The 47077-nt window shown below is 50.2% G+C and carries 45 protein-coding genes, 2 tRNA genes and 4 pseudogenes; 18 read left to right on the top strand and 33 right to left on the bottom strand.

Annotated elements, in window-relative coordinates; genetic code table 11:
- Positions 1-13 precede the first annotated feature (13 nt).
- The 13 genes from ACJHX7_RS23365 to cydA form a co-directional block, all read right to left on the bottom strand.
- Positions 14-89: transfer RNA gene (locus tag ACJHX7_RS23365), tRNA-Val, on the bottom strand.
- 35 nt (positions 90-124) lie between these two features.
- Positions 125-200, bottom strand: a tRNA-Lys gene (locus ACJHX7_RS23360).
- 164 nt (positions 201-364) lie between these two features.
- A complete protein-coding gene (gene cpoB, locus ACJHX7_RS23355) occupies positions 365-1156 on the bottom strand; it encodes a cell division protein CpoB (RefSeq protein ID WP_000097569.1) in 792 nt (263 codons plus the stop codon).
- Between the two features lie 9 nt (positions 1157-1165).
- A complete protein-coding gene (gene pal, locus ACJHX7_RS23350; protein ID WP_001295306.1) occupies positions 1166-1687 on the bottom strand; it encodes a peptidoglycan-associated lipoprotein Pal in 522 nt (173 codons plus the stop codon).
- A 34-nt stretch (positions 1688-1721) separates the two neighbouring features.
- On the bottom strand, positions 1722-3014 hold the full coding sequence (gene tolB / locus ACJHX7_RS23345) for a Tol-Pal system beta propeller repeat protein TolB (protein WP_001295307.1): 1293 nt from the start codon (positions 3012-3014) through the stop codon (positions 1722-1724).
- A 132-nt stretch (positions 3015-3146) separates the two neighbouring features.
- On the bottom strand, positions 3147-4412 hold the full coding sequence (tolA, locus tag ACJHX7_RS23340; protein WP_000030637.1) for a cell envelope integrity protein TolA: 1266 nt from the start codon (positions 4410-4412) through the stop codon (positions 3147-3149).
- Positions 4413-4476: 64 nt separating this feature from the next.
- Positions 4477-4905, bottom strand: coding sequence for a colicin uptake protein TolR (tolR, locus tag ACJHX7_RS23335; RefSeq protein WP_000090097.1), 429 nt, complete (start codon positions 4903-4905; stop codon positions 4477-4479).
- Between the two features lie 3 nt (positions 4906-4908).
- Positions 4909-5601, bottom strand: coding sequence for a Tol-Pal system protein TolQ (gene tolQ / locus ACJHX7_RS23330; RefSeq protein ID WP_000131314.1), 693 nt, complete (start codon positions 5599-5601; stop codon positions 4909-4911).
- Entirely contained in the window at positions 5598-6002 is a 405-nt protein-coding gene (gene ybgC / locus ACJHX7_RS23325) for a tol-pal system-associated acyl-CoA thioesterase (RefSeq protein WP_001098384.1), read from the bottom strand. The genes tolQ and ybgC overlap by 4 nt, the downstream gene beginning before the upstream one ends.
- 149 nt (positions 6003-6151) lie before the next feature.
- Complete coding sequence (gene ybgE / locus ACJHX7_RS23320; RefSeq protein ID WP_000034602.1) at positions 6152-6445, bottom strand: cyd operon protein YbgE; 294 nt, start codon at positions 6443-6445, stop codon at positions 6152-6154.
- The gene (gene cydX, locus ACJHX7_RS23315) at positions 6445-6558 is read right to left on the bottom strand and encodes a cytochrome bd-I oxidase subunit CydX (protein ID WP_000270282.1); all 114 of its coding nucleotides are present in this window, start codon (positions 6556-6558) and stop codon (positions 6445-6447) included. The genes ybgE and cydX overlap by 1 nt, the downstream gene beginning before the upstream one ends.
- A 14-nt stretch (positions 6559-6572) precedes the next feature.
- Positions 6573-7712 carry a cytochrome d ubiquinol oxidase subunit II gene (gene cydB / locus ACJHX7_RS23310; protein WP_000568275.1) on the bottom strand — a complete coding sequence of 380 codons (1140 nt, stop codon included), beginning with the start codon at positions 7710-7712 and terminating at the stop codon, positions 6573-6575.
- Positions 7713-7727: 15 nt separating this feature from the next.
- Positions 7728-9296, bottom strand: coding sequence for a cytochrome ubiquinol oxidase subunit I (gene cydA, locus ACJHX7_RS23305; protein WP_000884361.1), 1569 nt, complete (start codon positions 9294-9296; stop codon positions 7728-7730).
- 805 nt (positions 9297-10101) lie between these two features.
- Here cydA and ACJHX7_RS23300 point away from each other — a divergent pair.
- The 11 genes from ACJHX7_RS23300 to cobO all read left to right on the top strand — a co-directional run bounded on the left by ACJHX7_RS23300 (position 10102) and on the right by cobO (position 22139).
- Positions 10102-11046, top strand: a complete 945-nt coding sequence (locus ACJHX7_RS23300) for a hypothetical protein (protein ID WP_022645391.1) — start codon at positions 10102-10104, stop codon at positions 11044-11046.
- Between the two features lie 80 nt (positions 11047-11126).
- Complete coding sequence (locus ACJHX7_RS23295) at positions 11127-11549, top strand: hypothetical protein (RefSeq protein WP_000613114.1); 423 nt, start codon at positions 11127-11129, stop codon at positions 11547-11549.
- Between the two features lie 546 nt (positions 11550-12095).
- Entirely contained in the window at positions 12096-12545 is a 450-nt protein-coding gene (glmS, locus tag ACJHX7_RS23290) for a methylaspartate mutase subunit S (protein ID WP_000710397.1), read from the top strand.
- A complete protein-coding gene (gene glmL, locus ACJHX7_RS23285; protein ID WP_410231706.1) occupies positions 12545-13933 on the top strand; it encodes a methylaspartate mutase accessory protein GlmL in 1389 nt (462 codons plus the stop codon). The genes glmS and glmL overlap by 1 nt, the downstream gene beginning before the upstream one ends.
- A gap of 18 nt (positions 13934-13951) precedes the next feature.
- Positions 13952-15397, top strand: coding sequence for a methylaspartate mutase subunit E (locus ACJHX7_RS23280; RefSeq protein ID WP_094030448.1), 1446 nt, complete (start codon positions 13952-13954; stop codon positions 15395-15397).
- Positions 15397-16638: a methylaspartate ammonia-lyase gene (locus ACJHX7_RS23275; protein WP_094030447.1), complete on the top strand. Its 1242-nt coding sequence runs from the start codon at positions 15397-15399 to the stop codon at positions 16636-16638. The genes ACJHX7_RS23280 and ACJHX7_RS23275 overlap by 1 nt, the downstream gene beginning before the upstream one ends.
- 3 nt (positions 16639-16641) lie before the next feature.
- Positions 16642-18012, top strand: a complete 1371-nt coding sequence (locus ACJHX7_RS23270; RefSeq protein WP_094030446.1) for an acyclic terpene utilization AtuA family protein — start codon at positions 16642-16644, stop codon at positions 18010-18012.
- Positions 18009-18326: a DUF4387 domain-containing protein gene (locus ACJHX7_RS23265; protein ID WP_000813947.1), complete on the top strand. Its 318-nt coding sequence runs from the start codon at positions 18009-18011 to the stop codon at positions 18324-18326. The genes ACJHX7_RS23270 and ACJHX7_RS23265 overlap by 4 nt, the downstream gene beginning before the upstream one ends.
- A 160-nt stretch (positions 18327-18486) precedes the next feature.
- A complete protein-coding gene (locus ACJHX7_RS23260; RefSeq protein ID WP_000724204.1) occupies positions 18487-19767 on the top strand; it encodes a dicarboxylate/amino acid:cation symporter in 1281 nt (426 codons plus the stop codon).
- Positions 19768-19874: 107 nt separating this feature from the next.
- Positions 19875-21527, top strand: coding sequence for a class I fumarate hydratase (locus ACJHX7_RS23255; RefSeq protein ID WP_094030445.1), 1653 nt, complete (start codon positions 19875-19877; stop codon positions 21525-21527).
- Positions 21528-21536: 9 nt separating this feature from the next.
- Positions 21537-22139, top strand: coding sequence for a cob(I)yrinic acid a,c-diamide adenosyltransferase (cobO, locus tag ACJHX7_RS23250; RefSeq protein ID WP_000388207.1), 603 nt, complete (start codon positions 21537-21539; stop codon positions 22137-22139).
- Between the two features lie 33 nt (positions 22140-22172).
- On the opposite strand, the gene ACJHX7_RS23245 is transcribed toward cobO, so the two are convergent.
- The 9 genes from ACJHX7_RS23245 to sdhC all read right to left on the bottom strand — a co-directional run bounded on the left by ACJHX7_RS23245 (position 22173) and on the right by sdhC (position 33350).
- On the bottom strand, positions 22173-23078 hold the full coding sequence (locus tag ACJHX7_RS23245) for a LysR substrate-binding domain-containing protein (RefSeq protein WP_001214260.1): 906 nt from the start codon (positions 23076-23078) through the stop codon (positions 22173-22175).
- A 665-nt stretch (positions 23079-23743) separates the two neighbouring features.
- Positions 23744-24613, bottom strand: coding sequence for a succinate--CoA ligase subunit alpha (gene sucD / locus ACJHX7_RS23240; protein ID WP_000025458.1), 870 nt, complete (start codon positions 24611-24613; stop codon positions 23744-23746).
- Positions 24613-25779 (bottom strand): ADP-forming succinate--CoA ligase subunit beta, encoded by a 1167-nt coding sequence (sucC, locus tag ACJHX7_RS23235; RefSeq protein ID WP_001048602.1) that lies wholly within the window; start codon positions 25777-25779, stop codon positions 24613-24615. The genes sucD and sucC overlap by 1 nt, the downstream gene beginning before the upstream one ends.
- A 93-nt stretch (positions 25780-25872) precedes the next feature.
- Positions 25873-27090: a 2-oxoglutarate dehydrogenase complex dihydrolipoyllysine-residue succinyltransferase gene (gene odhB, locus ACJHX7_RS23230; RefSeq protein ID WP_000099823.1), complete on the bottom strand. Its 1218-nt coding sequence runs from the start codon at positions 27088-27090 to the stop codon at positions 25873-25875.
- A gap of 14 nt (positions 27091-27104) precedes the next feature.
- Positions 27105-29906 carry a 2-oxoglutarate dehydrogenase E1 component gene (sucA, locus tag ACJHX7_RS23225; RefSeq protein ID WP_001181473.1) on the bottom strand — a complete coding sequence of 934 codons (2802 nt, stop codon included), beginning with the start codon at positions 29904-29906 and terminating at the stop codon, positions 27105-27107.
- 200 nt (positions 29907-30106) lie between these two features.
- Complete coding sequence (gene sdhB / locus ACJHX7_RS23220) at positions 30107-30823, bottom strand: succinate dehydrogenase iron-sulfur subunit SdhB (protein ID WP_001235263.1); 717 nt, start codon at positions 30821-30823, stop codon at positions 30107-30109.
- Positions 30824-30838: 15 nt separating this feature from the next.
- Positions 30839-32605: a succinate dehydrogenase flavoprotein subunit gene (sdhA, locus tag ACJHX7_RS23215; protein WP_000775540.1), complete on the bottom strand. Its 1767-nt coding sequence runs from the start codon at positions 32603-32605 to the stop codon at positions 30839-30841.
- The gene (sdhD, locus tag ACJHX7_RS23210; RefSeq protein WP_000254365.1) at positions 32605-32952 is read right to left on the bottom strand and encodes a succinate dehydrogenase membrane anchor subunit; all 348 of its coding nucleotides are present in this window, start codon (positions 32950-32952) and stop codon (positions 32605-32607) included. The genes sdhA and sdhD overlap by 1 nt, the downstream gene beginning before the upstream one ends.
- On the bottom strand, positions 32946-33350 hold the full coding sequence (gene sdhC, locus ACJHX7_RS23205; RefSeq protein ID WP_000263347.1) for a succinate dehydrogenase cytochrome b556 subunit: 405 nt from the start codon (positions 33348-33350) through the stop codon (positions 32946-32948). The genes sdhD and sdhC overlap by 7 nt, the downstream gene beginning before the upstream one ends.
- Positions 33351-33730: 380 nt before the next feature.
- Here sdhC and ACJHX7_RS23200 point away from each other — a divergent pair, with 380 nt between their 5' ends.
- The 4 genes and pseudogenes from ACJHX7_RS23200 (at position 33731) to ACJHX7_RS23185 (ending at position 37045) form a co-directional block, all read left to right on the top strand.
- Positions 33731-33838, top strand: coding sequence for a hypothetical protein (locus ACJHX7_RS23200; RefSeq protein ID WP_001305582.1), 108 nt, complete (start codon positions 33731-33733; stop codon positions 33836-33838).
- A 205-nt stretch (positions 33839-34043) separates the two neighbouring features.
- Complete coding sequence (gene gltA / locus ACJHX7_RS23195) at positions 34044-35327, top strand: citrate synthase (protein WP_000785834.1); 1284 nt, start codon at positions 34044-34046, stop codon at positions 35325-35327.
- Between the two features lie 125 nt (positions 35328-35452).
- Positions 35453-35848, top strand: a pseudogene (locus tag ACJHX7_RS23190) (type 1 fimbrial protein); the annotation flags it as partial.
- A 150-nt stretch (positions 35849-35998) separates the two neighbouring features.
- Positions 35999-37045 (top strand): AbrB family transcriptional regulator, encoded by a 1047-nt coding sequence (locus ACJHX7_RS23185; RefSeq protein ID WP_001353355.1) that lies wholly within the window; start codon positions 35999-36001, stop codon positions 37043-37045.
- Here the strand turns inward: ACJHX7_RS23185 and nei are convergent.
- The 5 genes from nei to ybgI are packed head-to-tail and all read right to left on the bottom strand — an operon-like array spanning position 37042 to position 40941.
- On the bottom strand, positions 37042-37833 hold the full coding sequence (gene nei, locus ACJHX7_RS23180; protein ID WP_077516971.1) for an endonuclease VIII: 792 nt from the start codon (positions 37831-37833) through the stop codon (positions 37042-37044). The two genes, ACJHX7_RS23185 and nei, sit on opposite strands and share 4 nt — an antisense overlap.
- Positions 37834-37868: 35 nt before the next feature.
- A complete protein-coding gene (gene pxpA / locus ACJHX7_RS23175; RefSeq protein WP_077516969.1) occupies positions 37869-38603 on the bottom strand; it encodes a 5-oxoprolinase subunit PxpA in 735 nt (244 codons plus the stop codon).
- Positions 38593-39525 (bottom strand): 5-oxoprolinase subunit PxpC, encoded by a 933-nt coding sequence (gene pxpC, locus ACJHX7_RS23170; RefSeq protein WP_077516967.1) that lies wholly within the window; start codon positions 39523-39525, stop codon positions 38593-38595. The genes pxpA and pxpC overlap by 11 nt, the downstream gene beginning before the upstream one ends.
- On the bottom strand, positions 39519-40175 hold the full coding sequence (gene pxpB / locus ACJHX7_RS23165) for a 5-oxoprolinase subunit PxpB (protein WP_032170945.1): 657 nt from the start codon (positions 40173-40175) through the stop codon (positions 39519-39521). Before pxpB ends, pxpC begins: the two co-directional genes overlap by 7 nt.
- Before the next feature lie 22 nt (positions 40176-40197).
- Complete coding sequence (gene ybgI, locus ACJHX7_RS23160) at positions 40198-40941, bottom strand: radiation resistance protein YbgI (protein WP_000798871.1); 744 nt, start codon at positions 40939-40941, stop codon at positions 40198-40200.
- 270 nt (positions 40942-41211) lie between these two features.
- Here ybgI and dtpD point away from each other — a divergent pair, with 270 nt between their 5' ends.
- Positions 41212-42693: a dipeptide permease DtpD gene (dtpD, locus tag ACJHX7_RS23155; RefSeq protein ID WP_001032725.1), complete on the top strand. Its 1482-nt coding sequence runs from the start codon at positions 41212-41214 to the stop codon at positions 42691-42693.
- A 41-nt stretch (positions 42694-42734) separates the two neighbouring features.
- On the opposite strand, the gene phrB is transcribed toward dtpD, so the two are convergent.
- A complete protein-coding gene (gene phrB, locus ACJHX7_RS23150) occupies positions 42735-44153 on the bottom strand; it encodes a deoxyribodipyrimidine photo-lyase (protein ID WP_094030444.1) in 1419 nt (472 codons plus the stop codon).
- Positions 44150-44659, bottom strand: a complete 510-nt coding sequence (locus ACJHX7_RS23145) for a YbgA family protein (protein ID WP_032170942.1) — start codon at positions 44657-44659, stop codon at positions 44150-44152. Before ACJHX7_RS23145 ends, phrB begins: the two co-directional genes overlap by 4 nt.
- Positions 44660-44787: 128 nt before the next feature.
- On the opposite strand from ACJHX7_RS23145, the gene ACJHX7_RS23140 reads away from it, so the two are divergent.
- Positions 44788-45081 (top strand): SymE family type I addiction module toxin, encoded by a 294-nt coding sequence (locus ACJHX7_RS23140; RefSeq protein WP_074397838.1) that lies wholly within the window; start codon positions 44788-44790, stop codon positions 45079-45081.
- A 67-nt stretch (positions 45082-45148) separates the two neighbouring features.
- Here the strand turns inward: ACJHX7_RS23140 and ACJHX7_RS23135 are convergent, their stop codons facing one another.
- Both ACJHX7_RS23135 and ACJHX7_RS23130 read right to left on the bottom strand, forming a co-directional pair.
- A complete protein-coding gene (locus ACJHX7_RS23135) occupies positions 45149-45589 on the bottom strand; it encodes a hypothetical protein (RefSeq protein ID WP_094030443.1) in 441 nt (146 codons plus the stop codon).
- A 334-nt stretch (positions 45590-45923) separates the two neighbouring features.
- A pseudogene (locus ACJHX7_RS23130) lies at positions 45924-46014 on the bottom strand (RHS repeat-associated core domain-containing protein); the annotation flags it as partial.
- A 194-nt stretch (positions 46015-46208) separates the two neighbouring features.
- On the opposite strand from ACJHX7_RS23130, the pseudogene ACJHX7_RS23125 reads away from it, so the two are divergent.
- Positions 46209-46443, top strand: a pseudogene (locus ACJHX7_RS23125) (SymE family type I addiction module toxin).
- A gap of 39 nt (positions 46444-46482) precedes the next feature.
- Here ACJHX7_RS23125 and ACJHX7_RS23120 read toward each other — a convergent pair.
- Positions 46483-46827: a hypothetical protein gene (locus ACJHX7_RS23120; RefSeq protein WP_032170937.1), complete on the bottom strand. Its 345-nt coding sequence runs from the start codon at positions 46825-46827 to the stop codon at positions 46483-46485.
- 120 nt (positions 46828-46947) lie between these two features.
- Positions 46948-47077, bottom strand: a pseudogene (locus ACJHX7_RS23115) (ISAs1 family transposase); the annotation flags it as partial.

The following is a 47077-nucleotide window of genomic DNA, read 5'->3' as shown; positions in this document are numbered from 1 at the left end:
GCTAACGACCCGGTGGTGGGTGATGACGGGATCGAACCGCCGACCCCCTCCTTGTAAGGGAGGTGCTCTCCCAGCTGAGCTAATCACCCGATACTACGCTGGATACTACAACTAATTATGTTAGTGGTGGGTCGTGCAGGATTCGAACCTGCGACCAATTGATTAAAAGTCAACTGCTCTACCAACTGAGCTAACGACCCACTTTTTCGTTGCTTTCGGTTTGTTTGATATCCCGTGGCAACGGCGGCATATATTACTGATTTCAGACTTGAGCGCAACAAAAATTTCGATGTAGATCACTCAACTGCTTATGATTCGCACGACACGACCAGAAATAATGCGACTTCTGGTCGTGTGTTATGCATTACATCGCGTTCAGACGTTTTTGCGCCTGTTTAGCGCCATCAGTACCAGGGTATTTACTGATAACCTGCTGGTATACGGCTTTCGCTTTTGCGGTGTCACCTTTGTCCTGCATGATGACGCCGACTTTAAACATCGCATCTGCAGCCTTTGGTGACTTCGGATAGTTTTTCACTACCGAAGCAAAATAGTACGCCGCATCATCTTTTTTACCCTTGTTGTAGTTTAACTGACCCAGCCAATAATTGGCGTTTGGCAGGTAAGTTGAATCAGGGTAATTTTTGATGAAATTCTGAAATGCCACCATTGCGTCATCCTGGCGGGATTTATCCTGCACCAGCGCAATAGCTGCATTGTAATCCGTGTTTGCATCACCGCTTTTCACCGGCGCGCCAGCATTCGCAGTACCAGCATCAGCTGTCGGCGTCGTTGATGCCGCCGCACCGCTTTGATCACCGCTGGTTGATTGCGCCGCTGCACCACCGCTGCTGAGGCTGTCGATCTGCAACAGGATCTGCTTTTGCCGCTCCACGACCTGATTCAGTTGATACTGATTTTCCTGAATCTGACCACGCAGGGAATCAATATCGGATTGATTATCAGAGAGTTGTTGCTGGAGTTGGGTTAAAAGCTGGCTGTGAGCATTAGAAATACGCTCAAGTTGAGTGACGCGGTCTTCGACCGAGCCTGAGCCGACACTACTGATTGGTGCCTGAGCAAAAGCGGCCCAGGGGGCCGCTATACCAACCAGTAACGACAGACTCAATAGTTGATGTCTGAAGTTACTGCTCATGCAATTCTCTTAGTAAACCAGTACCGCACGACGGTTTTTGGAGTATGCCGCTTCGTCATGACCCAGTACTGCAGGTTTTTCTTTACCGTAAGAAACGATGGAGATCTGGTCTGCAGAAACGCCTTTACCCTGCAGGTACATCTTAACGGCGTTCGCACGACGTTCACCCAGGGAGATGTTGTATTCCGGAGTACCACGTTCGTCCGCGTGACCTTCTACGGTGACTTTGTAAGACGGGTTGCTACGCAGGAAGTTTGCATGTGCATCCAGCATTTGAGCGAAGTCAGAACGGATATCGTACTTGTCCAGATCGAAGTAAACGATGTTGTTCTGCTGCAGCTGTTGCATTTGCAGACGAGCCTGCTCTTCGGAAGACATGTTGCCGTTGCCGCCGTTCGCATCCATACCAGTGCCGGCACCCAGCATGCCTTCGCTGCCGTCATTGCTGGCGTTCTTGTTGGAAGAACATGCCGCAATTGCCATAACAGGCAGAGCAATCATCAGCCCTTTCAGCACTTTGTTCAGTTGCATTTCAATGATTCCTTTACTATTCAATTAATTATTATCACAGATACGGCGACCAGGCAGGGAATTTGACCTGTCCATCAGTTGCCGGAAGACGCGCTTTGAAACGCCCATCTGTAGAAACCAAATTCAGCACGGATCCCATCCCCTGAGAAGAGCTGTAGATTACCATAGTGCCGTTAGGTGCCAGACTTGGCGTTTCATCCAGGAACGTGGACGACAGAACTTGTACGCCTCCCGTTGCCAGATCTTGTTTGGCAATGTGCTGCTGTCCACCGTTGGAGCTAACCATTACCATAAATTTACCGTCGCTGCTGACATCCGCATCCTGGTTCTGCGAACCTTCCCAGGTAATACGTTGTGGCGCACCGCCGTTGATATTCACTTTATAAACCTGTGGACGACCGGCCTGGTCAGAAGTAAATGCAAGGTTCTGGCTATCCGGGAACCAGGTCGGTTCGGTATTGTTACTGCGACCATCAGTCACCTGGCGGATCTGACCAGAAGCCAAATCCATTACGTACAGGTTCAGACTACCGGTTTTCGACAAGGCGAATGCCAGTTTGCTGCCGTCTGGCGAGAATGCAGGTGCACCGTTGTGACGCGGGAATGAAGCCACCTGACGTACAGCGCCATTTGCCAGCGTCTGAATAACCAGCGCGGAACGACCGCTTTCGAAGGTCACATAAGCCAGTTTAGAACCGTCTGGTGACCACGCCGGAGACATCAGCGGCTGCGGTGAACGGTGAACGACAAACTGGTTGTAACCGTCATAGTCAGATACGCGCAGTTCATACGGGAACTGACCGCCGTTGGTCTGAACAACGTAGGCAATACGGGTACGAAACGCACCTTTAATGCCGGTCAGTTTTTCAAACACTTCATCACTGGCGGTATGACCAGCATAACGCAGCCACTGCTTGTTCACTTTGTACGAGTTCTGAGCAAGTACAGTACCCGGTGCGCCGCCAGTGTCAACAAGTTGATAAGCAACATTGTAAGAACCATCCGGATTCGGAGTGACCTGACCGACAACTACAGCGTCAATACCCAGCGCGGACCATGCAGCTGGTTGTACTTCCTGCGCACTACCCGGCTGCTGTGGCAGACGAGCGCGATCTAACGGATTAAATTTACCGCTGTTACGCAAGTCGGCAGCAACGATGCCGCCAATATCTTCAGGTGCCGCACCAGGGCCCGCCCACTGGAAAGGAACAACTCCAATAGGACGACCGGAATCTACACCGCTGTCGATCACAATGCGGACTTCAGCATGCAGAACTGATGCCCACAGTATGAGAAAACCAAATGCTACTCGTAATGCCTGCTTCATCATATCTCCCTTATCTGGACCGATGGCCCACGATAATTTAGCAGAATGTTAACAAACTAAAATACACAAAACTACCAGAACCCCGTGGCAACCGGTGCCTGATGTTGACCGTCGGAACAGTCAACATCGCGATTACGGTTTGAAGTCCAATGGCGCGTTTTTGAACACTTCATATACTGCCTGGCTTGGTGGTTTCGGGATCTTCGCAAGTTTAGCTGCTGCCAACGCAGCCTGACAAAGTGCGGGATCGCCACCTTCAGGTTTGATATCCAGTAACATGCCATCGGGTGCCAGTTTTATGCGCAGCGTACAGGTTTTGCCTGCATAGGACGATGCGTCATAGAACTTACTTTCGATAGCAGATTTAATCTGCCCGGCATAGTTATTGATATCGGCCCCTGATGCGCCATTGTTTTTAGTATTACCACTCCCGGCTGGCGAAGCATTGTTCCCTTTCGCCCCTCCCCCCGTTTTCGGTGCATTCTTACCAGAGCTTAGCTCACCGAAAATATCATCTGCCTCTGCGGCAGCTTTTGCTGCAGCGGCTTTTTCAGCTGCTGCTTTTGCCGCTGCCGCTTTTTTGTCTGCGGCGGCTTTTTCTGCCGCTGCTTTCTTATCAGCTGCTGCCTTTTCAGCAGCCGCTTTTTCTGCTGCTTTTTTGTCGGCTGCCGCTTTCTCTGCTGCCGCTTTCTTATCAGCTGCAGCCTTTTCAGCAGCCGCTTTCTTCTCAGCTTCTGCTTTGGCTTTTTCAGCAGCTTCAGTTGCCGCTTTCTTTCTTGCTTCAGCTGCAGCTGCTTCTGCCGCTTCCGCTTTCTTCTTCAGTGCCGCCGCGGCTGCCTCGGCTTTTTTCTGCGCTTCGGCTGCGGCTTTGGCGGCTTCTGCTTCTGCTTTTTTCTTCGCGTCTGCAGCCGCTTTCTTCGCTGCTTCTTCCGCAGCTTTTGCATCCGCTTCAGCCTTCGCTTTAGCATCTGCCGCCGCTTTCGCTGCCGCTTCTTCCGCTTGCTTCTGCTTTAACTCGGCCTGTTTTGCGGCTTCTTCAGCCTGCTTTTTCTGTTCCTGAGCCGCTAACCGCTCTTTCTCAAGTTGCTTCAGGCGTTCCTGTTCAGCCGCTTGTTTCTCACGCAGTTCTTCAGCAGCCTGCTGTTCCTTCATCTTGCGCTGCTCATCAGAACGCTTCGCGCTTGATTCCTGGCTTTGCATGCGTTTGTACTGCTCAACTACCGCACCTGAATCAACCATGACAGCGTCGATGGACGAACCACCGCCGCCTCCGGCTGAAGCTTCTATATTCTCATCGAACGAACTCCAGATCAGCGCCGCAAATAAGATGACATGCAGCACTGCTGAAATAATTATCGCCCGTTTGAGCTTGTCGTTTTGTTCGGTTGCCTTTGACACTCTCGGTTTCCAAAAACTGTTCGCCTGTTACCCGCTCTCTTTCAAGCAAGGGAAACGCAGATGTTTAGATAGGCTGCGTCATTAAACCAACCGATTTCACACCCGCACTATGTAACAAGTTCAGTGCTTTAATTATTTCATCGTAAGGCACATCTTTTGCGCCACCGATCAGAAAGACCGTTTTCGGGTTGGCCTTGAAACGGCTGGACACTTCCGCCACCACCTGCTCTGGTGGTAAACGCTCCAGGCGATCTTTCTCAACCACCACGGTGTACTGACCAATACCAGACACTTCAACAATCACTGGCGGATTATCGTTACTGCTCACCGCCTGTGATTCAGTAGCGTCTGGCAGATCGACCTCCACGCTCTGGGTAATGATGGGCGCTGTCGCCATAAAGATCAGCAACAGCACCAGCAGTACGTCCAGCAACGGTACAATGTTGATTTCGGACTTGAGATCGCGACGACCTCGTCCACGCGCTCTGGCCATGGCTTACCCCTTGTTGCTCTCGCTAACGGTAAACGCCTGGCGGTGCAGAATCGCGGTAAACTCTTCCATAAAGTTGTCGTAATTCAGTTCCAGCTTGTTTACGCGCTGGTTGAGGCGGTTATAAGCCATTACCGCCGGAATTGCGGCGAACAGACCAATTGCCGTCGCAATCAACGCTTCTGCGATACCGGGCGCAACCATTTGCAGTGTCGCTTGTTTTACTGCCCCGAGGGCGATAAAGGCGTGCATGATCCCCCAGACCGTACCAAACAGACCAATATACGGGCTGATGGAGCCAACCGTACCGAGGAACGGAATGTGCGTTTCCAGATTTTCAAGTTCACGGTTCATGGAGATACGCATAGCACGCGACGCCCCTTCCACTACGGCTTCCGGCGCATGGCTATTGGCACGATGCAGGCGCACAAACTCTTTGAACCCGCTGTAAAAGATTTGTTCCGAACCAGTCAGATTATCCCGTTTCCCCTGACTCTCTTGATAGAGGCGAGAGAGTTCGATTCCAGACCAGAATTTATCTTCAAACGCTTCGGCTTCACGCGCCGCTGCGTTAAGAATACGGGTCCGCTGGATAATAATGGCCCAGGATGCGATTGAAAAACCAATCAAAATCAACATGATAAGTTTAACCAGAAGGCTAGCCTTCAGGAACAAATCAAGGATATTCATGTCAGTCACTGCTTAAACTCCGCGACAATAGACTTGGGAAGCGCACGAGGCTTCATTTTGAGTGGGTCAACGCAAACAACCAGAACCTCTGCTTCATTCAGCAAAGTATTCTCGGCGTTGACAATACGTTGCGTGAAAACCAAAGAGGTGCCACGCATTGATGTTATTTCAGTCTGTATTTCGAGCATATCGTCGAGCCGCGCAGGTGCATAATATTCCACCGTCATTTTACGCACCACAAAGGCAACGCGTTCAGCCATCAGCGCCTGCTGACTGAAGTGATGATGACGCAGCATCTCTGTGCGTGCTCTTTCATAAAAAGCGACGTAACTGGCGTGGTACACCACACCACCGGCATCGGTATCTTCATAGTAGACGCGAACCGGCCATCGAAACAGCGTTGTATTCACTTTACATCCCGGTAATGCAACAAAAGTTAGAGCTTTTAAACGCTGCTACTATACGCGCGCGATTGAGGTTTGGGAATGAGGGCAAGTTAAGGGAGCGTAAAAATTTATGGGCCTGAAGCGGCCCATAAATTTTTAAAGAGAATTCTGATTTAAAAGAAGAAGAAAATCAGCCCGACAATGAGAACAATATCGGCAAGCAATGGGCAAAAAATCCCTTGCCAGAGAACCTTCTGCGGACGAAAGCCCACGCCGTGAATCACACCAGCACAGACGGCCCACATCAGCAATAAACCATGCCAGATTTCCAGTTCACTGGTCTTCGCGGCAAAACGAGATGGGTCCCAAAACATACATCCTGCTAACAGAAGCGCCATCACGAAGGAAAGCGCCCGCAGGGGGCGCTTGTCCATTACCGCATACAAGGTTGCGATAATCTTACTCATCAGATGTCTTCTTGACCGGCTTTGCCTGATTCGACGTGCTCAAGCGCCAGCGCGGTGATTACCCCAAACGAACAGGCAAGAAGCGTTCCCAGAATCCATGCGAAATACCACATTTTTAGCTCCTTACTTAGTACAGAGAGTGGGTGTTACGTTCAATATCTTCTTTGGTGATACGACCGAACATTTTCCAGTAACACCAGGCGGTGTAGAGCAGAATGATCGGTACCAGAACCACCGCAACCCAGGTCATGACGTTAAGTGTCAGCTGGCTGGAAGTTGCATCCCACATTGTCAGACTTGCGTTCATCATGGTGCTGGACGGCATCACAAACGGGAACATTGCGATACCGGCAGTCAGGATGATGCAGGCCAGCGTCAGGGAGGAGAACACAAACGCCCACGCGGCTTTATCCATACGTGCAGTCAGGATGGTCAGCAGCGGCAGAACCACACCCAGTGCCGGAATAGCCCACAGAATTGGCGTGTTGTTGAAGTTAACCAGCCATGCGCCAGCTTCACGAACCACTTCTTTATTCAGCGGGTTAGAGGCTGCGTAATGGTCCATTGTCGATTTCACGACATAACCATCGATACCGTACATCACCCATACGCCAGCCAGTGCGAAGCAGACCAGTGTCACCAGTGCCGCCACCTGAGCCGTTGCACGGGTACGCAGGTGCAGTTCGCCCACGGTACGCATTTGCAGATAGGTTGCGCCCTGAGTAATGATCATCCCTACGCTCACCACGCCTGCCAGCAGGCCGAACGGGTTAAGCAGCTGGAAGAAGTTACCGGTGTAGTACAGACGCAGATATTCATCAACGTTGAACGGTACGCCCTGCAACAGGTTACCGAACGCTACACCAATCACCAGCGGCGGAACGAAGCTACCAATGAAGATGCCCCAGTCCCACATGTTACGCCAGCGGGTTTCTTCAATCTTGGAGCGGTAGTCAAAACCGACCGGACGGAAGAACAAAGACGCCAGCACGAGGATCATCGCCACATAGAAGCCGGAGAACGCAGCGGCATAGACCATCGGCCAGGCAGCAAAGAGTGCGCCGCCCGCGGTGATCAGCCAAACCTGGTTACCGTCCCAGTGTGGAGCAATGGAGTTAATCATAATTCGACGCTCGGTGTCGTTACGACCGAGGAAACGGGTGAGCATGCCCACCCCCATGTCGAAACCGTCAGTGACTGCAAAACCAATCAGCAGAACGCCAACCAGCAGCCACCAGATAAAACGCAATACTTCATAATCGATCATTTGACGACTCCTGTCTTAGCGTGCCGGCTGAGTAGTCGTGGAAGACTGCTCAAAGTGATAGCGACCGGTTTTCAGGCTGCTTGGGCCGAGGCGTGCAAACTTGAACATTAAGAACAATTCTGCCACCAGGAACAGGGTATACAGGCCGCAAATCAGCACCATTGAGAAGATGAGATCGCCTGCGGTCAGTGACGAGTTCGCCACAGCTGTCGGCAGCACTTCACCGATAGCCCACGGTTGGCGGCCATATTCAGCCACAAACCAGCCCGCTTCTACAGCAATCCACGGCAGCGGAATACCGTACAGCGCGGCGCGCAGCAGCCATTTTTTCTCGCCAATGCGGTTGCGGATGACACTCCAGAAAGAGAGCGCGATGATTGCCAGCAGCAGGAAGCCACACGCCACCATGATACGGAACGCGAAGTACAGCGGCGCTACACGCGGAATGGAGTCTTTGGTTGCCTGTTGAATCTGTGCTTCAGTCGCATCAGCCACGTTTGGCGTATAGCGTTTCAGCAGCAGACCGTAACCGAGGTCTTTCTTCATGCTATTGAACTGGTCACGAACCGCCTGGTCGGTAGAACCAGAACGCAGTTGCTCGAGCAGAGAGTACGCCTTCATCCCGTTACGAATGCGTTCTTCATGCTGCACCATCAGTTCTTTCAGGCCGATAACTGGAGTATCCACGGAACGCGTTGCAATGATGCCCAGCGCGTAAGGGATCTGGATCGCAAATTTGTTCGTCTCCTCTTCCTGATCAGGAATGCCGAACAGAGTAAAGGCAGCAGGCGCAGGTTGCGTTTCCCACTCGGCTTCAATAGCAGCCAGTTTGGTTTTCTGCACGTCGCCCATTTCGTAACCAGATTCATCACCCAGAACAATAACAGACAGAACGGCAGCCATACCGAAGCTGGCAGCGATAGCAAAGGAGCGTTTAGCGAAGGCGAAGTCACGACCTTTCAGCATATACCATGCGCTGATACCGAGGATGAACATCGCGCCAGTCACATAACCAGACGCTACAGTGTGAACGAATTTCACCTGAGCAACCGGGTTAAGCACCAGCTCGGAGAAGCTCACCATCTCCATACGCATAGTTTCAAAGTTGAAATCGGACGCGATTGGGTTTTGCATCCAGCCGTTCGCAACCAGAATCCACAGTGCGGACAGGTTTGAACCGAGCGCCACCAGCCAGGTGACACACATATGCTGAACTTTACCCAGACGATCCCAACCGAAGAAGAACAGACCTACAAAGGTGGATTCGAGGAAGAAGGCCATTAGACCTTCGATTGCCAGCGGCGCACCGAAGATATCCCCTACATAGTGGGAATAGTAAGACCAGTTAGTCCCGAACTGGAACTCCATGGTCAGACCGGTAGCCACACCCAGAGCGAAGTTGATACCAAACAACTTGCCCCAGAACTTGGTCATATCTTTATAAATCTGTTTGCCGGAAAGGACGTAGACCGTTTCCATAATGGCCAGCAGGAACGCCATACCGAGCGTCAGTGGCACAAAAAGGAAGTGGTACATCGCGGTCAAGGCAAACTGTAAGCGCGACAGTTCGACTATATCTAACATCATGACTCCTTGCTCATCGCATGAAGACTCCGAGAGTGAACCCCGTTAGAAAGGGTCACACGCATGCCCCAATACAAAATTATTTGCTCGCCTCTATCGTTGCCATTTCATCAAAAGAGGAAAAGACAATGATAAAAAAGTTACAAATATGTTAATGAATAAACCAAATTGATCCCGTAATTATATTACGCCGCAAAATCCTTACAATAAACAGGTTTTTATTGAGCAAATTTGCATTTTTCGACAGTGATCAATTTATAGCGAAATTGTCACGATCTCACCAATTTGATCTACGACAATTTATCGTGTTTTGCAGATTTTTTTCAAGAATTAAAAATTGATTTATATCAAAACCAACCAAATATGTTAATTATGTATAAACCATAGATCATTGGTGATTTTATTGTTAATTTATTGTGAAATATTTATGCAACACAATTATTACAATGAAAAGGTATAGATAAAAAACCAGTGTTTTATTTAACAGAACCGCCTTATCCACTTTTTATAATACCAATTGATTAGATTAGCCAATTTGTTGCTATTTTACATAACATATTTTTATCAAAGTTAATTGATTGTTGCCTTTATGAGCACCGGCCGTAAGCCCGTTATGTTATTGTTTCATTAGTAATAATCACTTAAATGTATCGATGAAACAGGTATGACTTAGCGGGAGTGATTGTTTCTGAGTGAACAGAGACCACTTTCGCCTGATAAATGAAAAATGAGCGATTTTTGCAAGTTAGTTTTTCTATAGCCGAGTACGCTCAGCGCCTCGCTTGATTACAATGAGGTTGCTGCTATGAGTCCTGATAATATCAGTTCTGCTGTCAATCGCTTCTCAGGTTGGCCATCTAATGATCCTCTAAAAACAGATAAAGAATCAATGACATCACCCATGACTGTGCAGGTAATAAAGATGATTGCCGCCATCCTTGACCCATATCGGATAGTCGTTGGAATCGATACACTTTATACAACGCAGCGCGAAACATTTACCTCAGAGAGTCAACAGCTCATTGAATCAGCATTGCAAACACTTCATGTGATAAATTTAAATAACCTGGAAACAAATCTCGATGAGGACGGTCACTATCTGGCTTTTGGATATAACGTTGACACTCCTGACAGAATAACCGTTTCTGCTTATAATGAAAAAAAGCCTGACTGCTATGGCCAATGTCTTTTAATACAGGATGACGAAACAGACTTATTTAACCTGATAAAAGTTAAAATTTTTGAAGCCAGGCATAATTATGTCGCTCAATTGATGAGCGATCCCGAATTTATGTTCAAATTTAGTTATAGCGCTCAACAAAATAGATTAGAACCTCATCTTCTGGTTCCCACTTATTTCCCTCTAAAAACAAACGAACCGGTTACGCAAGAGGATGTACTGTTACTTTATCGTTTCTTTAAAATGGATGGTGATTTTAATATATTAACATCAGATGAATACATGAGTATCATGACACCTCTGATGAAGTGTGAGCGTAGCATCCACGACCACAACAGGTATGTGACGGGCAAAGATACCCTTCTTCTGGACTATCCTCCTTCTGGTAACCAGATATATTTCCATATTTTTCCTGACGAATCAGCAACACTAGTCCTTTATTTTTCAAACAATGACATTGAATGTTTCGTCTTTGAAAGAGATATTCCGAGCCAGTATCGCTTTTTCAAAATGTTTACCAATCTGGCACTGGTTATTGATCAGTTAACCGATGCCAATCAAATACTTTAATTTTTATATATTCCCTGTGGCAAATATTGCTAAACAATGCCCGGGGATTAATTTTTATTACTCACGGAAAGATTTAAATAATGATCCCATCTCAAATCTCTTTCAACACCCTTCCTGTCAATGCAACATACGCTTCAGAGACAACAGTTGACACACAAAAATTCTCTGACATCCTCTACTCAGCGGGGTGTTCCCTAAAGGATCTGGCTTATCTGAGCAGATGTCTGGCATCAATACATCCGACTATCGCCAAAAACATTTATGAAACAGAAAATCTCAGCGATCAAAAATTACTACATATTGATTGCCGTAGTACAAATGAAATCAAGATAAATATTTTTTTTGGTCAACAACGAGAAGGATTAATTGAAATTAATTCTGACACTGTCATTTTTTCGATATTGTCTTCATTAATTGACTCCGCCATTTCTAAATTTCAACACCAAATCCCCGTTAACGGTTCAGTTAATCGTGAACTATTGTATGAGGATTATACTGATTAAATCCACCCAGTCGCGAAAATGGCCTGCGTTATTGCCAGACGTAATAAAACCTTTGATTAACGTTACTCATACTGGTAGCACCTTCATGTACCTCTCTTTTTTACGAAAAATCAAAAGAGCTAACTAAGGTCATAATTCGCATGAATCATTAACCATTTGTTATTTTCAACATTATTTTTACATTAAGCAGAGATGAATTGCAGTGAAATTCGACTTAAATTTTATGAAATGCATTTACTCATGGCTAAACCCATATCACTAAAATGCAAATTAGAAGTAGATCACAAATACCTCAATACACCAAATCAAGTTAATTTTAAAAATTTAACATTCATGACATTAGTTGACATAACACACTGAATTAACATGAGAATTTAAAAACATACTTTAAACAATCATTTCCCGAAAGACATTTTGAAAATAGATCAATTGCAACATTACGGTCAGATAAAGACACTCCTGTGATATTAAACCTGTGCCGTTATGAACGGCCATAAATACGACGTGTGTAACTTATTTTACTCTCTGTCTTACAAAGGATTACCCATGAAGAAAGCAACACTTGTGATTGGCGTTATTGGCGCGGACTGCCATGCAGTAGGCAATAAAGTTCTGGACCGCGTTTTTAGCAACCATGGCTTCAGAGTCATTAATCTGGGCGTAATGGTCAGCCAGGACGAATATATTGATGCGGCCATTGAAACTGGCGCTGACGCGATTGTCGTCTCCTCTATCTATGGGCATGGCGATATCGACTGTCTGGGCATGCGCGAACGCTGCATCGAGCGTGGACTAGGGGACATCCTGCTCTATGTGGGCGGTAACCTGGTGGTCGGAAAACATGACTTCGCTGACGTGGAAACCAAATTCAAAGAGATGGGATTTGATCGCGTCTTTGCCCCAAGTCATGACTTAGAAGATGTTTGTCAGCTGATGGCACACGATATCAACCAACGTCATGACGTTGATACTCGTATTCTTGAAGAGGCAATCTGATGCAAATCGTCTCTGTCGATATTGGATCGACGTGGACCAAAGCAGCCCTCTTCGCCCGGGAGGGGGACGCGTTAACGTTGGTTAACCAGGTACTGACCCCAACCACCACCCATCATCTGGCGAAGGGGTTTTTCTCCAGCCTGAACCTGGTGTTAAACGTAGATAATGCCCTCCCCCTGTTTAACAACGGTGAGGTTGCATTGAAGTATTCCTCCTCTGCCAAAGGTGGGCTGGCGGTTGCCGCAATGGGATTGGTGCCTTCTATCACCCTGGAAACCGCGAAAGTAACCGCTCACTCTGCGGGGGCTAAAATTGCGCAATATTACTCCTACAAGCTGAACCGCCGTGATATCCAGGCACTGGAAGAAACGCAGCCCGATATTCTCTTGTTCACCGGCGGCACCGACGGCGGAGAAGAAAGTTACGGCCTGAATAACGCCCGTGTGCTGGCAGAATCCAAACTCGACTGCGCCATTATTTATGCCGGAAACCGGGATATTCAGGACGAGGTGCAGGAGATCCTAGGGCATAAAGACCTGACCATCGTCGACAACGTTCTGCCCGATCTTGACCATCCGAACCCTTTAGCTGCACGCCAGGCTATCTGCGACATATTCCTTAAACGCATCATTAAAGGGAAAGGGCTGGATGTCGTTGTTGATAAAACAGGCGAAGAACCAATGCCGACACCGTGGACAGTCTTTGAACTGGTTAAGGCAATCAGTAATGTCGATCACAGCTGGAAAGAGTTCATGCTGATCGACATGGGTGGCGCAACCACCGATGTCTATTCCGCCTGTGCCAACAAGCTCTCGCCCGACACCGTTTTACACGGCGTACCGGAACCCTTCGTGAAACGGACGGTGGAAGGCGATCTGGGAATGCGCGTCTCGGCAATGGTGGTTGGTGAAAGTGCGAAAGAGTTAGTCAATGTGAATTTTGCTCAGCAACCCGCACAGCTGGACGCTTTTTATCATTACCTCCGTCATCTAGTCGCTCATCCCGACTACTTACCCGCGAATGCAGAAGAAAAATATTTCGATACAGTCCTGGCCGGACTGTGTGTGGGTTATGCCACCGAAAGACATGCGGGCACCAAAAAAGAGGTCTGCACCTGCGTCGGCAATGTCGATTTACAGATGGGACGTGACCTGACAACCGTGCGTAAAGTCGTCGGATCCGGCGGATGGCTCTCGCGTGCCAGTCAGTTCGATATGCATCACTGGTTGAAATACCGCGAGTTAAACGACGACGGTAAACGCATTCTCTTACCGACCGAATTTGAATATTACCGCGATTCCCGGGGGCTATTACCACTGCTGGCAAACGTCGCCAGAGTCGATCCGCTGGCCGCCGCGCGCACCAGTATTCAATGCTTAACCCTATAACAATTAAGGCTGCAATCAATGGAACTTCGAAATAAGAAATTAACCCATGACGAATTCATGACCGAGCGGCAACAGGTACTGAAAACCTGGGAAACCGGCAAGGATGTTGAAAACTTTGAAGATGGCGTTAAATACCAACAAACCATTCCTGAGCATAAACGCTTCTCTCTTGCTCTACTGAAAGCAGACAAGGAAGGTAAAACTCTTAGCCAACCGCGCGCAGGCGTGGCGCTGATGGACGAACACATCGAACTACTGAAAACACTACAAGAAGAGTGCGATCTGCTGCCGAGCACCATCGATGCATATACCCGTCTGAATCGGTACGAAGAAGCGGCTGTAGGGATTAAAAAATCCATCGAAGCCGGAACCTCTAAACTGAACGGTTTACCGGTCGTTAACCACGGCGTCGCAGCTTGCCGTCACCTCACCGAAACTCTGCAAAAACCGCTACAGATCCGCCACGGCACGCCAGATGCGCGTCTGCTGGCTGAAATCTCGATGGCCAGCGGCTTTACCAGTTATGAAGGCGGCGGCATTTCCTACAATATTCCGTATGCCAAGCGCGTAACGCTGGAAAAATCGATCCGCGACTGGCAGTACTGCGACCGTTTAATGGGGATGTATGAAGAACACGGGATCCGCATCAACCGCGAACCGTTTGGCCCACTAACGGGTACCCTGATCCCGCCGTTTATCTCGCACTCTATCGCGATAATCGAAGGATTACTGGCGCTGGAACAGGGTGTGAAATCTATCACCGTTGGTTATGGACAGGTCGGCAGCCTGACGCAGGATGTCGCGGCGATCCAGTCTCTGCGTGAACTTGCACACGAATACTTTCAGAGCTATGGCTATACAGACTATGAATTAAGTACCGTATTTCACCAGTGGATGGGCGGCTTTCCGGAAGACGAATCGAAAGCGTTCGCTATTATCTCCTGGGGCGCAGCCGTCGCGGGGATGTCTGGTGCCACCAAAGTCATCACCAAAAGTCCGCACGAAGCCTGGGGTATCCCGACTGCCGCTGCCAACATTCAGGGGCTGAAAGCCTCCCGCCAGATGCTCAACATGGTCAACGAGCAGAAATTCCCGCCGTGCCCTGCGGTTGAACTGGAAATTGAACTGATTAAGAGCGAGGTTCGCGCGGTACTGAATAAAGTGTTCGAACTGGGTAATGGTGATATTGCGCGCGGTACGGTGCTGGCATTTGAAGCGGGCGTACTGGATGTGCCGTTTGCGCCAGCCGCCTGCAACGCGGGCAAAATTCTTCCGGTCCGTGACAACACCGGCGCGATACGCGTACTGGAAGCCGGAGCCGTTCCATTGCCAAAAGATATTCTCGACCTCCACCACGATTACGTTGCTGAACGCGCACGCTTTGAAGGACGCCAACCGACATTCCAGATGGTTGTAGATGACATCAATGCTGTATCCCACAGTAAATTAATAGGAAGACCATAATGAAAATAAAACAGGCCCTGTTCACCGCTGGCTACTCCTCATTCTATTTCGATGACCAGCAGGCGATAAAAAACGGAGCGGGTCACGACGGCTTTTTTTATACCGGGGAGCCAGTAACACAGGGGTTTAACGCCGTACGTCAGGCCGGGGAGTGCGTATCGGTACAGTTGATTCTGGAAAACGGCGCGGTCGCCGTAGGTGACTGTGCTGCCGTACAGTATTCCGGGGCAGGTGGTCGCGATCCACTGTTCCTCGCAGAGCACTTTATTCCGTTCCTCAACGACCATATCAAGCCATTACTGGTAGGCCGCGATGTGGATGCTTTCCTGCCGAATGCCCGTTTCTTCGACAAATTGCGTATTGACGGCAACTTGCTACATACCGCCGTGCGCTACGGATTATCACAGGCGCTGCTTGATGCTACCGCGCTGGCAACCGGCCGTCTGAAAACTGAAGTAGTTTGCGATGAATGTCAGTTGCCACGCGTGGCGGAATCCATTCCATTATTTGGTCAGAGCGGGGACGATCGATATATCGCCGTCGATAAGATGATCCTTAAAGGCATCGACGTGCTGCCCCATGCACTGATTAATAACGTCGAAGAGAAACTGGGCTTTAAAGGTGAAAAACTGCGCGAATATGTCCGCTGGCTGTCGGATCGTATTCTGAGCAAGCGCACCAGCGCACGCTACCACCCTACCCTGCACATCGATGTATACGGCACTATCGGTCTGATCTTCGATATGGATCCGCTTCGCTGTGCGCAATACATCGCCAGCCTGGAAAAAGAAGCGCAAGGCCTGCCGCTCTACATTGAAGGGCCGGTCGATGCCGGTAACAAGCCCGATCAAATTCGCCTGCTGACCGCGATTACCAAAGAGCTGACGCGCCTCGGTTCCGGCGTGAAAATTGTGGCCGATGAATGGTGTAACACCTACCAGGATATTGTTGATTTCACTGATGCCGCCAGTTGTCACATGGTGCAAATCAAAACCCCGGATCTGGGCAGTATTCACAACATCGTCGATGCGGTTCTTTACTGCAACAGCCACAGCATGGAAGCGTACCAGGGCGGCACCTGCAATGAAACTGATGTCAGTGCCCGCACCTGTGTCCACGTCGCCCTTGCCGCTCGCCCTATGCGTATGCTGGTAAAGCCAGGGATGGGCTTTGACGAAGGCCTCGATATCGTCTTCAACGAAATGAATCGTACTATCGCGCTGTTGCAGGCTAAGGATTAACAAATGGCTCGTTCTTTTAAAGTCTTATCGCCAACGGCAATCCTCGGGTATGGATTCCCGGAAGAGAGCTTCCGCAAAGCGATGGCAGAATCGCCCGATCTGATCGCCGTTGATGCAGGCTCTTCCGATCCTGGCCCCCACTACCTCGGAGCGGGCAAACCGTTTACCGATCGCGCAGGGGTCAAGCGCGATCTGCGCTATATGATCACCGCAGGCGTGCAAAATAATATACCGGTGGTGATCGGAACGGCCGGCGGTTCTGGTGCCGCTCCACACCTGGAGTGGTGCCGAGAAATAATTCATGAGATTGCCCGGGAAGAGCAACTCGTGTTCTCGATGGCGCTGATCCCGGCAGACGTTGACAAAGCCATCGTCCACCAGGCGCTGGATAACGGCAAAATCACGGCGCTGGATTTTGTCCCGCCGTTAACCCACGACGCGATTGACGAAAGTACGTATATCGTCGCGCAAATGGGCATCGAACCCTTCCAGCAGGCGCTGAAAGAAGGCGCGCAAGTGGTGCTGGGCGGGCGCGCTTACGACCCGGCCTGCTTTGCTGCGCTACCGATCATGCAAGGCTTTGATGAAGGTCTGGCGCTGCATTGTGGGAAAATCCTTGAATGCGCGGCAATCGCCGCAACGCCCGGCTCAGGCTCTGACTGTGCGATGGGCATCATTGATGACAACGGCTTTACGCTGAAGACATTTAATCCGAAGCGTAAATTTACCGAAACGTCAGCGGCTGCACACACACTGTATGAGAAATCCGATCCCTACTTCCTGCCTGGACCTGGCGGCGTGTTGAACCTGAAAGGCTGCACATTTAAAGCGGTCAATGACGGCGAAGTGTACGTCAGCGGTTCTAAGCATGAAGAAACGCCGTATGCCCTGAAACTGGAAGGTGCGCGACGGGTGGGCTTCCGCTGTCTGACCATCGCAGGAACGCGCGACCCGATCATGATCGCCGGGATCGATAAAATCATCGATGAAGTCAAAACCAGCGTTTCGCGTAACCTGTCGCTCGACGATGACAGCATTCGCATCAATTTCCACCTGTACGGCAAAAACGGGGTGATGGGCGACCATGAACCGATGCAAACTGCCGGGCATGAGCTGGGGATTGTCCTTGATGTAGTTGCACCGACCCAGGAAATTGCCAACAGCGTTTGCTCGCTGGTGCGCTCTACCATGCTGCACTACGGCTATGAAAACCGCATCGCTACCGCAGGCAATCTGGCGTTCCCGTTCTCCCCTTCTGATATCCAGGGCGGGCCGGTATACGAATTTTCCATATATCACCTGATTGAAGCCAACGACGCTCTGCGTTTTGATTTCCATATTGAACAGGTGACGCCAGAAGGAGTTCAGGCATGAAACAGTCAATTGTCTCACTGGCGCAAGTCATTCGTTCGAAAAATGCCGGACCTTACGAACTGGTTTTAGATATTTTATTTAAAACGAAAGAAAACTATGAGCGAGTTAAATCATCAGGGCAATTAACCCCAGAACTGATTGCGCGCTTATATCATGTTGAACCTGACTTTATTCACCGTATTGTCTGGTTTGATCCTTCTAACGCAGTAAAAATCGTCATGCCACGAGATATTATCTCCGGGAATGTAGGTGACAATGATGTCTATGGTGCACAGCAACATGCACCTTTATTAAATATGAGTTTCGATTTGTAAAAATCCGAATACTTTTAGCCAACTGACATCCCGTCACTTATTGCAGTTCAACACTTCAGCTATTTGTAAGGTTGTAATAGCAGGTAGATGCCTGAATCTCTATTCAGGCTTCTACTTCTCCTGATTCTGATTTATCGCCGTGCACCTGATGGAGGAAAAAATGAAGAAAATAAGTTTAACCACGATGATTCTTTTGGCGCTGGTACTTGGAATGATTATCGGCGTAGTGCTCAATAACACTGCTTCACCGGAAACCGCAAAACTCTATGCGCAAGAAATATCGATATTCACGACGATTTTCTTACGACTGATAAAAATGATTATCGCTCCGTTAGTGGTCTCTACCCTGGTGGTAGGTATAGCTAAAATGGGAGATGCCAAAGCCCTTGGTCGTATTTTTTCTAAAACACTCTTTTTATTTATTTGCGCCTCATTGCTGTCAATTGCCTTAGGCTTGATAACGGTAAATTTCTTCATGCCAGGCACAGGAATTAATTTTGTTGCACACGGTGCCGAAACCACCGGAGTGGTCGCGTCAGAACCCTTTACGCTAAAAGTATTTATTTCGCATGCTTTCCCCACCAGCATTGTCGATGCCATGGCGCACAATGAAATTTTGCAAATCGTGGTGTTCTCAATTTTCCTCGGCTGTAGCCTGACGGCGATTGGTGAGAAAGGCAGCGCCATCGTTCACGCCTTAGATTCGCTGGCACATGCCATGTTAAAGCTCACTGGCTACGTCATGCTCTTCGCTCCCCTGACCGTATTCGCCGCTATTTCAGCATTGATTGCTGAACGAGGACTGGCAGTTATGGTGAGCGCCGGGATCTTTATGGGGGAATTTTATTTCACCATGTTGTTACTTTGGGTGCTGCTTATCGGTCTGGCCATCGTTTATGTCGGCCCCTGCATCAGACGCCTGACCCGTGCCCTTTCGGAACCCGCCCTGCTGGCATTTACCACATCCAGTTCTGAAGCGGCTTTTCCGGGAACGCTTGAAAAACTGGAGCAATTTGGCGTTTCCCCCAAAATTGCCAGCTTTGTCTTACCCATTGGCTACTCATTTAATCTCGTTGGATCAATGGCCTACTGCTCCTTCGCCACAGTTTTCATCGCCCAGGCCTGCAATATCCATTTATCCATCGGTGAGCAAATCACCATGCTGTTGATCCTGATGTTGACCTCGAAAGGAATGGCTGGCGTACCACGCGCCTCAATGGTGGTTATCGCCGCCACGCTCAACCAGTTCAATATTCCGGAAGCGGGGCTGATCTTGCTGATGGGCGTTGATCCGTTCCTTGATATGGGGCGTTCCGCGACAAACGTCATGAGCAACGCAATGGGCGCTGCGATGGTGAGTCGGTGGGAAGGCGAACATTTCGGCGAGGGCTGTCGGGGTAAAGCATTAAAACCCAATGAATCGAACGTTGCTCTGCCCTGAGGGGGATCTTAAGCAATCAGAAGCCAATGACTACGCATTTTTATAAGCCGGATCATGAAGTTAGACGGCAATTAAGTAAAACTAACGTTTAAGGTGAAAAGTGAAATATGTCCAAACCATTTATCTGGCAAGAACCGTTTCTACAAAATAAAGACGGTACAGAATATACATTAATTAGCGATCAACATATTACAGTAACGGAATTAGACGGCGAAGAAGTGATAAAAATCGCTCCTGAAGCATTAACGCTGCTTGCCCGGCAGGCATTTTATGAAGCCTCTTTTTTCTTACGTTCCGCTCATTTGCAACAGGTCGCCAGCATTCTTAACGATCCGCACGCCAGTAGTAATGATAAATACGTTGCGTTGCAGTTATTACGTAATGCTGAAGTCTCAGCAAAAGGGGTATTACCCAACTGTCAGGATACCGGCACCGCAACTATTGTTGCCAGTAAAGGGCAACAGATATGGACCGGAGGTAACGACGCTGAAGCCTTAAGCAAAGGCATTTACACCACTTTTCAGGAAAATAATCTGCGCTTTTCACAAAATGCGCCACTGGATATGTATACCGAAGTCAATACGCAAACCAATCTACCGGCGCAGATTGATATCAGCGCCGTCGCTGGTGATGAGTACCATTTTCTCTGTATTAATAAAGGGGGCGGCTCTGCCAATAAAGCCGCGCTTTATCAGGAAACCAAATCCCTATTGCAACCAGAAAAACTGACCGCATTTTTAATCGAAAAAATGAAATCGCTGGGCACCGCTGCCTGCCCGCCTTACCACATCGCCTTTGTCGTCGGAGGGCTTTCAGCCGATCAAACCTTAAAAGTTGCCAAGCTGGCCTCTACGAAATATTACGACAATTTGCCCACCAGCGGAAACGAGCAGGGACAAGCATTCCGTGATATTGAGCTGGAAAAAGTATTGCTCGAGGCCAGTCAGCAATTTGGTATTGGTGCGCAATTTGGGGGTAAATATTTCGCTCATGATATTCGCGTCATTCGTCTGCCGCGTCACGGTGGCTCTTGCCCGATAGCTATGGCGCTCTCCTGTTCTGCGGATCGCAATATCAAAGCAAAAATTAACAAGCACGGTATCTGGCTGGAAAAACTCGAACACAATCCGGGGCAATATATTCCAGCCTCACTGCGGGAAGAAAATCACGCGCAACATGTACAGCTGGATCTAAACCGTCCGTTGCGTGACGTGATGCAGGATCTCGCCAGATTACCGGTAGGCACCCGCGTGTCGTTAAGTGGTCCCATCGTAGTGGCGCGCGATATCGCCCACGCCAAAATAAAAGCGCGGCTGGATAGCGGCGAACCGATGCCGGATTACCTGAAGCATCATATTGTCTATTACGCTGGCCCGGCGAAAACACCGGAGAACATGGCCTGCGGTTCACTGGGTCCAACCACGGGCGGTCGAATGGACGGTTATGTCGATACCTTCCAGGCGGTTGGCGGCAGTCTGGTGATGTTATCGAAAGGTAACCGCAGCCAGCAGGTCACCGATGCCTGTCACAAACATGGCGGCTTCAATCTGGGAAGTATTGGCGGTGCAGCTGCGTTACTGGCGCAAGAATATGTCAAAAGTCTGCGTTGCATGGAATACCCGGAGCTGGGTATGGAAGCGGTGTGGATGATGGAAGTGGAAAATCTGCCCGCATTCATCCTGGTAGATGATAAAGGCAATAATTTCTTTAGTCAGTTTGAGCAGCAACACCGCTGCGCCAGTTGCCCTGCGGGACATTAAGGAAAATGAATGGAAGCGCGAATTTCAACTGAACGGCATGTGCAGCGCCAGCAGAAATTGAAGGAACAGGTCGATACGCGCGTCGCGGCGGCGATAGAGAAAAAAGGGATCTTGATTGTTTTCACCGGCAACGGCAAAGGGAAATCCACTGCCGCGTTTGGTACTGTGACGCGCGCGGTGGGTCATGGCAAAACGGTGGGGGTTGCGCAGTACATCAAGGGGCAATGGGACAACGGCGAATACAACCTTCTCCAGCCGCTGGGGGTTGAGTTTCATATTATGGGAACCGGTTTTACCTGGGAGACACAGAACCGGCAAGCGGATATCGACGCGGCGAAAGAGGTCTGGTCGGAAAGCAAACGGATGCTGGCTGACAAGCGTTACGACTTAGTGGTGCTTGATGAGCTGACCTATATGCTGGCTTACCATTATCTGGACACCGAAGAAGTGATCGCTTCTCTGCAAAACCGCCCGGCACAACAAAGTGTCATTGTCACCGGACGCGGTTGCCACAGTCAGATATTAAAAATGGCGGATACGGTAAGCGAAATCCGCCCCGTCAAACATGCTTTTGATAACGGCATTCAGGCCCAGCCGGGTATCGACTGGTAATAACTGCGCCTGGCATCCCGCCAGGCGCAGGTTTTACATCTCCTGCGGTACGACCGATTTCGCCAGCAACCATTCACGAAATTGCTGCAAGTGCGGTGAGTCAGACTTCTCTTCCTGCCACGTCATAATAAAACGATTACCGGTACGAATAGGCACATCACAGGGAATCACCATATCGCCACTATCCAAATCATGTTGAATAGCGAACCGTGGTAACAGCGCCACGCCGAGATTAGAGCGCACGGCGGCAATCAGCATTGAAAGCAAATCGAAACGTGGTCCGTTATTGACCAGCGGACTGCTAACGCCAGATAAAGCAAACCACTCTTCCCAGCCAGTAATACGGGTGCTTTGATGCAGAAGTGGTAACTCAGTAAGCAGTTCTGCCACTGACAGTTTTTGATCGGACATTGCAAGCAAACTGCCGCTGCATACCGGCAAAATCTCCTCTTCAAAGAGATACTCTACTTCCGCCCAGGGCGCGCAAAAATTTTCGCGCATAATGACAGCATCGTACTCCCGATTAAGAAAATCGCCGTTATTAGCTAAAGAATGAATATTAACAATAATATCGGGATGTAACTTTGTGAATTCATGTAAATTTGGGATTAACCAGTGGGTACTAAAAGTAGGATTAACGGCAAGTTCAATAACCTGAACCGTAGGCTGCCAGGTCATAATGGTATTGGTATCGCGTTCCAGCTTATTTAATGTTTCTTTTACTATCCCCAGGTAATACTTCCCTGCATCATTAAGAAAAATGCGTTTTTTAGAGTGTGAAAATAACGGAGTATGTAAAAATTCCTCCAGCGCACTTACTTGTCTGAATACTGCACTTTGGGTTAACGCTAACTCCTCTGCCGCTCTGGTATAACTTTCATGACGTGCGACGACCTCAAAAGTCACCAGCAGTTCCGTTTTAGGTATTTTTCCTCGCATAATGCCGTCCCTTAAAAATAGTTTAAACCATCAAAAATACATTACTTATTACGAAGTAATGGTAACCAAAGCAGCAATAAATAATTTATAAGAATCATGATTAACATTTATAACCCAGTAAGCCTGGCGTGACAATTATCTTAATCAGATAATAATAATCCGAAAAGCACAGCACCTTTCGAATTATCAGGAATTACATTAAGTGAAAATTATTAAATTGATATCATTTATCATATCTGTGGATATTATGATAAACAATCAACATAGATTTTATTTTTGATTTATAGCATATCCCTCTAAGAATTTTTGCGATGCTTCAATATCCGGGGTAAAGACCCGATCCTGACTGACAAATGGCACGACTTGACGATAAGCGGTGAACATCGCTTTTGTTGATTTACTTAACGCTACGGTCAAACGCTGGGAAGCCAGTGCATCAGGTAACGATTCGAAATTCGCCGTCGTTCTTATTCGTGGCTTGCGGTCGGTCGCGGCAATCCACAGTGGCTGTGGTCATGCAGTCAAGCCTGCAGTCAGATTCCGACCGTGGTTAACGTTTAAGGCATAAAAAAGGCCATCATATGATGGCCAACCATGTCGAAACCGACAGCCCTTCGCCATTCCTGTAGAGGGAAGCGGCGAGGGCTATTTCTTATTACAGATATTTATTTCAGAACAGTTTTCAGTGCTTCACCGATATCCGCCAGGCTGCGAACGGTTTTCACGCCTGCGGCTTCCAGAGCAGCAAATTTCTCATCCGCAGTCCCTTTCCCACCGGCAATGATGGCACCCGCGTGGCCCATACGTTTGCCTTTCGGCGCAGTCACACCAGCGATGTAACCCACAACAGGCTTGGTAACGTGCTCTTTGATGTACGCAGCCGCTTCTTCTTCAGCGCTACCGCCGATCTCACCGATCATCACGATCGCTTCGGTCTGCGGATCTTTTTCGAACATTTCGAGGATGTCGATAAAGTTAGAGCCAGGGATCGGGTCGCCGCCGATACCAACACAGGTCGACTGACCGAAACCGTAATCCGTGGTCTGTTTAACCGCTTCATAGGTCAGTGTACCGGAACGGGAAACGATACCCACTTTACCCGGTTTGTGAATGTGACCAGGCTGGATACCGATTTTGCATTCACCCGGAGTGATAACGCCCGGGCAGTTCGGGCCGATCATGCGAACGCCCGCTTCATCCAGTTTCACCTTCACGGTCAGCATATCCAGCGTCGGGATGCCTTCAGTGATGGTGATAATCAGTTTGATGCCTGCATCAATAGCTTCCAGAATGGAGTCTTTGCAGAACGGTGCTGGTACGTAGATAACAGAAGCGGTAGCGCCAGTAGCAGCAACAGCTTCACGCACGGTGTTGAACACCGGCAGGCCGAGGTGGGTGGTGCCGCCTTTACCTGGGGTTACGCCGCCAACCATTTTAGTGCCGTATGCAATAGCCTGTTCTGAGTGGAAAGTCCCCTGGCTACCGGTAAAGCCCTGGCAGATAACCTTGGTGTTTTTATCAATTAAAATGGACATTATTTCCCCTCCACTGCGGCAACAACCTGCTGAGCTGCATCCGTCAGACCTTTTGCTGCAATAATATTCAGGCCGCTGTCAGCCAGTTTCTTCGCGCCGAGTTCGGCGTTGTTACCTTCCAGACGTACCACGACCGGTACGTTAACACCCACTTCCGCTACCGCGCCGATGATACCGTCAGCGATCAGGTCGCAACGAACGATACCGCCGAAGATGTTAACCAGAACGGCTTTCACTTTGTCGTCAGAGAGGATGATTTTGAACGCTTCGGTTACGCGCTCTTTGGTTGCGCCGCCGCCAACGTCCAGGAAGTTAGCCGGTTCGCCGCCGTGCAGTTTAACGATGTCCATGGTGCCCATCGCCAGGCCTGCGCCGTTAACCATACAACCGATGTTACCGTCCAGCGCAACGTAGTTCAGTTCCCACTGTGCAGCCTGTGCTTCACGCGGATCTTCCTGCGACTGGTCACGCATTTCGCGCAGATCAGGCTGGCGGAACAGTGCGTTGCCGTCAGCACCCAGTTTGCCGTCGAGGCAGATCAGATCGCCCTGTTTGGTAATAACCAGCGGGTTAATTTCGATAAGAGCAAGGTCGCGCTCCAGGAAAATGGTCGCCAGGCCCATGAAGATTTTGGTGAACTGCTGAACCAGTTTACCTTCCAGACCCAGTTTGAACGCCAGCTCGCGTCCCTGATACGGCATCGGGCCAGTCAGCGGATCAAGCGCAACTTTGTGGATCAGGTGCGGAGTTTCTTCCGCCACTTTTTCGATTTCCACGCCGCCTTCGGTGGAGGCCATAAAGACCACGCGACGTGAACTACGGTCTACAACGGCACCGAGATACAGCTCTTTAGCGATATCGGTCGCTGCTTCAACCAGAATCTGGTTAACCGGTTGGCCATTGGCATCTGTTTGATACGTTACCAGACGCTTGCCCAGCCAGTTTTCTGCAAAAGCACGGATGTCTTCTTTGCTGTTTACCACTTTCACACCGCCCGCTTTACCGCGGCCACCAGCGTGAACCTGACATTTCACTACCCACGGACCGGCACCGATTTTTGAAGCGGCTTCTTCTGCTTCGCGCGGAGTAGTACAGGCATAACCCACCGGTGCTGGTAAGCCATAGCGGGCAAAAAGTTGTTTTGCCTGATATTCATGTAAGTTCATGTGTTCTGTCCATCCTTCAGTAATCGTTATCTTTTAAACCGTAGACCGACACCCTATCCACGTCGGTCTACAGTGCAGGTGAAACTTAAACTACTACACGTCCAGCAGCAGACGCGTCGGATCTTCCAGCAACTCTTTGATCGTTACCAGGAAGCCCACGGATTCGCGACCATCGATCAGACGGTGATCGTAGGACAGCGCCAGGTACATCATCGGCAGGATCTCAACCTGACCATTCACCGCCATCGGACGATCTTTGATAGCGTGCATACCCAGAATTGCGCTCTGCGGCGGGTTGATGATCGGCGTAGACATCAGGGAACCGAACACACCACCGTTGGTGATGGTGAAGTTACCACCGGTCAGATCTTCAACCGTCAGCTTGCCGTCACGGCCTTTAACTGCCAGCTCTTTAATTTTCTTCTCGATGTCTGCCATGCCGAGGGTATCCACATCACGCAGAACCGGCGTCACCAGGCCGCGCGGCGTAGAAACCGCCATACTGACGTCGAAATAGTTGTGGTAGACCACATCATCACCGTCGATAGACGCATTCACTTCCGGGTAACGTTTCAGGGCTTCAACCACCGCTTTCACGTAGAAGGACATAAAGCCCAGACGGATGCCGTGGCGTTTTTCAAACGCTTCACCGTACTGCTTACGCAGATCCATAATCGGCTTCATGTTGACTTCGTTGAACGTGGTCAGCATGGCGGTGGAGTTTTTCGCTTCCAGCAGACGCTCTGCCACACGCTTACGCAGGCGAGTCATCGGGACACGTTTTTCGCTACGTGCAGCCAGAGCCGGTTGCGCCGCCGGAGCAGCCGCTGCCGGTGCAGACTCTTTCGCCGGGGCTTTCGCCAGATGTTTTTCCACATCTTCACGGGTCAGACGACCACCCACACCGGTGCCTTTAATGGCGCTGGCGTCGAGGTTATGTTCAGCCAGCAGGCGACGGATCGCCGGGCTTAACGCATCGTTGTTTTGCTCTTCCAGAGACGCCTGCTGGCGTTGCGCCGGAGTGGACGCTTTCTCTTCAGATTTGGCGCTGGTTTCTTTACCCGCGCTGTTGCCTTCACGCAGGCGACCAAGGATCTGACGAGACGTTACCGTTGTACCTTCATCTTCCAGAACCGCATCCAGAATGCCGTCTGCTGATGCCGGTACTTCCAGTACCACTTTGTCAGTTTCGATTTCTACCAGCACTTCATCACGTACGACTGCGTCGCCGGGTTTTTTATGCCAGGTTGCGACGGTGGCATCGGCTACGGATTCAGGCAGGTCAGGGACCAGAATATCTACGCTACTCATTGTGTATCCTTTATTTATTCGACGTTCAGCGCGTCATTAACCAGATCTTGTTGCTGTTTCTGGTGAACGGACATATACCCTACCGCCGGAGAGGCGGAGGCCGGGCGGCCTGCATAACGCAGAGAAGCCCCAAACGGAATCACTTCACGGAAATGATGCTGGCTGCAGTACCATGCGCCCTGATTGAGCGGCTCTTCCTGGCACCAGACAAAATCCTTGACGTGAGCAAACTGCTGCAACACTTCCTGCATCGCTTTATGCGGGAACGGGTAGAGTTGCTCGATACGCACAATGGCGACATCGTGTTGATTGTTCTTACGACGCTGTTCCAGCAGGTCGTAATAAACCTTACCAGAACACATCACTACGCGCTTCACGCCCTTCGGATCAAGCTCGTCGATTTCACCGATGGCTGGCAGGAAGGTGCCGTTCGCCAGTTCTTCGAGGCTGGAAACCGCCAGCGGATGACGCAGCAGGGATTTCGGCGACATCACGACCAGCGGACGACGCATCCCGCGCAGCGCCTGACGACGCAGCATGTGGTAAACCTGTGCCGGGGTAGACGGTACGCACACCTGCATGTTTTGCTCAGCGCAAAGTTGCAGATAACGTTCCAGACGCGCGGAGGAGTGCTCCGGTCCCTGCCCTTCGTAACCGTGCGGCAGCAACATCACCAGACCACACATCCGGCCCCATTTCTGCTCGCCAGAGGAGATGAACTGGTCGATAACCACCTGAGCACCGTTGGCGAAGTCACCGAATTGCGCTTCCCAGATAGTCAGAGTGCGTGGTTCTGCGGTGGCATAACCGTATTCAAACGCCAGCACGGCTTCTTCAGACAGTACGGAGTCCCAGACACGGAACGCGCCCTGGCCGTTATGGATGTGTTGCAGCGGCGTGTAAGTGGAACCGTTAGACTGGTTGTGGATCACCGCGTGGCGGTGGAAGAAGGTACCGCGACCGGAGTCTTCACCCGACAGGCGAACCGGAATGCCTTCATCAACCAGCGTGGCGTAAGCGAGGTTTTCCGCGCCGCCCCAGTCGAACAGTTTCTCACCAGCAGCCATCGCCTGGCGATCGCCATAAATCTTGGCAACGCGAGACTGCATTTCAACTGCTTCCGGCACCGTGCTGATGCGTTTAGCCAGTTCCTGCAGGCGCTTCATCTCAACTTTGTTCGGGTACTCTTCGTCCCATTCGTGGTTGAGGTACGGCGACCAGGTGAAAGAGTGCATGTTCATCGGACGCCACTCTGCTACAACGCAATCGCCAGCATCCAGCGCATCGCGGTACAGGTTAACCATCTCGGTGGCATCTTCCAGCGTCGCGACTTTTTCCTGCTCCAGCTTGTCAGCATAGATTTTGCGCGGCGTCGGATGTTTTTTGATTTTCTGATACATCAGCGGCTGGGTTGCGCTCGGCTCGTCGGCTTCGTTGTGGCCGTGACGGCGGTAGCACACCAGGTCGATGAAGACATCACGTTTAAAGGTGTTACGGAAATCGAGCGCCAGACGGGTCACAAAAGCAACGGCTTCCGGATCATCCGCGTTTACGTGGAAAATCGGTGCCTGAACCATCTTACCGATATCAGTACAGTACGGTGTAGAACGAGCATCCAGCGGATTAGAGGTGGTGAAGCCAACCTGGTTGTTGATAACGATACGTACCGTACCGCCAACTTCATAACCACGCGCTTTCGACATGTTCAGGGTTTCCTGAACCACGCCCTGCCCGGTCACTGCGGCGTCACCGTGGATGGTGATTGGCAGCACTTTGTTGCTGCTCGGCTCATCGAGTCTGTCCAGACGGGCACGAACAGAACCGATAACTACCGGGCTGACAATCTCAAGGTGAGACGGGTTAAACGCCAGCGCCAGGTGCACCAGGCCGCCATCGGTCTGGAAGTCAGACGAGAAGCCCATGTGGTATTTCACGTCGCCCGTGCCGAGGTGTTCTTTATGTTTACCGGCAAACTCGTCGAACAAGTCTTGCGGTTTTTTACCCAGCACGTTCACCAGCACGTTCAGACGACCACGGTGCGCCATCCCGAGAACCACTTCGCGGGTGCCGCTGTTGCCAGCGTGGCGGATCATCTCTTTAAGCATCGGGATTAACGCGTCACCGCCTTCCAGCGAGAAGCGTTTTGCGCCAGGGAATTTTGCGCCGAGGTAACGTTCAAGGCCTTCAGCGGCGGTCAGTTCGCTTAAGAAGCGTTTTTTCTCTTCGCTATTGAAAGTCGCGCGACCAGACTCGATACGCTGTTGGATCCAGCGTTTTTCTTCGGTGCTGGTGATGTGCATATACTCGGCACCAATCGGGCCGCAGTAGGTTTGCTTGAGGGCTTCCAGCAGCTCGCCGAGTTTCATGGTTTCTTTGCCGCTGGCAAATGAACCGACGTTGAAGGTCTCCTGGAAGTCTGCTTCGGTCAGATCGTGGAAAGACGGATCCAGATCGGCCACTTTATCTTGCTGCCACAGTCCCAGCGGATCGAGATTCGCATGCTGGTGACCACGGAAGCGGTATGCGTTAATGAGCTGCAGGACTTTAACCTGCTTCACATTGGTGTCAGGGTCGGAGATCGTTGAAGAGTAACGTGAAGCGTCTTTCGCCAGGCGGCGGAAATATTCACGCGTTTGAGAGTGGAATTGATCCGGTTTGACTCCCGTACCAGGTAACTGCTGGAACGTCGAACGCCAGTTAGCGTCAACCGAGTCAGGATCGGTTAAGAAGTCTTCATAGAGCTGTTCTATCCAGCTCTGGTTTGCGCCAGAGAGGTAAGAAGAGTCCAACCAGGCTTTCAAAGCGCTGTTCTGCATCGTGATCCCTTAAGCATCTTTTTTATGCTTACTTCGCCGTGGATACTACCACGCACAGTGATGTGCGTGCCGGGGTTCACTTGCGAGCTCTTGTCTACGTAGTGGCTCGCGAAGGAACCTTTAAAAACTGTCTTAGTGTCAGGGGCAGTTTTTAAAGATTTCCTGAATAGCCGGGGGATTTCCCCGGCATCAACATTTAATTACGCATTACGTTGCAACAACATCGACTTGATATGGCCGATGGCGCGCGTCGGGTTCAGCCCCTTCGGACATACACTGACGCAGTTCATGATGCTGTGACAGCGGAATACACTGAATGCATCGCTCAAACCGTCGAGGCGGCTGTCAGTCTCGGTATCACGGCTATCGATCAGGAAACGATATGCCGCTAACAAGCCTGCCGGGCCGATAAACTTATCGGGATTCCACCAGAAAGACGGACAAGAGGTTGAACAACATGCGCAGAGAATACATTCATACAACCCGTCGAGTTTTTCGCGCTGCTCTGGCATCTGTAAATGCTCGCGAGCTGGCGGATTTTGTCCATTATTCAACAGGTAAGGCTTAATTTTCTCATATTGCGCATAGAATTGTCCCATGTCTACCACCAAATCGCGGATCACCGGTAAACCTGGCAGCGGGCGAATCACAATCTTCTTGCCCGGCTGGTTGAGTGCCGAAATCGGGGTAATACAGGCCAGACCATTCTTGCCGTTCATGTTCAGACCGTCGGAACCGCACACACCTTCGCGGCAGGAGCGGCGGAACGACAGGCTGGGATCTTTCTCTTTCAGCTGGATAAGCGCATCCAGCAGCATCATGTCACGACCTTCTTCCGCTTCCAGGGTGTAATCCTGCATACGCGGAGCATCATCAACATCCGGGTTATAGCGATAAATTGAAAACTCGAGTCTCATTTTCCTGTCTCCGCATTAGTAAGTACGAATCTTCGGCGGGAATGCCGGGCGCAGTTTCGGTTCCATGTTGACGCTTCGGCGCGTCATGGATTCCGACTCTGGCAGATACAGGGAGTGGCACAGCCAGTTTTCATCATCACGATCCGGGAAGTCGAAGCGGCTATGCGCGCCACGGCTTTCGGTACGGAAGTTGGCAGAAACAGCCGTTGCATACGCCGTTTCCATCAGGTTATCAAGTTCCAGGCACTCAACGCGCTGGGTGTTGAACTCGCTGGAAGTGTCATCCAGACGGGCATTTTTCAGGCGCTCGCGGATAACTTTCAACTGCTCAAGACCTTTCGCCATCGCATCACCTTCACGGAAGACCGAGAAGTTATGCTGCATACATTCTTGCAGTGCTTTACGGATCGCCACCGGATCTTCACCGTTACGGTTGTTGTTCCAGCGGTTCAGGCGATCCAGAGACGCTTCTACATCAGACTCGCTGGCATCGCGCAGTGCGCCCTGCTCGGCGATAGACTCTTGCAGATGCAGACCCGCTGCGCGACCAAAGACCACCAGGTCCAGCAGCGAGTTACCGCCCAGACGGTTAGCGCCGTGTACCGATACACAAGCGATTTCACCAACGGCAAACAGCCCCGGAACCACCACATCTTCGCCTTTCTCATTCACCGTCAGCGCCTGACCGGTCACTTTGGTCGGAATACCGCCCATCATGTAGTGACAGGTTGGGATAACCGGAATCGGCTCTTTCACCGGATCAACGTGAGCGAAGGTACGGGAGAGTTCCAGGATACCCGGCAGACGGGATTCGAGAACTTCTTTACCCAGGTGATCGAGTTTCAGTTTCGCGTGTGGCCCCCACGGACCATCACAGCCGCGACCTTCACGGATTTCGATCATGATGGAACGCGCCACCACATCACGGCCCGCCAGGTCTTTGGCGTTCGGCGCATAACGCTCCATAAAGCGTTCGCCATGTTTGTTCAGCAGATAACCGCCTTCACCACGGCAACCTTCGGTGACCAGTACGCCCGCACCGGCAATACCGGTCGGGTGGAACTGCCACATTTCCATATCCTGTACCGGTACGCCTGCACGGATAGCCATGCCGACACCGTCGCCAGTGTTAATGTGGGCGTTGGTGGTGGACTGATAAATACGCCCTGCCCCGCCAGTCGCCAGCACTGTCGCGCGAGCTTTAAAGTAAACCACTTCACCAGTTTCGATGCACAGTGCGGTACAACCGACCACTGCGCCATCCTGGTTTTTCACCAGATCCAGCGCATACCACTCGGAGAAAATGGTGGTGTGGTTTTTCAGGTTCTGCTGATAAAGCGTGTGCAACAGTGCGTGACCGGTACGGTCAGCTGCCGCCGCAGTACGTGCCGCCTGCTCGCCGCCGAAGTTTTTCGACTGACCGCCAAACGGACGTTGATAGATACGACCATCATCAAGACGCGAGAACGGCAGGCCCATATGTTCCAGTTCCAGAATCGCTTCCGGCCCGGTTTTACACATATATTCAATCGCGTCCTGGTCACCGATATAGTCCGACCCTTTTACGGTGTCGTACATATGCCATTCCCAGTTATCTTCATGGGTATTACCCAGCGCAACGGTAATACCACCTTGCGCAGAAACGGTATGGGAACGGGTCGGGAAGACTTTAGAGAGCAGCGCACAGGTCTGGCCACTCTGGGAAATTTGCAGCGCCGCGCGCATACCTGCGCCACCGGCACCAATCACAACTGCATCAAATTCTCTGACTGGCAATTTCATCACACACCCCACACCACAACGAATCCATAAATCACGTAAACCACCAGAGCAACGACAATCACCAGTTGCAGCATCAGGCGCAAGGCCAGCGGTTTAACGTAGTCGGTCAACACCTGCCACATGCCGATCCAGGCATGGATCAAGATAGAAAACAGCGCCAGCAGGGTGAACACTTTGGTGAACGCAGAGGCGAAGAAACCAATCCAGACTTCATATGTCAGCTCGCCACTGGTAGCGAAAAAACCGACCATATAAATGATGTAGAGCGTCAGGACGATAGCGGTAGCGCGAACGAGGATGAAATCATGTACGCCATTGCGTCCTAATGCGGAGGCGTTGCTTACCATACGAGGACTCCTGCGAGAAGTGAAAGCACGACAGTAATAACAAAGGAGATTTTGGCGGAGCGTTTACCCGCTTCGAATGTTTCTTCCAGATAGCCAAAATCCATCATCATGTGGCGAATACCTACGACGACGTGATACGCCAGAGCGGTAAGGATGCCCCACATGATAAATTTGACGAAGAAGCTGCCCATAATCGCAGAAGCTTGCTCGAAACCTTCAGGGGAAGAGAGGCTGGTACCCAGAAGCCACAGCAGGATGCCCACTGCAACAAAGGTGATCACACCGGAAACGCGATGGAGAATGGACGCTATCGCCGTGATGGGGAACCGGATGGTCTGTAGGTCCAGATTAACAGGTCTTTGTTTTTTCACATTTCTTATCATGAATAACGCCCACATGCTGTTCTTATTATTCCCTGGGGACTACGGGCACAGAGGTTAACTTTCTGTTACCTGGAGACGTCGGGATTTCCTTCCTCCGGTCTGCTTGCGGGTCAGACAGCGTCCTTTCTATAACTGCGCGTCATGCAAAACACTGCTTCCAGATGCGAAAACGACACGTTACAACGCTGGGTGGCTCGGGATTGCAGGGTGTTCCGGAGACCTGGCGGCAGTATAGGCTGTTCACAAAATCATTACAATTAACCTACATATAGTTTGTCGGGTTTTATCCTGAACAGTGATCCAGGTCACGATAACAACATTTATTTAATTTTTAATCATCTAATTTGACAATCACTCAACAAAGTTGTTACAAACATTACCAGGAAAAGCATATAATGCGTAAAAGTTATGAAGTCGGTATTTCACCTAAGATTAACTTATGTAACAGTGTGGAAGTATTGACCAATTCATTCGGGACAGTTATTAGTGGTAGACAAGTTTAATAATTCGGATTGCTAAGTACTTGATTCGCCATTTATTCGTCATCAATGGATCCTTTACCTGCAAGCGCCCAGAGCTCTGTACCCAGGTTTTCCCCTCTTTCACAGAGCGGCGAGCCAAATAACAAACGGGTAAAGCCAGGTTGATGTGCGAAGGCAAATTTAAGTTCCGGCAGTCTTACGCAATAAGGCGCTAAGGAGACCTTAAATGGCTGATACAAAAGCAAAACTCACCCTCAACGGGGACACAGCTGTTGAACTGGATGTGCTGAAAGGCACGCTGGGTCAAGATGTTATTGATATCCGTACTCTCGGTTCAAAAGGTGTGTTCACCTTTGACCCAGGCTTCACTTCAACCGCATCCTGCGAATCTAAAATTACTTTTATTGATGGTGATGAAGGTATTTTGCTGCACCGCGGTTTCCCGATCGATCAGCTGGCGACCGATTCTAACTACCTGGAAGTTTGTTACATCCTGCTGAATGGTGAAAAACCAACTCAGGAACAGTATGACGAATTTAAAACTACGGTGACCCGTCATACCATGATCCACGAGCAGATTACCCGTCTGTTCCATGCTTTCCGTCGCGACTCGCATCCAATGGCAGTCATGTGTGGTATTACCGGCGCGCTGGCGGCGTTCTATCACGACTCGCTGGATGTTAACAATCCTCGTCATCGTGAAATTGCCGCGTTCCGCCTGCTGTCGAAAATGCCGACCATGGCCGCGATGTGTTACAAGTATTCCATTGGTCAGCCATTCGTTTACCCGCGCAACGATCTCTCCTATGCCGGTAACTTCCTGAATATGATGTTCTCCACGCCGTGCGAACCGTATGAAGTTAATCCGATTCTGGAACGTGCTATGGACCGTATTCTGATCCTGCACGCTGACCATGAACAGAACGCCTCTACCTCCACCGTGCGTACCGCTGGCTCTTCGGGGGCGAACCCGTTTGCCTGTATCGCAGCAGGTATTGCTTCACTGTGGGGACCTGCGCACGGTGGTGCTAACGAAGCGGCGCTGAAAATGCTGGAAGAAATCAGCTCCGTTAAACACATTCCGGAATTTGTTCGTCGTGCGAAAGACAAAAATGACTCTTTCCGCCTGATGGGCTTCGGGCACCGCGTGTACAAAAATTACGACCCGCGCGCCACCGTAATGCGTGAAACCTGCCATGAAGTGCTGAAAGAGCTGGGTACCAAAGATGACCTGCTGGAAGTGGCTATGGAGCTGGAAAACATCGCGCTGAACGACCCGTACTTTATCGAGAAGAAACTCTACCCGAACGTCGATTTCTACTCTGGTATCATCCTGAAAGCGATGGGTATTCCGTCTTCTATGTTCACCGTGATCTTCGCGATGGCGCGTACCGTTGGCTGGATCGCCCACTGGAGCGAAATGCACAGTGACGGTATGAAAATTGCCCGTCCGCGTCAGCTGTATACAGGATATGAAAAACGCGACTTTAAAAGCGATATCAAGCGTTAATGGTTGATTGCTAAGCCGTTCACTTTCCGGACCCGCCTTTAATAGAGCGGGTTCTTTTTATATGGCTGAACATAAAAAATTGTAAAAATTAAACCAGATGCAAATACCCATTAATAAGGTGAAAAAATATTTCACCGGAAACACAGGTGATTGATTTTGGTAAATTTAATCTGCTGGATATTCGCCGCCACACAATGTCGAAAACATTCAGTATTAACACGACAAAATCACAAAATGACCAATGCACCGACGGATTTAAAGTCAGTTCCTCCTTTTATACCGAAGAAACGTTGGTTGAAGAAGATAAAGCATTGTTGATTGGTAATAGTCTGAAGCTACGTTTGCTGGATGAAAACGCCTCGCCTTATACATTCAATAAATATGCTGAATACGCCGATTTCACCAGTGATATGCTGATCTACGAAAAAACCTATACGGCTGAATTATCGTCCACACCTGGCACTCTCATCGCGGCGGGTCCCTTCGATACAGTGGTACTTTTTAAGATTAACTATAACTAATTCCCATGATGCCCTTTGCAACCGAAAGGGCATCTCTTTCAGAAAATTGCTGATTTTCCCCCTTTTCCTTGATTGCTGTTATTTTTTCCTGGCCCGGCTTTCTTTATGCTGTATCGATACACCAAAGAAAAAATAATGAGGGAACGAAGGATGCCAGTTTTGCAGTGGGGAATGTTATGTGTGCTCTCACTTCTCCTTTCTATTGGTTTCCTCGCGGTACATCTCCCGGCGGCGCTATTACTTGGACCGATGATCGCCGGGATCATCTTTAGTATGCGCGGAATTACTTTACAACTCCCCCGCTCCGCTTTTCTCGCCGCCCAGGCCATTCTTGGCTGTATGATTGCGCAAAACCTGACCGGTTCGATCCTGACCACGCTAGCGGTGAACTGGCCGATTGTGTTAGCTATTTTACTGGTGACGCTGCTTTCCAGCGCCATCGTGGGTTGGTTATTGGTGCGCTATAGCTCATTGCCTGGAAATACCGGTGCCTGGGGTTCTTCTCCTGGCGGCGCGGCGGCAATGGTCGCTATGGCGCAAGATTACGGCGCAGATATTCGCCTGGTGGCGTTTATGCAATATCTGCGCGTGCTGTTCGTCGCGGGGGCCGCTGTTCTGGTCACCCGCATGATGCTGGGCGATAACGCTGAAGCGGTTAACCAGCAGATCGTCTGGTTCCCGCCAGTGAGCATTAATCTCCTGCTTACGATTTTGCTCGCGGTCGTTGCCGGTACGGCGGGATGCTTGCTACGTCTTCCTTCCGGCACGATGCTCATCCCGATGCTGGCGGGCGCAGTGCTCCAGTCTGGTCAGCTCATCACGATTGAACTCCCGGAATGGCTGCTGGCGATGGCATATATGGCAATTGGCTGGCGGATTGGTCTTGGTTTCGATAAGCAAATATTACTGCGGGCATTGCGCCCACTGCCACAAATCCTGCTGTCGATTTTTGCTCTGCTGGCTATTTGTGCGGGTATGGCGTGGGGGCTGACCCGGTTTATGCATATTGATTTTATGACCGCCTACCTCGCCACCAGCCCCGGCGGGCTTGATACCGTGGCGGTCATCGCCGCAGGGAGCAATGCCGATATGGCGCTCATCATGGCGATGCAAACCCTGCGCCTGTTCAGTATTTTGCTGACGGGACCTGCCATTGCGCGGTTTATTTCAACCTATGCGCCGAAGCGTTCTGCCTAATGCTGGCAGCCAGGGCACCAGTAAAACGGGCGAGATGACAGCGTGGTTTTCTCAATGATGCCGCCACAGCGTTCGCACGGTTCGCCATCACGATGAAAAACCTTAAAGCGAAACAGTGCCCCATGATGTTTATTCTCATCCACCTGCCCCCGCGTAGCGTAAGAAAGTCGAGGAATCTCCAGTAACGCGTGTGCGAGTGCATCCAGTTGCGCCGCATTGAGATCTTTCGCTTTATGATTTCCAGTCAACCCAACCTGCCAGAGGATCTCCACCCGCAAATAATTGCCAAGCCCAGCCAGAAACGCCTGATCGAGTAGTAATCCAGCAAACTGACGGTTACGAAAGCGCGGCGACAATAACCGTTCTTTCGCCACCTCCGGCGTCAGTTTCGGATCCAGCACATCGGGGCCAACGCGTTGTAAAAACGGATGCGTGGTCAGTTGTTCCGGGGTCAACATCTCAATATCCGAGGCGCTATAAAGCAGAATGGTTTTGTCAACCGTTTGCAGTTTTACCCGCAATACTCGCGTGGTCTGCGGCTCTTCGCCGGTATCAACCACGCGCCAGACGCCGTAAAGCTGATTATGGCTGTAGAGCGTTAATTCGTTGGAAAAATGAGTTAACAACGCCTTGCCACGCGTTTCCACATGGGTAACGTGTTGACCGATAAGTTGTGATTGATAAGATTTTAACTGCGGGAAGGCAAACCAGACATCAGTTAGTGGTTTGCCTTTGATCGCCGCCTCCAGGTTATCCGCTGCACGGCGGATCTCCGGGCCTTCAGGCATGGTGATATCCTTTTTTCATTCTTTATTAAGCGGGGTTATGCTGCGACAACAATCCCCTTTTCAGCAAATGTAGCTCGTAATCGGCGGGCGAACGCCAGTGCGTGCTCGCCATCGCCATGCAGGCAGACCGTTTGCGCCGTGACCGTTGCCCATTCGCCGGTGATACTTTTGACTCTGCCGTGTTGCACCATCTCCAACGTTTGCGCCAGCGCCTGTTCTTCGTTTTCAATCAACGCGCCTGGCTGGCTTCGCGGCACCAGCGAACCGTCTGCCTGATAACCGCGATCGGCAAACACTTCCTCGCGCGTTACCAGGCCATACCGTTCGCCTGCACGAATCAGCTCGCTTCCCGCCAGCCCGACGAGAATCAATGCCGGATCGCAAGCATATACCGCTCTGGCGATGGCGTCTGCCAGTTGTGCCTCTTTCGCCGCCTGGTTGTATAACATGCCGTGCGGTTTGACATGACGCATTACGCCGCCTTGCGCACGGGCAATCGCTGCCAGCGCGCCAATTTGATACAGCGTCTGGGCGTAAACGGTTTCTGGCGGCAGCTGCATAGCGCTGCGACCAAAATTTTCCCTGTCGGGAAAACTCGGATGAGCGCCAATCGCGACACCATTTTTTATTGCTTCACGCACGCAAGCGTGCATGATTTGCGCATCGCCAGCATGAAATCCACAGGCAATATTGGCAGAGGAAACCAGCGTTAATAGCTCTGCGTCGCTGACACAACCTTCGCCCAGATCGGCGTTCAGGTCAATTTTCATTGTGCAGCCGCCACGCTAATTGTTCGAAATAACGTTGCTGATCTTGCCGTGCTTTCAGTGCCTCTTCCAGTGAACACTGGACAAAATGAATCGGCTGACCGAGCGGAATTTGCGCCAGATGGTACATATCAGCCTCAATGATACAGGCAATACGCGGGTAACCACCGGTGGTTTGCGCATCGTTCATCAACACAATGGGCTGCCCGTTATGCGGCACCTGCACCACACCTGGTAACAAACCGTGAGATAACAGTTCGCGATCGGTGGTGCGTTTTAAAATTTGTCCCTGTAAGCGATAGCCCATCCGGTTACTTTGCGAGCTAAGCTGCCAGGGCGAACGCCAGAATGCATCCTGCGAGGCGCGATCGAACTCATGATATTCCGGCCCCGGCAAGGCGCGAATGCGGTTGCCCCACAGCAGCTGTTTAACGCCCTGCGCTTCCATAAAATCACGCTTCGCTTTGCCAATCGGGAGTCGGTCACCATCCTTCAGTAAACGGCCTTCCAGCCCGCCAATCCCCACTTTGAGATCGGTACTGCATGACCCCATTACCGCCGGAACATCAATACCACCCGCGACCGCCAGATAACTGCGCATCCCGTGCTGCGGGCGTTTAAGCGTTAAACGCTGGCCTGCTTTCATCGGCAATCGCCAGCCGGTCCAGACGGCGTTATCATCCAGCCGCGCTTCGCAACCGGCCCCCGTCAGAGCAAACCACCCATCAGTTTCGAACTCAACCGTTAACTGACCGAGCGTGATCTCCAGCGCGGGGGCATTGGCGTCATTACCCACCAGTAGGTTAGCAATGCGTAACGCGGGCATATCCAGTGCGCCGCAGTGGCTGATACCCGACTGGCGAAAACCGTGACGACCGCCATCCTGCACAGTGGTATACATGCCCGCACGAATAATCTTCAGCATACTCCCTCCTTCTGCGGTACAAAGCGCACGCTGTCTCCCGGACGTAATAAGATGGGTTCGTCACGCGCCGGATCAAACAGGCTGAGTGAGGTATGACCAATCAACTGCCAGCCACCCGGCGTTGCCAGCGGATAAATACCAGTCTGCGGCCCGCCGATCCCGACAGAACCTGCCGGAACAAGCAAGCGCGGTTCAGCGCGCCGTGGCGTGTGTAGTTGTTCCGGCAAACTCCCGAGATACGGGAAGCCCGGTTGAAAACCTAAAAACCAGACCACGTAGTCCACGGAGGAGTGCAATTCAACAACCTGTTTTTCGCTCAACCCACAATGCGCCGCGACCACCGCCAAATCCGGTCCGCCTGCGCCACCGTAAATCACCGGAATTTCAATAAAGCGAGACTCCGGCTCCAGCGCCTCACTCTCCTCCCACCAGCGTTGCAAACGCTCTATGGCATCCAGCGCCAGCGACTCAGGATTACGTAAAATCACCGTGATATTGTTCATCCCCGGTATCGCTTCAACCACATTTGGCATATCCACCAGACGCTGCGCCAGTCGCCAGATCCGTTTCTGGCTAGCCAGCGTCACCGGCGGTTCCAGCTCCAGCACTACCGCCGTTTCACCTATCAGATAACAACGCGCTCGTTGCACTTTCGATCCCTCTGATTATTCGTTATGCAGGATTAGGAATATCAATAAAGGTCACATCAAGATCGGTATTTTCATTCAGCCACTCGCTCAACGCGCGAATACCACCACGTTCAGTGGCATGGTGACCCGCAGCATAAAAATGCAATCCCTGCTCGCGGGCTGAATGAATGGTCTGTTCAGAAACTTCGCCAGTAATAAAAGCATCCACGCCAAAACGCGCGGCGCTATCGATAAAACTTTGCCCGCCCCCCGTGCACCAGGCGACGCGCTGGACCACCTCAGGTCCGGTATCGCCACACCATAACGGCTTACGTCCCAGACGCGCTTCAATCCAGGAGGCCAGTTCCAGTCCCGGCACAGGCATGGTCAGTTCGCCCCACGGCACCAACGGCTCAATTTCGCCCATGACCGTGATCCCCAGTAACGCCGCCAGTTGTGCGTTATTACCCAGCTCCGGATGCGCGTCCAGGGGCAGATGCCAGCCATACAGGTTGATATCATTCGCCAGCAACGTTTTTAAACGGTTACGCTTCATTCCGCGAATGACCGGAGATTCACCTTTCCAGAAGTAGCCATGATGCACAATGACCGCATCCGCGCCCAGACGCACCGCTTCATCGAGCAAAGCCTGGCTGGCGGTGACACCGGTAACAATTTTTTGCACCGTCTCTTTGCCTTCCACCTGCAAACCATTCGGCGCGTAATCACTAATCGCCGCGCTGTTCAGTTTTTCGTTAATCAGTTGTTCCAGTTCGGTGTTTTTCATCTTCGCGCCTTCCGTATTCTGATAGCTACACCGTTAACATAGCGTTACCTCGCCTGTTCGTCGATAGCCAATCTTTTGACATATTAAGAAACAAACCCGACGCCAAAAGACGCAAATTGTTTATATCATCACGCTTCAGCTAATGTATATTTATGCAATCAGACAGCATATTGCATAAATAATCAGATCTGTATCAAAGTTTTAACTTTAAGGAAACACAAGCACGCCGCGCAACTATTACGTGACGTTGCAGTCAATTGTGGAATTATTATGAATAAACACGCATCACAACCGCGCGCTATTTACTATGTCGTTGCGCTGCAAATCTGGGAATATTTTAGCTTTTACGGCATGCGTGCCCTGCTGATCCTCTATCTCACCAATCAACTAAAATATAGCGATAATCACGCCTACGAGTTATTTAGCGCCTACTGTTCGCTGGTATATGTCACGCCAATCCTCGGTGGCTTTTTGGCGGATAAAGTTCTCGGCAATCGCATGGCGGTGATGCTGGGGGCGTTGTTGATGGCGATCGGTCATGTGGTGCTGGGTGCCAGTGAGATCCATCCGTCATTCCTCTATCTGTCCCTGGCGATTATCGTTTGTGGCTATGGTCTGTTTAAATCCAACGTCAGTTGCCTGCTCGGCGAGCTGTATGAGCCAACCGATCCGCGTCGTGATGGCGGTTTCTCGCTGATGTATGCGGCGGGTAACGTGGGGTCTATTATCGCACCTATCGCCTGTGGCTACGCCCAGGAAGAGTACAGTTGGGCGATGGGCTTTGGCCTGGCGGCGGTTGGCATGATCGCGGGTCTGGTCATTTTCTTATGTGGCAATCGTCATTTCTCTCATACCCGCGGCGTTAACAAAAAAGTACTGCGTGCGACAAACTTTCTCCTACCCAACTGGGGATGGCTGCTGGTTCTGCTGGTGGCAACGCCTGCGCTGATTACCGTACTGTTCTGGAAAGAGTGGTCGGTATACGCCTTGATTGTCGCGACTATTATTGGCCTGGGTGTATTGGCAAAAATTTATCGCAAAGCAGAAAACCAGAAACAGCGTAAGGAGCTGGGGCTGATTGTTACCCTCACCTTCTTCAGCATGTTGTTCTGGGCCTTCGCACAACAGGGGGGTAGCTCGATTAGCCTTTATATCGACCGCTTCGTTAACCGCGATATGTTTGGTTATACCGTTCCGACTGCTATGTTCCAGTCGATTAATGCCTTCGCAGTTATGCTGTGCGGTGTGTTCCTGGCGTGGGTGGTTAAAGAGAGCGTCGCAGGTAATCGTACCGTGCGCATCTGGGGGAAATTTGCTCTTGGTCTCGGCCTGATGAGCGCCGGATTCTGCATTCTGACCTTAAGCGCCCGCTGGTCCGCAATGTATGGTCACTCTTCTCTGCCACTGATGGTGTTAGGCCTGGCGGTGATGGGGTTTGCGGAACTGTTTATCGACCCGGTTGCTATGTCGCAGATTACGCGCATTGAAATCCCCGGCGTGACCGGCGTATTAACCGGCATTTATATGCTGCTTTCCGGCGCGATTGCGAACTATCTGGCGGGCGTGATTGCCGATCAGACATCGCAGGCTTCGTTTGATGCTTCCGGAGCGATCAACTACTCCATCAATGCATATATTGAAGTATTTGATCAAATTACCTGGGGCGCACTGGCGTGTGTAGGACTGGTGCTGATGATTTGGCTGTATCAGGCGCTTAAGTTCAGAAACCGCGCGCTGGCGCTGGAGTCTTAATAAGCCAGCACCATGCCTGATAAAACGCTCGCTGCGTTTTATCAGGCTCCTTTCCTCGCTTCTTCGTACGCTGCCAGCGTTCGCAGCCTTGCCTCTTTGTGATCGACTATCGGTTGCGGATAATCCAGCGTCACACCTGATTTATCTGCCCACTTCCACGGCTCATGCACCACTTTCCCTGGTACATCGCGCAGTTCCGGTAGCCACTGGCGGATAAACTCGCCTTCGCGGTCAAATTTCTCGCCCTGGGTTGTCGGGTTGAAAATACGAAAATACGGCGCTGCATCAGTACCCGTAGAAGCGGCCCACTGCCAGCCACCGTTATTAGCTGCCAAATCACCATCAATCAGCTGCGACATGAAATATCGCTCGCCTTCGCGCCAGTCGATCAACAAATCTTTCACCAGAAAACTGGCTGTAATCATCCGTAGCCGGTTATGCATCCAGCCAGTGCTGTTAAGCTGACGCATGGCAGCATCAACAATCGGGTATCCCGTTTTGCCTTCCTGCCAGGCCTTTAAATGCGCGGAATTGCTCTGCCACTGCACGCGGTCGGTCCAGACAATAAACGGACGATGTTTACACAGCGAGGGGTAATACGTTATCAGATGACGGTAAAACTCGCGCCAGATCAGCTCATTAAGCCAGATACTACCGGCCCCACCGTCCAGCGCCTGCGGCTGTTCCGCCAACAGGCGATGCAAACACTGGCGAGGCGATAACCCGCCCGTTGCCAGGCTGGCGGACAAACGGCTGGTGCCTTCTACCGCAGGGAAATCTCGCTGTTGCTCATACTCTCCGGCACCGTTCTGGCAAAACTGGCGTAATTGCGCAATCGCCGCTTTCTCTTCCACCGGGAAATGCGCAGTATCGAAAGGCTGACGAGGATAATTCAGCGTAATGGATGGCGCGGGATCTATCGATCCGCTACTACGTACTTTTGGCGCAGCGACGCACTCCGACATCCCTTCTCGCAGCCGTTTAAGCCAGGCGTTTTTAAATGGCGTAAAGACTTTGTACATCTCATGATTGCCAGTCATCACCGCCCCCGGCGGCAGGATCACGCCGTCGTCAAATCCTTCACACACCACGTTACGCAGCGCCCTCTCAGCCTGCACATCCCGCGCCCGCTCATTCACCTCATACTGATAGTTATAAAACAGATGGGTAACACGATTTTCCGCGCACACCTGTTTAACTATTTCGACGCTGGCGGCAAAGTCATCCACTTCATGAAACAGCAAAGGAATGCCTTTTTCCGCCAGCGCGATTTGTAGCCCATTCAGTTGAGCATTGATAAGTTCAGCCTGACGCGGCGACATGTTATGCGCCGCCCACTGGCGTGGTGTAGCGATATACAACGCCAGCACGCGCGCAGACGAATTGCGGCAGGCGGCAGCCAGCGCGAGATTATCATGCTGACGTAAATCCTGGCGAAACCAGACCAGATGGGTAGTCATAAAACTCCTGAATGGCGCAAGTTAATCACACGCGGCCAAAGTTCGAAATAACGCTGCCCTGAAAGCCAGGCGTCAGGATAAAGCGCCATATAGTGTTTGATACGCATCAGCGGCGCAAGAAGTGGTTGCTCGCCACCGCGATAACTGTCGATAAGCGCAGCCAGCTGCTGGCGTTCTGTGGAATCAATATGAGGGCGAAAATAACCCTGAACGTGCATCAAAACGTTAGTATGATCACGCCGGTTGGCAGGGTGAGAAAGCAAAACAATTACGCGTTGGCGGTACTGGTTGTAATAGTCATCCAGATTTTGCCACTGGTGAATATCAGCCACAAACGGGCCAAGTTTGCGGTACTCGGGCTGGGAATGGGCCAGAAAGACGAGTTTATAGCGGCTGTGATAATCGAGAAACGCCCCGCGCGTTAAGCCATGTTCTTTCAGTCGATGTAACTCATGAAGCGCGAAGATACGGATTAGAGTGCTGTCATCAAATCGTTGCTGATTCATTACTGCTCCTGAACGGTTTACAGGAGTAAGTGTAGACGTTGGTAAATGATGTTTGTGAAGTTAATCCGCTAGCAGGGCAAGATTACGAAAGCGCGCTCCCCGCAAGCAACTCATCAAGGTAGTTAATCATGGCTGAACACAATATTACGCCAGAAGTCATCATTTCCAAAACACAGCGCCGCTGTACCGTGGGTTATCTGCCCAACCGCAGCGACACGCCGGTGATCAAAATCAGCGCCAAATGGCTGAGAGAAGCGGGATTTGAGATCGGCACTGGCGTTACCGTGAAGATCTCGGAAGGTTGCCTGATCCTGCTTGCGGATAACAACGAAGTACAGGAACTGCGCAGGGAACTGTATCAGGTTAAACAGGCTGTTAAGGGGATGCGTGACGGGATGTTTAGTGTGCTGAACGAGAGTTAAATAATAAAAAAGCCGGGAGATTTAATGTCTACCCGGCCCACACATTATAATGTGTAAAACATATATTCTATTTATTTAAGTATTTTTTAGAGATTCTTAACCACCATGCTTTACCAGAATTAAAACTTGAAATTAATACTTTCCCTTTTTTCCTTTTTAAAACATCAAGAATTACAGCATCAGATTTTTTTAATATCCCATCTTCTTGAGGAACACCTAACTCTATCAATATATTAATTGAGTCAAATAGATGACCTATCTTTTCATATTCTTCATACAATAAATTACTTTCATCATTCGATATCTGAATTAAGTAATTAAATGTAATCCCCAAAATATTAGGAAATTTAGAGCTATTGATACTCGATATAAACTCCTGAACAATAGCTCTGTTTTTTAATTTCCCGGCACATAATAAAGCATAAATATTTCCAGCCAAACGTTCGATATCATGCGGATATCTATATCCTTTAGCAATTATTGCCTTAATTTTCTGTTCAGGAATCATTATCAGTACCTCCCGTTAGTAACAGAAAATCCAGGCAAACGCCTTAGATTTTCCCACGATTCAGGGAAGTGAGTTAAGATCACTGGTGTTTTCCCTATCTGACTTGTTGCAGTAAACAAACCTGTTTCAGGATCATAATAGCCTACTCTAGGTTTATTCGTATACCTATCTCTATAAGTAAATTTCCTGCCATTTTGTATCGTGGTTCTTGCACTAATATCATATTCTTTTACTGAATTTGCGCCGACTTGTGAGCCATGTTTTTCAAAGTGATCTCTTAGGCCCGGCCCATCAACATTTTGTCGTGCTTTATTCCATTTTGCATTTTTAGCCGTACCACAAAATAACCCAAGCGGATCGATCCAGCTTAACGGATTTGGCACATAAGCATAGAGGTTCAGCCCACCGTTTAATCCTATCGGGTCAAATTACGCAATCTAATCGAAGTCCGGATCGTACTGTCAGTTTCGTATATACATCACTAAAACCATCACGTCATAGTCCATACGCTACCGCCACACCCTGATAAAGATAAGCTATCTGCACGAAGTTTATTTTACTATCTAATCAGCAGGTTAAATACAAAAATATTATTTCCTAAACACAGCGCAACTGTACCGTGGGTTATCTGCCCAACCGTAGCACCACGCCGGTGATCAAAATCAGCGCCAAATGGCTGAGAGAAGCGGGATTTGAGATCGGCACGGGCGTTACCGCCAAGATCTCGGAAGGCTGCCTGATCCTGCTTGCGGATAACAACGAAGTACAGGAACTTCGCAGGGAGCTTTATCAGGTTAAACAGGTGGTTAAGGGGATTAAAGATGTGCTTGTTTAGTAGATTAAACGAAAGGTGAGCCCAAAAATTGGGAGGAAAATTCCTCCCAATATTAGGACTATGTTCTAAATGTATCGTATTCTCGATAATAATTTATTTCGTCAATAAACCATTTATTATCATGCCCACCACTTGACTTATTTTTAACTATATAAGTCAATGAACTGACTAGCATCCATCCTCTCAAATTTAATTCTTTAACAACAAGGGGCATTTCCATATCTTCTTCATCAAGATATATTTCATCATCATTTAAATCTTGAATGTAGTCCCATGGAATGTAATAAAAATTAGTATTTTCCGGGTCACTCCCCCATGAACTTAAATTTACATAAATCCATTCTCCCTGGTCCAAAAGAGAAAGACTTGTTATCAACTCATCTATAGATTTATAGCTATTCATTGTATCCTCGCAAATCACCTACAACCCGAACCACCACCCCATGTCTTCCTTCCGCCATAGCCTTTAGGGTGATAATCCAAATGTCTTGAGTTATGATCTGGCCCGTCAACCAGGGCAAGATTACGAAAGCCCGCTCCCAGCAAGGACTGACGCCAGATAGTTTCTGTCCATGGCTGCTTTTCGCATCTTACGTCTTAACCCTGCCTTGAATACCTTATCATTCGTCAAAATATTAATAGCGATGTGCCGT

It is taken from the genome of Escherichia sp. WS1451 (assembly GCF_046487365.1).
GTDB classification, from domain to species: domain Bacteria; phylum Pseudomonadota; class Gammaproteobacteria; order Enterobacterales; family Enterobacteriaceae; genus Escherichia; species Escherichia coli.
Note: the sequence above shows the minus strand (reverse complement) of the source record. Positions and strands in the feature narration are given on the sequence as shown.

Coding starts and splice junctions, on each gene's coding strand:
- cpoB (WP_000097569.1), bottom strand. CDS start 1,156: ATGAGCAGTAACTTCAGACATCAACTATTGAGTCTGTCGTTACTGGTT.
- pal (WP_001295306.1), bottom strand. CDS start 1,687: ATGCAACTGAACAAAGTGCTGAAAGGGCTGATGATTGCTCTGCCTGTT.
- tolB (WP_001295307.1), bottom strand. CDS start 3,014: ATGAAGCAGGCATTACGAGTAGCATTTGGTTTTCTCATACTGTGGGCA.
- tolR (WP_000090097.1), bottom strand. CDS start 4,905: ATGGCCAGAGCGCGTGGACGAGGTCGTCGCGATCTCAAGTCCGAAATC.
- ybgE (WP_000034602.1), bottom strand. CDS start 6,445: ATGAGTAAGATTATCGCAACCTTGTATGCGGTAATGGACAAGCGCCCC.
- cydX (WP_000270282.1), bottom strand. CDS start 6,558: ATGTGGTATTTCGCATGGATTCTGGGAACGCTTCTTGCCTGTTCGTTT.
- cydB (WP_000568275.1), bottom strand. CDS start 7,712: ATGATCGATTATGAAGTATTGCGTTTTATCTGGTGGCTGCTGGTTGGC.
- cydA (WP_000884361.1), bottom strand. CDS start 9,296: ATGTTAGATATAGTCGAACTGTCGCGCTTACAGTTTGCCTTGACCGCG.
- ACJHX7_RS23300 (WP_022645391.1), top strand. CDS start 10,102: ATGAGTCCTGATAATATCAGTTCTGCTGTCAATCGCTTCTCAGGTTGG.
- ACJHX7_RS23295 (WP_000613114.1), top strand. CDS start 11,127: ATGATCCCATCTCAAATCTCTTTCAACACCCTTCCTGTCAATGCAACA.
- glmS (WP_000710397.1), top strand. CDS start 12,096: ATGAAGAAAGCAACACTTGTGATTGGCGTTATTGGCGCGGACTGCCAT.
- glmL (WP_410231706.1), top strand. CDS start 12,545: ATGCAAATCGTCTCTGTCGATATTGGATCGACGTGGACCAAAGCAGCC.
- ACJHX7_RS23280 (WP_094030448.1), top strand. CDS start 13,952: ATGGAACTTCGAAATAAGAAATTAACCCATGACGAATTCATGACCGAG.
- ACJHX7_RS23275 (WP_094030447.1), top strand. CDS start 15,397: ATGAAAATAAAACAGGCCCTGTTCACCGCTGGCTACTCCTCATTCTAT.
- ACJHX7_RS23270 (WP_094030446.1), top strand. CDS start 16,642: ATGGCTCGTTCTTTTAAAGTCTTATCGCCAACGGCAATCCTCGGGTAT.
- ACJHX7_RS23265 (WP_000813947.1), top strand. CDS start 18,009: ATGAAACAGTCAATTGTCTCACTGGCGCAAGTCATTCGTTCGAAAAAT.
- ACJHX7_RS23260 (WP_000724204.1), top strand. CDS start 18,487: ATGAAGAAAATAAGTTTAACCACGATGATTCTTTTGGCGCTGGTACTT.
- ACJHX7_RS23255 (WP_094030445.1), top strand. CDS start 19,875: ATGTCCAAACCATTTATCTGGCAAGAACCGTTTCTACAAAATAAAGAC.
- cobO (WP_000388207.1), top strand. CDS start 21,537: ATGGAAGCGCGAATTTCAACTGAACGGCATGTGCAGCGCCAGCAGAAA.
- ACJHX7_RS23245 (WP_001214260.1), bottom strand. CDS start 23,078: ATGCGAGGAAAAATACCTAAAACGGAACTGCTGGTGACTTTTGAGGTC.
- sucD (WP_000025458.1), bottom strand. CDS start 24,613: ATGTCCATTTTAATTGATAAAAACACCAAGGTTATCTGCCAGGGCTTT.
- sucC (WP_001048602.1), bottom strand. CDS start 25,779: ATGAACTTACATGAATATCAGGCAAAACAACTTTTTGCCCGCTATGGC.
- odhB (WP_000099823.1), bottom strand. CDS start 27,090: ATGAGTAGCGTAGATATTCTGGTCCCTGACCTGCCTGAATCCGTAGCC.
- sucA (WP_001181473.1), bottom strand. CDS start 29,906: ATGCAGAACAGCGCTTTGAAAGCCTGGTTGGACTCTTCTTACCTCTCT.
- sdhB (WP_001235263.1), bottom strand. CDS start 30,823: ATGAGACTCGAGTTTTCAATTTATCGCTATAACCCGGATGTTGATGAT.
- sdhA (WP_000775540.1), bottom strand. CDS start 32,605: ATGAAATTGCCAGTCAGAGAATTTGATGCAGTTGTGATTGGTGCCGGT.
- sdhD (WP_000254365.1), bottom strand. CDS start 32,952: ATGGTAAGCAACGCCTCCGCATTAGGACGCAATGGCGTACATGATTTC.
- sdhC (WP_000263347.1), bottom strand. CDS start 33,350: ATGTGGGCGTTATTCATGATAAGAAATGTGAAAAAACAAAGACCTGTT.
- ACJHX7_RS23200 (WP_001305582.1), top strand. CDS start 33,731: ATGCGTAAAAGTTATGAAGTCGGTATTTCACCTAAGATTAACTTATGT.
- gltA (WP_000785834.1), top strand. CDS start 34,044: ATGGCTGATACAAAAGCAAAACTCACCCTCAACGGGGACACAGCTGTT.
- ACJHX7_RS23185 (WP_001353355.1), top strand. CDS start 35,999: ATGCCAGTTTTGCAGTGGGGAATGTTATGTGTGCTCTCACTTCTCCTT.
- nei (WP_077516971.1), bottom strand. CDS start 37,833: ATGCCTGAAGGCCCGGAGATCCGCCGTGCAGCGGATAACCTGGAGGCG.
- pxpA (WP_077516969.1), bottom strand. CDS start 38,603: ATGAAAATTGACCTGAACGCCGATCTGGGCGAAGGTTGTGTCAGCGAC.
- pxpC (WP_077516967.1), bottom strand. CDS start 39,525: ATGCTGAAGATTATTCGTGCGGGCATGTATACCACTGTGCAGGATGGC.
- ybgI (WP_000798871.1), bottom strand. CDS start 40,941: ATGAAAAACACCGAACTGGAACAACTGATTAACGAAAAACTGAACAGC.
- dtpD (WP_001032725.1), top strand. CDS start 41,212: ATGAATAAACACGCATCACAACCGCGCGCTATTTACTATGTCGTTGCG.
- phrB (WP_094030444.1), bottom strand. CDS start 44,153: ATGACTACCCATCTGGTCTGGTTTCGCCAGGATTTACGTCAGCATGAT.
- ACJHX7_RS23145 (WP_032170942.1), bottom strand. CDS start 44,659: ATGAATCAGCAACGATTTGATGACAGCACTCTAATCCGTATCTTCGCG.
- ACJHX7_RS23140 (WP_074397838.1), top strand. CDS start 44,788: ATGGCTGAACACAATATTACGCCAGAAGTCATCATTTCCAAAACACAG.
- ACJHX7_RS23135 (WP_094030443.1), bottom strand. CDS start 45,589: ATGATTCCTGAACAGAAAATTAAGGCAATAATTGCTAAAGGATATAGA.
- ACJHX7_RS23120 (WP_032170937.1), bottom strand. CDS start 46,827: ATGAATAGCTATAAATCTATAGATGAGTTGATAACAAGTCTTTCTCTT.